The following is a 56,885-nucleotide window of genomic DNA, read 5'->3' on the forward strand; positions in this document are numbered from 1 at the left end:
GGAGCTTGAACTGGCCGGCGCGGCCGCTGCCGCGGCGCCGGCGGTCGGCGGCGCCAAACTGCTGTCGCCGGAAATCGAAATCACCAATCCCGCCGGCCTGCACGCTCGCCCGGCCGCCGTGTTCGCCAGCAAGGCGAAAAGCTTCCAGTCCGACATTCACTTGCTGTTGGACGAGCAGTCCGCCAACGCCAAGTCCGTGGTCGGCGTAATGGGCCTGTCCACCCGCAACGGCGACAAGGTACGCATCGAAGCGGCCGGCGCGGACGCTGAACAGGCGCTGGCCGAACTGACCCAACTACTGCTGGACCGCTGCGGCGAGGCCGAAGACGAAGCGCCGGCAGCGCCCGCGCCCATCGCCGCCGTAGCCCAACAACAGGAAAGCGCCGAGCTGCTGGTCGGCGTCGGCGCCTCGCCCGGCCTGGCCATCGGCCGCGTCTACCATCACCGGCTGCAGGAATTCGACGTGCCGGAATTCGGCCAGGGCGCCAGCCTGGAGCAGCAACACTTCGCTCGCGCCACTGAAGAAGCCGCCCAGCAGATAGACGCGGTCAAGAGTCAGCTGACCGACAAAGCCAAACAGGCCATCCTGTCCATGCACCAGGAACTGCTGCAAGACCCGGACCTGCTGGCGCAAACCTACGCCGGCCTGGCGGACGGCAAGTCCGCCGCCTGGTCCTGGCGCGCCGCCTTCAGCTCCTACTCCGCGCGCCTGGAAGCGCAAGACAACGCGCTGCTGCGCGAACGCGCCAACGACATCCGCGACGTGGGCCGCCGCGTGCTGGCGCTGCTGGCCGGCGTCAAACAGGCCAGCCTGGATGTGCCTGCCGGCTCCATTCTGATCGCGGAAGACCTGACTCCGTCCGACACCGCCGCGCTGGACCCCAACAAGGTGCTGGGCTTCTGTACCCGCACCGGCGGCGCCACCAGCCACGTGGCCATCCTGGCGCGTTCGCTGGGCATACCGGCGATCTGCGGCATCTCCCAAGCCGCGCTGGCCCTGCCCGACAGCGAACAGGTCATCATCGACGGCGGCCGCGGCACGCTGCGCATCGCGCCGAACGCCGAGCAGTTGGCCACTGCCGAGGCGGAGATCGCGCAGATCGCGGAACGCCGCGCGGCCGAGGCGGCGATGTCGCAGCGGGAGGCCCGCACCAGCGACAGCGTCCGCATCGAAGTGGTGGCCAATATCCGCAACGCCGCCGACGCGCGCGAAGCGGTGGCCAAGGGCGCCGAGGGCGTGGGTCTGCTGCGTTCGGAGTTCCTGTTCGACAACCGCGACACCCCGCCCAGCGAGCAGGAACAGGCGGATGAATACTGCGCGGTGGCCCGCGCGCTGGGCACGGAACGCCCGTTGGTGGTGCGCACGCTGGACGTGGGCGGCGACAAGCCCTTGTCTTACCTGCCCCTGCCCAAGGAGGACAACCCCTTCCTTGGCCTGCGCGGCATCCGCGTCAGCCTGGAACGCCCGGACCTGTTGCGCACCCAGTTGCGCGCCATCTTGCAGGCCGCGCCGCTGACCCGCTTGCACATCATGTTCCCCATGGTGGCCTCGCTGGACGAGTTGCGCGCCGCCAAGGCCATCCTGGCCGAAGAGCAGGCCGCCAGCGGCAGGCAAGACGTCAAGGTGGGCATCATGGTGGAAGTGCCGTCCGCCGCCGTCATGGCCGCGCGCTTTGCGCCGGAAGTGGACTTCTTCTCCATAGGCACCAACGACCTGACTCAGTACGTGCTGGCGATGGACCGCGGCCACCCGCAGCTGGCCAAGCAAGCCGACGCGCTGCACCCGGCGGTGCTGGCGATGATAGCGATGACTTGCGACGGCGCCCGCGCCCACGGCAAATGGGTGGGTATCTGCGGCGGCCTGGCCTCCGACGAACGCGCCGCGCCGCTGCTGGTGGGCATGGGCGTCACCGAGCTGTCGGTCAGCACCCCGGCGCTGGCCGCGGTCAAAGCCACGCTGTCGCGCTGGAGCGCGGCGGAGTGCCTGACCCTGGCGCAGCAGGCGCTGGCCCTGTCCACGGCGAGCGAAGTCCGCGAGCATCTGAACTCGCAAGCCCGATAAACAAAGCGCTCCGGCCATCCGGAGCGATGTGGGGCGGCGAACGCCGCCCGCTATTTCCTACGCTGTTGAGCAAGGAATGAACCACCATGTTTAGTCAATCATTCGCATTTCTGCAAAAGATCGGCAAAGCGCTGATGCTGCCGGTGGCCGTGCTGCCGGTGGCCGGCCTGCTGCTGGGCATAGGCGCCACCGATTTCCACACCCAGAGCACTGTGGCGCTGGCCATCCTGTCGCTGATGAAAAACGCCGGCGACGTGATCTTCGGCAATCTGCCGCTGATCTTCGCCGTCGGCGTGGCGCTGGGCTTTACCGAGAACGACGGCGTGGCCGCGATCGCCGCGGTGATCGGCCATCTGGTCACCACCGTCACTCTAGGGGTGATGGCCGGCCTGATGGGCGTCAAACCCGACACCATCATGGGTCTGCCGTCGATACAGACCGGGGTGTTCGGCGGCATTCTCGCCGGCGGCCTGGCGGCGTATATGTTCAACCGCTATTACCGGATCAAGCTGCCCGAATATCTGGGCTTCTTCGCCGGCAAGCGCTTTGTGCCCATCATCACCGCCATCAGCGCCATCGCGCTGGGCGTGGCCCTGTCCTTCATCTGGCCGCCGATAGGCAACGCCATCAAGAGCTTCTCGCAGTGGGCCGCGGTCAGCGATCCGCGCACCGCCGCCACCGTCTACGGCTTTGTCGAGCGCCTGCTGCTGCCCTTCGGCCTGCACCATATCTGGAACGTGCCCTTCTTCTTTGAAATCGGCGCCTTCCCCGACGCGGTGAGCGGCAAGATGATACACGGCGACATCAACCGCTTCTTCGCCGGCGATCCCACCGCGGGCATCCTGTCCGGGGCCTTCCTGTTCAAGATGTTCGGTCTGCCGGCGGCGGCCATCGCCATCTGGCATTCGGCCAAGCCGGAGAACCGCGTCAAGGTGGGCGGCATCATGATTTCCGCCGCGCTGACGTCCTTTTTGACCGGCATCACCGAACCCATCGAATTCTCCTTCCTGTTCGTGGCGCCGGTGCTGTATTTCCTCCACGCTTGCCTGGCGGCGTCGGCGCAATTCATCGCCAACACCCTGGACATGCACATGGGTTTCACCTTCTCCCAGGGCGGCATCGACTTCCTGATGTTCAACCTGATCGGCGACAAGGCCAAACACGCCTGGTACGTGTTCATCCTCGGCCCGATCTACGCCGTCATCTACTACAGCGTGTTCCGCTTCGTCATCGCCAAGTTCAACCTGAAAACCCCGGGCCGCGAGGATGAGAGCGCCGAAGCCGGCGTGGAGCTGAGCGAAGACGCGCGCGCGCGCGAACTGGTACTGGCCTTTGGCGGCCGTTCCAACATCAGCAGCCTGGACGCCTGCATCACCCGGCTGCGCATCGCGGTGCGCGAGCCGGCCAAGGTGAATCAGGCCAAGCTCAAGAGCATGGGCGCGTCCGGCGTGGTGGTGGTGGGCAACGGCATCCAGGCCATCTTCGGCCCTCGGTCGGAAAACCTGAAAACCGATATGGAAATCTATCTGCGCGGCGCCGGCGCGGACGCCGAACTCGACGCTCCCGCCAAGGCGCCGGCTCCAGTGGCTCATGCCGCAACGCCGACGCCCGCCGCGGATCAAAACCAAGCCGCGGCGCTACGCCAGGCGCTGGGCGGCGCGGCCAACCTGGCCAAGGTGGAAGCCATCGCCCATACCCGTTTGCGCGTGGAGCTGAAACAGGGGTCTCAGTTCAATCAAGACGCCGCCCGCGCGGCCGGCGTGGCGGCGATGCTGGAAGTCGCCCCCGGCGTCTGGCATTTGATCGTCGGCGACCGGGCCGCCGGCCTGGCGCAAGCGCTGCAAGACTGAACGAGTCCTCTCCGACATGCAAAACGCCAGCGCTTGCGCTGGCGTTTTTTATTGGAACTCCGCTCCCGACTACAAAGCGAACAAGTCGCGCAGATGACGCGCCACGCCGGCCTCGCGGTTGCTGCCTATGCGCGGCACATCCGGCAGTTGCTCTGCCAGACGAGCCTGGGCATTGCCCATCATTCGCGGATGGCCGGCGGTGCGCAGCAGTTCGATATCGTTCTGGCCGTCGCCGAAAGCCAGGCAATGCGCCTTGTCCAGGCCCAAATCCGCCAGCACCAGCTCCAGCGCGTGGCCTTTGGATACGCCGGGCGCCATCACTTCCAGGCAGTCGTCGGCCGAGAAAGTAATATACAGCTCGTCGCCAAAGGCCTGGTGCAGCTTGCGCTCCACCTCCAGCAAATGCGCGTGCTCTCCGATGTAGAGCACTTTGCCGACGCCCGCGCCGCTGTGTCCGGCCAGATCGGCCAGTTGATAACGCAAGCCGGAATCGGCGTGGAAGTTGAGCAGATACTGGCAAGGCTGATCGATCAGCCAAGCGTCGTCCAGATAGAAGTTCAGCACGGTGCCGGCGGCGAATTCCGCTTGCGCCAGCCTGCGTACCAAGGCGGGATCGATATCCTGGCGATGCACCAGCTTGTCGTCGGGATCATGCACCCGCGCGCCGTTGGAAGTAATCAGGTGGGCGCGGATGCCCAGCGCCTGACGAATGCCCTGCACGTCCAGATAATGGCGGCCGGTGGCGATGGCGAATCGCACGCCTCGCGCCTGCAAAACTTGCAAGGTGCTGGCGGTGAAGTCGTCCACCGCGTGATTGGGGTCCAGCAAGGTGCCATCCAGATCGGATGCGATGAAGTGATACACCATCAAACTCCCGCGACAACAGAAGCGCACATTATACGCCCGCCCGGCGATGCTGCCCATCAATGCGAGCGGACGCTTTCTGCTCCGAACTGGTATCAGTTGGGCGCGGCCTCGCCGCCAAACTGCTCATAGGCCTGCAACGCCTCCGCCGCCGTCATCAAGGACGGGCCGCCGCCCATATAGACGGCCACCTGCAGCATCTCCATGAATTCGGCGCGGCTGCAACCCAGTTCCACCAGCGCCTTGGCGTGGAAAGCCAGGCAGCCCTGACAACGGTTGGCGATGCCTATGGCCAGCGCGATCAGCTCCTTGGTCTTGTTCGACAGAGCACCGTCCGCGTGAGCGGCGCGGCTCATCTGGCCGAAGCCTTTCATGGTTTCCGGAATTTCCTTGCGCAGCTTGCTCAACTCCGCGCCGAGCTCCGCGCTTAATTCGGGATAGCTGTAACTCATGGCCCGTCTCCTCAACATAACAATATATATTATATTTAATTATATATTGAAAAGCAAAAGCAAGCGGCAATGCAAAAAGCCGAACTCAGTGAGTTCGGCTTTTTTGATATCTGGTGGCCAGTCGCGGAATCGAACCACGGACACGCGGATTTTCAATCCGCTGCTCTACCAACTGAGCTAACTGGCCGACGGGTGCTGAAGCTAAGGCGGTGATGGTGGCCAGTCGCGGAATCGAACCACGGACACGCGGATTTTCAATCCGCTGCTCTACCAACTGAGCTAACTGGCCATCACTGCTGCGCTGTCGCGCCGTCAGAGCCACGCATTTAATCAGAGGACGCTATTCGCGTCAAGGAATAATTGCAAAAAAACGAGCTGTCGTCAGACAGGAAAAACAGACGGGCCGGTCCTCCGAGAAGACCTGCCCGCCGGATCAAAGACTTAGATCGCGTCCGGCTGACGGGATGGATGCGCGTCGGCGAAAGCCGACAACCGCTCCAGTGCGTCGGCTATGCGAACGATGTTTGGATAAGCCGCCAGATCCAAGCCAAAACGCCGGGCGCTGAATACCTGCGGCAACAGGCAAACATCGGCCAGCGTCGGCTGCTCGCCCGCCGCATAGCGGCCAGGCGTTGCGGCCAGCAACGGCTCCAGCGCGTCGAAGCCGGTCTGAATCCAGTGCCGTATCCATTCCGCCTTGCCTTCCTCGTCCTTGCCGTACTCCGTCTGCAGATACTTGCCAACCCGGACGTTTTGCAATGGGTGGATGTCGGCGGCGATGGCCAGCGCCAACGCGCGCACCCGCGCCCTCGCCACCGCGCCGGCCGGCAGCAGCCGCGGCGTATCCGGATAAGCTTCGTCCAGGTATTCGCAGATGGCCAGGGACTGCGCGATCTTGACTCCGCCGTCGTCCAGCAACGGCACCAAGCCCTGCGGGTTGATCGCAAGATACTCGGAGCTGCGCTGCTCGTCCTTGAGCAGATTGACCGCTTGATAACGGTAATCCAGCCCCTTGAGATTCAACGCGATGCGCACCCGGTAGGCGGCGCTGGAGCGGAAATAACCGTACAGCACGCGCTCAGTCATGCTTCACCACAATCTGTTCAATAGCGCCGAAGACGCTGGCGCCGGCGGCGTCCTTCATCTCGATGCGAACACGGTCGCCCACTTTCATGAACGGAGTCGTCGGCGCGCCGCTCTCTATGGTTTCTATCATCCGCTGTTCCGCCAGGCAGCAGGAGCCTACGCTGCGGTCGTGATTGGACACGGTGCCGGAACCGATGATGGAGCCGGCCGCCAGTTCGCGAGTCTTGGCCACGTGAGCCACCAATTGCGGGAAGCTGAACTGCATCTCCACGCCGGCATTGGGATGGCCGTAAGGCGCGCCGTTGTATTCCACCAGCAGCGGCAAATGCGCCTTGCCGTCGCGCCAGGCCGCGCCCAGCTCGTCCGGGGTCACCGCCACCGGCGAGAAGGCGGTGGCCGGCTTGCTCTGGAAGAAGCCGAAGCCCTTGGCCAGCTCATTCGGGATCAGATTGCGCAGACTGACATCGTTGACCAGCATCAGCAGGCGGATCTGGCCCGCGCAGGCGTCGGCGTCAGCGCCCAGCGGCACGTCGCCGGTGATCACCGCCACCTCGCCCTCGAAGTCCAGCCCCCAGGCTTCGTCGCGCAGCGGGATGGGCGCCAGCGGCGGCAGGAAGGCGTCGGAGCCGCCCTGGTACATCAGCGGATCGTGGTAGAAGCTGGCCGGCACCTCGGCGCCGCGCGCCTTGCGCACCAGCTCGACATGGTTCAGATAAGCGCTGCCGTCCGCCCATTGATAGGCGCGCGGCAGCGGGCTGTGACAACGCTGTGGCTCAAACGGGAAAGCGCCCGGCACCTCGCCTTCGTTAAGCGCGGCGTAAACCTCCTGCAAACGCGGCGCCAGCGCGTCCCAGCCGTCCAGCGCCTGTTGCAGGCTGGCGGCGATCTGCGGCACCGCCACCGCGCGGGACAGGTCGCGGCTGACGACCAACAGCTGACCGTCGCGGGTTTGATTCTGATATGTGGCGAGTTTCATCTTCTATTCTTTCTGCAGCTGGGCAGCTGAAATTCCAGTGATACAGTATGACATTCACGACATCGCCTGAACGCTATCGCGTCGCGAGCAAGCCGAGGTCGGCAGGAGAAGCGCAGCGGTACAAATGGTACCGCGAGCATCGCAGCGCCGAGATCGGCTTGCGCAGCAGCGATAACGCCAGGCGACTAGGGCTTGGGTTTCCAGCTATCCACATACTGGGTCCACTCCACCTCCGGCATCTGCGGCCCCTGCTCCAAAGCGTCGCGCGTGTCTATCATCACCGCCACTTCGTCGGTGAAGGTCTTGGGGTCCGTCATCGCCTTGGCGAAGGCCTTGGGATGCGGCCCGTGAGTGAAGCCGGCCGGATGGAAAGTCAGCATGCCCGGCTTGATGTTGTCGCGGCTGAAGAAATCGCCGGCGTGATAGAAGATCACTTCGTCGTAATCGTCGTTGTTGTGATAGAACGGAACCTTCAAAGCGCCGGGATCGGATTCGATCGGCCGCGGCACAAAGGTGCAGATCACGAAGCCGTCGGCGACGAAAGTGGTGTGCGCAGACGGCGGCAAATGGTAGCGATGGCTCATCAGCGGCCGGATATCGCGCCAGTTGATGCGAGCGACGGAATGGTTGCCGTGCCAGCCTACCGCGTCCAGCGGGTTGAACGGATAGGTCACGGTGGACAGCGCGCCGCGGCGCTTGATCACTACTTGCCACTCGTCCTCGGTCTGCTGGGCGCGGAAAGCGTCGTCGATCGCCGGCACATCCAGCATCGCCTCGTCGAAAATGGCGTGCGGGCCCACCAGGCCTTTGTCCGGCAATTGGTAGGCGCCGTTGCTAGCCTCGATCAGCAACATGGTGGTGGGCGCGGCCGGTTCGATGCGCCAACTGGTGGAACGCGGCATCAGGATGTAGTCGCCGTCGCGATAGCTCAGGTGGCCGTAATCGCAGAACAGCTCGCCGCTGCCGGCGTGGATGAACAACATGTCGTCGCCGTCGCCGTTGCGGAACAGCTGGGTCATCGCCTGATCCACGCTCCAGATGCGCAGCTTGCACTGCGCATTGTGCAACACCAGCGGCGCAGCCCAGGGCGCGGCGACGTTCTTGGGCAGTTCGTTCAGATCAAAGGCGCGCGGGCGCAACGGGCCTTCCCAGGCGCTCCAGCCGGTGGGCGGGTGCTTGTGATGCAGATGAGTGGCGGGGCCGAAAAAACCGCTGCGGCCCACTTCCCGCTCATAGATGGCCGTGTCCGGAAAGTCGGCGTGCGCCTGGCGCGAGACGGTGCCTTCGCGGTGGGGGTACTGAATCCATTTACGCATGGTGTGTCCTTCAATCCCGCCGCCTGGGCGGCGGGATGGCATCGATGAACTGCGGGCTTTAGATGACGCCGCGGCGGATCTGGTCCTCTTCGATCGACTCGAACAGGGCGCGGAAGTTGCCCTCGCCAAAGCCCTCGTTGCCCTTGCGCTGGATGATCTCGAAGAAGATCGGGCCGATCACGGTCTCGGTGAAGATCTGCAGCAGGATGCCGGCGCCGTCCACCGGCGCGCCGTCCACCAGGATGTGGTTCTTGTGCAGACGTGCCAGATCCTCGCCGTGCCCCGGCACGCGCTCGTCCACTTTTTCATAATAGGTGTCGGGAGTATCGAGGAAACGAGTGCCGGCGGCTTTCAGCGTTTCCACGGTCTTGTAAATGTCGCGAGTGGTCAACGCGATGTGCTGGATGCCTTCGCCGTGGTATTCGCGCAGGAATTCCTCGATCTGGCTCTTGTCGTCGGAAGACTCGTTGATCGGGATGCGGATTTTTCCGCAGGGGCTGGTCATCGCCTGGGACACCAGGCCGGTGAGCTTGCCCTCGATATCGAAGTAGCGGATTTCGCGGAAGTTGGCGATATCGGTGTAGAAGCCCGCCCACTTGGCCATATTGCCGCGAAACACGTTGTGGGTCAGGTGATCGATCTCATACAGGCCCACGCCTTCCGGATGCTGATCCACGCCCTCCAGCGGCACGAAATCCACGTCGTAGATGCTGTGATCCGGGCCGTAGCGGTCGACGAAATACAGCGCCGAGCCGCCAATCCCCTCCACGGCAGGAATATTCAACTCCATGAAGCCGATTGGGCGCTCGTACTTTTTGGCGCCGTGGGCCAGCGCGTATTCATAGGCCTTGGCCGCGTCCTTGACACGCCACGCCATCGCACAAGCCGACGGACCGTGTTCATGGCCAAAAGCGTTGGCCGGCTGCGACGATTCGCCGTTCAAGATGAAATTGATATCGCCCTGACGGAAAAGGCTGACGTTCTTGCTGCGGTGGCGCGCCACTTCGCTGAAGCCCAAGGACAGGAACAGGGCCTTCAGCTTGGCGAGGCCTTCCGCTGTGGGAGAGGTGTATTCGACAAATTCAAAACCGTCGGTAGCTAGAGGGTTCTGCAGCATGGTTTCCATTTTCATCTGTTTCTCCTGTTGTAGATGAGTGTGCGGCCGGTTGGCGGCGAGCGGAGCATGACGCCGCTCTGAACCGGCGACTTGATCTTGCATTCCGCGCAACAAGCTTGTTTATAAACAAATAACAGTAGCTTTTGATGACATGTCTTGTGATAGTCTTGTCATGACATGTTGTAAAAAGCCCTGCGCAACGCATTTGGTTTCGCGTGGAAAAGTCGGAAGGGAAAAGACTGAATGAGGAGAAAGGCGCTTGCCGCGCGCTGATTTGGCTTGCCGTGACGCGCGGCAAGCTTCTCCTCAAAATGTGAATCTTATCTCCGCCGTCTTATTCGCTCGACAAACCCCGGTGCTTTTTTAGCGCCGTGTGTAGAATGCGTTTTTAGGCTTTTTATTCTATGGAAACTACGGGGCAATTTTCTTGCTAAATACCAAGAAACCATTAATAACTAAGTATAAAACACTAATATTTTGCCTCTTTTAGGAGAAAACATGCCAAGTCTTACATTAGATAAGACAGACTTGCGTATTCTGGCCGAACTGCAGCATGACGGCCGCTTAACCAATGTGGAATTAGCAGAACGGGTGGCCCTGTCTCCATCCCCTTGCCTGCGTCGCCTGAAACAGCTGGAGGAATCCGGCGTGATTCGCCAGTACGTGGCGCTGCTGGACCCCGCCCGCATCGGCTTGGGTCTGCAAGCCTGGGTGCGGGTTACGCTGGAAAAACGCGGCAACGCGCATTTGCAAAGCTTTATCGAGGCGGTGCAAAGCTGGCAGGAGGTCATCAACTGCTTTGCGATGACCGGCGAGATGGACTATCTGCTGCAAGTGTATTTCGAGGACATGGAGCACTTTTCGCGCTTCGTGATGGACGAGCTGTTGCAACACCCCGGTGTCGCCGATGTGAAGTCCAGCTTCGTGCTCAAGGAGATCAAGCGGACGACTTCACTGCCGCTCGGCCAGTTGCGTGGTCTTTAAGGCGGGGCGGCCTTGCACCGCATGCGGATTCGAAACAAAACGGCCCGGTATACCGGGCCGTTTTGCATGAGAAAGCGTCCAGACTCACAAGCCCAATCGCTGCCAGATAGTGGACACCAGCCCGGCCTGATTCAGCGTGTAGAAGTGCAGACCCGGCGCGCCGTGCTGCAGCAGGCGGTCGCACAACTCGGTCACCACGTCCAGGCCCAGCGCGCGGATGGACGCGCTGTCGTCGTAATAGGCTTGCATGCGCTGGCGCAGCCAGCGCGGCACTTCCGCGCCACACATGTCGGAAAAACGACACAGTTGCCCAAAGTTGGAGATCGGCATGATGCCCGGAACGATGGGAATATTCACGCCCCGGCCCTGAACTTCGTCGACGAAGCGGAAATAGGCGTCGGCATTGAAGAAATACTGGGTCATCGCCGAGTTGGCGCCGGCATGGACCTTGCGCACAAAGTTGTTGAGGTCGTCCTCGGCCGAACGCGCCTGCGGATGGAATTCCGGATAGGCGGCCACTTCGATGTGGAAATGATCGCCGTGCTCGGCGCGGATGAACTCCACCAGCTCGTTGGCGTAACGAAACTCTCCGGCTGCCACCATGCCGGACGGGATGTCGCCGCGCAAGGCGACGATGTGGCGGATGCCGTTGTTGCGGTATTCGTTGAGAATGGCGCCGATATTCTCGCGGGTGGAACCAATGCAGGACAGGTGCGGCGCGGCGGCGTGGCCTTCACTGCGGATTTCCAGCACTGTCGCCAGCGTGCCGTCGCGGGTGGTGCCGCCGGCGCCGAAGGTGACTGAGAAAAACTGCGGCTTGAATTGGGCCAATTGCTGGCGCGTGGTGCGCAGCTTGGCAATGCCTTCCGGGGTCTTGGGCGGAAAGAATTCGAAACTGAAGGTTCGGCTCTGTGCTGTCATGATCTCTCTGTATCTCCCTGCGGGAGACTCCTTTGTTTTTATATAGGATGACCGCGGTCCGCGGCGGCGGACAAGAAAAAACGGACAGCACCATTCTAATAGCCCTGTCCGTTTTTCTATCGTTATAAAAATCAATAACGATAGTGATCCGGCTTATAAGGGCCTTGCTTGGGCACGCTGATGTAGGCGGCCTGCTCGTCGGACAGCTCGGTCAACCGGGCGCCGATGCGGCCCAAGTGCAAGCGCGCCACCTTCTCGTCCAGATGCTTGGGCAACACATACACCTGTTTGCCGTATTGCTGGCCGTTGGCGAAGATTTCCACCTGAGCCAGCACCTGGTTGGTGAAGGAGTTGGACATCACGAAGCTGGGGTGGCCGGTGGCGCAACCCAGGTTGACCAGCCGGCCCTCGGCCAACAGGATCACTCGCTTGCCGTCAGGGAAAATGATGTGGTCCACCTGCGGCTTGATATTGTCCCACTGGTACTGGCGCAGGCTGGCGACTTCGATCTCGCTGTCGAAATGGCCGATATTGCAGACGATGGCGTTGTTGCGCATCTTCTTCATATGTTCGTGGGTGATCACGCCGACATTGCCGGTGGCGGTGACGAAGATGTCGGCCTGGTCGGCCACCTCGTCCATGCGCACCACGCGATAGCCTTCCATCGCCGCCTGCAATGCGCAGATCGGGTCCACCTCGGTCACCCACACCGTGGCGCCCAGGCCGCGCAAGCTCTGCGCGCAGCCCTTGCCCACGTCGCCGTAGCCCAGCACCACCGCAACCTTGCCGGCCACCATCACGTCGGTGGCCCGCTTGATGCCGTCCACCAGCGATTCGCGGCAGCCGTAGAGGTTGTCGAACTTGGACTTGGTTACCGAATCATTGACGTTGAAGGCAGGGAACGGCAAGCGGCCTTCCTTCTCCAGCTGGTACAGGCGGTGCACGCCGGTGGTGGTTTCCTCGGTCACGCCCTTGATGTGCTTGAGCCGCTTGGAGTACCACTGCGGATCTTTCTGCAGATAGCGTGCGATGGCGGCGAACAACGCGGTCTCTTCCTCGTTGGACGGATGACTGATCACGCCGCGATCGGTTTCCGCCTTGCTGCCCAACATCAGCAGCAAGGTGGCGTCGCCGCCGTCGTCCAGAATCATATTGGCGGGCTCATGCTCCGGCCATTCGAAGATTTTGTGGCTGAACTCCCAGTACTCGTCCAGGCTCTCGCCCTTGAAAGCGAACACAGGGATGCCGGCCGCGGCGATGGCGGCGGCGGCGTGGTCTTGGGTGGAGAAGATATTGCAAGACGCCCAGCGCACTTCCGCGCCCAGCGCCACCAGGGTCTCGATCAAGACCCCGGTCTGGATCGTCATGTGCAGACTGCCGGCGATGCGCGCGCCGCGCAGCGGCTGGCTGTGCCGGTGCTCGTCGCGCAAGGCCATCAGGCCGGGCATTTCTGTTTCGGCAATCGCCAGTTCCTTGCGGCCCCAGGCGGACAGATTGATATCGGCAACATGAAAATCGGTGAAATCAGCCATCGCGAGCATTCCTTAGTTCACGCAGCCGGCCAGGATGCGGCTCACCCGCTCCCGTGCCCGGCACGGTTTTGATCAGGTGAGCGCCGTTGAAACGGGAGCGGCCCGAGCCTGGGGATGGATCATCCTCGCAGCGCCCCTCGGGCCGACCGGTCGCCGGCGGCGTGGACACGCGGACGGCGACGTTTCGATTATACCTATGCCGCTCGGAAAAGGTAGGAGTCTGCATGCCAAGAAGATACACTAGCCGCTTGCCGATTCATCCTCGCCCCATGACTTTCGACTTCACCCCGCTGGCCGCCCTGTCCGGGATCGCCGCGCTGATTTCCACCGCCATCGCCGCCATCGCCTGGTATCGCCGCCAGTTTCCCGGCGTGCGCTGGCTGGCGCTGCTGATGAGTTCGGTGGCCTTCTGGGCAGCCGGCGCCATGTGCGAGCTGTCCGCCGCCAGCCTGTCCGCGAAGATCGCCTGGTCCAAGCTGGAATACCTCGGCACGCTGAGCACCCCGGTGCTCTTCCTGCTGCTGGCGCTGGACTACAACCGCATCCAGCTGAGCCGGCGCTGGCTGGCGGCGCTGTTCGCCCTGCCCTTGCTCTGCCTGCTGCTGGCGCTCAGCAACGAAAGCCACCATCTGGTGTGGACCGGCTACCGGCCCAGCCCCTCCGGCTACAATCTGCTGATCTACGGGCACGGCCCGGCGTTCTGGATCGGCATCGCCGGCTATTCCTACCTGATGATGCTGATCGGCTCGCTGATGCTGATCCGCGCTCTGCATTACTACCCGGCCCACTTCCGCGGCCAGTCCATCGTGCTGATGGCCAGCGCCTGCGCGCCCTGGCTGGGCAATATTCTCTACCTGAGCGGCGCCATGCCCTTGCAGGGCCTGGACCCTACGCCCCTCGCCTTCACCGTCACCGGCCTGGTGTTCGCGCTGGACCTGCTCTACCTGCGTCTGCTCTACCTGGTGCCGGTGGCGCGCGCGCGTTCCTTCGAGGCCATGGGAGACGGGGTGCTGGTGATAGACGACAAGTTCCGCATCCTGGACCTCAACCCGGCCGCCGCCCGGCTGCTGAGCCGGCCCGGCCGCTTGCTGCTGGGCCAGGCCTTGCCTGCGGACTGGCCGCGCGAACAGATCCTGAGCGGCCGAGAACCATCACTGGAGCTATCCTTGCAAGACGGCGCGCGCATTCTGGACCTGCGCGTGTATCCGATCGCTCAGCAGCCTCAGCCTCACTCCAGCCGCATGCTGGTGGCCCGCGACATCACCGAGCGGCGCCGGGCCGAGGAGGCGCTGCGCGGCGCCAATCAGACCCTGGCCTTGCGCATCGCCGAAATCGAAGCGCTGCTGGCGGCGCTGCGCGAACAGGCCTTGCGCGACCCGCTGACCGGTTTATACAACCGCCGCTATCTGGACGACACCTTCGCCCACGAACTGAGCCGCGCGCGCAGCGAGGGCGCGCCGCTCAGCATCGCGCTGATCGATCTGGACGATTTCAAGCGCATCAACGACAGCTTCGGTCATTACTTCGGCGACGAGGTCTTGCGCCGCCTGTCCGCGCTGCTGGCCGAAGACGGCCGCGGCGGCGACATCCTCTGCCGCCTGGGCGGGGAGGAGTTCCTGGTGCTGATGCCCGGCGCCGACGGCGAGCAGGCCCTGCGCCGCGCCGAAACCTGGCGCGCCGCCTTCCAACGACTGCCGCACGGCGCCGGCGACGACAGTTTCTGCGCCACCTTCTCCTGCGGACTGGCCGCCTTCCCCCTGCACGCCGACAGCCCAGCCACCCTGTACCAGGCCGCGGACCGCGCCTTGTACGCGGTCAAGGCCGGCGGCAAGAACGCCTGCCGCCTGAGCGCGGCCCTCTAAACAAGACACAAAAAAACGCCTGTCCGTGGACAGGCGTTTCTTGGCGCGAAGCCGAGCGCGGTTTACAGACCGGCGTCGGCGCGCAGCGCCTCCACCTTGTCGGTGCGCTCCCAGCTGAATTCCGGCTCTTCGCGGCCGAAGTGGCCGTAAGCGGCGGTCTTGCTGTAAATCGGACGCAGCAGGTCCAGCATCTGGATAATGCCTTTGGGGCGCAAGTCGAAATGCTTTTTCACCAGCTCGACGATCTTCTCGTTCGGAATCGAGTTGGTCCCGAAAGTGTCCACCGCGATCGAGGTCGGCTCGGCCACGCCGATGGCGTAGGAAACCTGGATCTGGCACTGGCGCGCCAGGCCGGCGGCGACGATGTTCTTCGCTACGTAGCGGCCGGCGTAGGCGGCGGAGCGGTCCACTTTGGACGGATCCTTGCCGGAGAAAGCGCCGCCGCCGTGCGGCGCCGCGCCGCCGTAGGTGTCGACGATGATCTTGCGCCCGGTCAGGCCGCAATCGCCCATCGGGCCGCCAATCACGAAACGGCCGGTCGGGTTGATCAGGAATTTGGTTTCCGGCGTAATCATCTCCGGCGGCAGCACCGGCTTGATGATGTCCTCGATCACCGCCTCGGTCAGCGTCTTGTGATCGATTTCCGGGGTGTGCTGGGTGGACAGCACCACGGTGTCGATGCGCTTGGGCAGGCCGGTGGCGCCGTCGTATACGCAAGTGATCTGGCTCTTGGCGTCCGGACGCAGCCACGGCAGGCGGCCGTCCTTGCGCAACTCGGCCTGACGCTGCACCAAGCGGTGCGCATAGTAAATCGGGAACGGCATCAGCGTCGGGGTTTCATCGCAGGCGTAGCCGAACATCAGGCCCTGGTCGCCGGCGCCCTGGTTCAGGTCCAGGCCTTCGCCTTCGTTGACGCCTTGGGCGATGTCCTGCGACTGCTTGTCGTAGCAAGCCATCACCGCGCAGCCGCGGAAATCAAAGCCCAGCGCGGAATCGTCGTAACCGATGCGCTTGATGGTCTCGCGGGCGATCTTGATGTAATCGATATTGGCGCTGGTGGTGATTTCGCCGGCCAACACGACCAGGCCGGTGTTCACCAGGGTCTCGGCGGCGACGCGCGCGTGCTTGTCCTCGCGCAGAATGGCGTCGAGGATGGCGTCGGAGATCTGATCGGCGACTTTGTCCGGGTGCCCTTCCGACACCGACTCAGATGTAAACAGATATTCGCTCATTTATTATTCGTTCCCGAAAAATGCAAAACCTTGTGATGATAAAATAGGTCGCTTTAAGACCAAGACTGAGCTTCATATGTCTAAGCTAGTCCATTTATTGCTGTCTTTCCTGGCGCACCTGCCTTTATCCTGGCTACAAGGCCTAGGTGCCGTTCTTGGACGACTGACTTATCATGCGTCCCCCCGCTATAGAGCACGGCTCCGGGAGAACCTAAGTTCTAGTAAAATCTGTGGAAATTATCAGCTTTTACCGCGTTTAGTCAAACAAAGCGCCGCGGAAACCGGCAAGGGCGCGCTGGAACTGGCCATTGCTTGGTGCCGCGAGCCGGACGACATCGCCGCCATGGTCAAGTCGTGCGCCGGCTGGGAGCACGTCGAGGCGGCGCTGGCCAAGGGCCACGGCATTGTCTTCGTCACCCCGCACCTGGGCAGCTACGACATCGCAGGCCGCTACATCAGCTCGCGGTTGCCGTTTCCGCTGACCGCGATGTACCGCCCGCCCAAGATGGCCTGGCTGGAACCGGTGATGCAGGCCGGCCGCGCTCGCGGCAAGGGCAAGACCGCGCCGGCCACCGGCGCTGGCGTACGCGTGCTGATGAAGGCGCTGAAATCCGGCGAAGCCACCATCATCCTGCCGGACCAGGTGCCCGGCAACGGCGAGGGTGTGTGGGCGCCGTTCTTCGAACGCCCGGCCTACACCATGACTCTGGTGCCGCGACTGGCGCAGATCAGCGGCGTGGAAACCTTGTTCTTCGTCGGCGAGCGCCTCCCTGGCGGCCAGGGCTTCCGCGTTCACATCGAACCGCCGGCGCAAGCGTTCAGCGGTGATAAGGAGCAAGATGCCGCTCAGCTCAACGCCCAGGTGGAAGCGCTGATCCGCCGCTTCCCCAGCCAATACCTGTGGAGCTATAACCGCTATAAATGTCCGCCCGGCGTCAGCCGGCCGGACGCGCAATAACAGGAACGCTCGGAAACCCCTCGCCAACGCAGCGAGGTTTTCGAGTGTCCCAGCAAGGAAACCTATGAAATTCGCTTTTGCCCTGCTTTGGTTGATTCGCCTGCTGCCGATGTGGGCGATCGGCCTGCTGGCCCGCGGCCTGGGCAATATCGCCTACTGTCTGGCCCACGGCCGCCGCCGCGTCGGCATGATCAATCTGCGCCTGTGCTTTCCCGAGATGCCGGTGGCGGAACGCCGCCGGCTGATCCGCCGCAATTTCCAGCACATGATACGCATGGTGCTGGAGTACGGCGTGGTCTGGTGGAGTTCGGCCGCGCGCATCGACAAGCTGGTCGAGATCAAAAACCTGCACTACGTCACCGAACTACGCGAACGCGGCGAAGACGTGATTCTGTTCTACCCGCACTTCATCGGTTTCGAAATGTGCGTGTATTCGCTAAACCAGCACATCCCCTTGGTCAGCGTCTATTCCCATCAGAAGAACGAAGCGCTGGACCGCCAGATCTATCAAGGCCGCCAGCGCTACGACAACGCCTACATCGTGTCTCGTCAGGAAGGCCTGCGCCCCATCATCAAGGCAATGCGCAAGGACCACGCGCCCTTCCTCTACTTGCCTGATCAAGACTTCGGCGTGCGCGACTCGGTCTTCGTCGACTTCTTCGGCGTCAAGGCCGCCACCATCACCGGCCTGTCCCGCATCAGCAAGCTGGCGCGCGCCAAAGTCGTTCCGGCCATCGCCCGCCGCGTGGGCAACCGCTTTGAGCTGGAGTTCTACCCTCCTTGGGACAACTACCCCAGCGAGGACGTCGAAGCCGACACCCGGCGCATGAACGCCTTCCTGGAACAACGCGTCCGCGAAATCCCGGACCAGTACTTCTGGCTACACAAGCGCTTCAAGAGCCGGCCGCAAGGCGAGGCGCGCTTCTACTAAGCTTCCCCCCTCCAAGAGCCGGTTCAATGGGCACCGCTGCGCGGCGCCCTTCTCGCTCAGGCGTCCACGAACGCATCCATCAACAAGAAGGTGCCCGCCTGTCGCTGCCGGCTGTCGATCTGCGGCACCAGCCGCCGGAAATGTTCGGTTTGGCAATGCCGGTCCAAGGCCGTCCGGTCCGGCCAGGTTTCGATGAAGACGAAATGGCCAGGGTCTTTCTGGTCGATGAACAGATCGTAGCTGATGCAGTCCGACTCTTGCCGCGTTTTCTCCACCAATTCGTGATACAGCGGCATCACCTCAGCCACTCGGTCTGGCTGGATGAAGTCCTGAGCGATCACTTTCAACATTCTCTTCCTCCCCTCTCCTCATTGCGCGCTCTGGCACGCACCGCCCCTGCTCCTCAAAAAAAAACAGCGCGGACGGGGTTTCCCCCATCCGCGCCGGTACTGCTCATCCCTGCCCGCTGCTAAGCGCGTCGCCGCCAGAAGTAGCAATAGACGTAACCCGGAAACGCGAAGACCAGGAACAACGACAAGGTCGTCACATAGAACTGCCAGTTTTGTGGCTGCACCGGCATCAACCGGCTTTCCAGCAGGTAGGCGAAGCCGCCCACCAGCAGATACAGCGCCATCAGTTCCAGAAAGCGCCAGCCAAAATGCTTGTTGGCCACCTTCCACACCCCGCCCACTTTCTGGGTCAAGAAGGGCAGGTTGGCCGCCGCCAGGGCGATGATCAGCAAAGCGATGACGCTGGATTGCATGATATGGCGGCCTTAAATCACGGTGAGCGATTGACGCACGACTTGCAGGCACAACTCCAATGCGCGTTCCGGCAGCAGGCCGATGAAGAGCAAGGCCAGCGCGTTCAGCGACAGCACCAGCTTCATATCGCCGCGCACCACGATATCGCTGCGGTCTTCGGCGTCGTCGAAGTACATGGTCTTCACCACGCGCAGATAGTAGAACGCGCCGATCACCGACATCAGCACCGCGAAGATGGCCAGCTTGATCATGCCGATATCCACGATGGCCTTGATCACCGCGAACTTGGCGTAGAAGCCTACCAGCGGCGGAATGCCGGCCATGGAGAACATGGTCAGCAGCATCAGCAGCGCATACCAGCTGTTGCGGCTGTTCAGGCCCTTCAGATCGTCAACCTTCTCGCACTCGAAACCGGCGCGAGACAGCGCCAGCAACATGCCGAAGCTGACCAGAGACATCAGCACATAGCTCAGCGCGTAGAACAGCGCGGCCGAGTAGCCCACCTTGGTGCCCGCCAGCACGCCCAAGAGCAGGAAGCCCATGTGCGAGATCGTCGAGTAAGCCAGCATCCGTTTGATGTTGGTCTGCACGATGGCGGTGATATTGCCGATCGCCATGGAGAGAGCGGACACGATCACCAGCATCAGTTGCCAGTCCGCCACCAACGCGTCCAGGCCCTGGGCCAGGATGCGCAGCGTGAAGACGAAGGCGGCCAGCTTGGGGGCCGCGCCCACCATCAGCGTCACCGAAGTCGGCGCGCCGTGGTAAACGTCCGGCACCCACATGTGGAACGGCACCGCGCCCAGCTTGAAGGACAGGCCGGCCACGATGAACACCAGGCCGAAGACCAATAGCACATCGTTAGCCTTATGCGCGGCGATGGATTTGGCGACCGTCGCCAGCTCCAGCGAACCAGTGGCGCCGTAAATCATGGAAATGCCGTAGAGCAGCAGGCCGGAGGCCAGCGCGCCCAGCACGAAGTACTTCATCGCCGCTTCGGTGGCCTGCACGGAGTCGCGCTGCAGCGCGATCAGCGAGTACAGCGCCAGCGACAGCAGTTCCAGGCCCATGTACAGGGTCAGGAAGTGCGAAGCCGACACCATCAGGTTCATGCCCAGCAAGGCGAACAGCGCCAGCGAGAAATACTCGCCCTTGAACAACTGACGATCAGCGGTGTACTGCCGGCTGTAGATCAGCACGATGGCGGTGACCGCGTACATGGCCAGCTTGACCACGCCGCCCATCGGGTCCGCGACGAACATGCCGGAGAAGGTCACTACCGGCTGCGAGGTGAAAGTCATCACCTGCGCCACCGCCGCGCCCAACAGGGTCAGCAGGGTCAGGCCCAGGGTGATGCCGCGCTTTTCGTCCGAAACGAACAGGTCCGCCATCAGCACGAACAGGATCGCGCCGGCGAGGAACATCTCGGGAATCGCGGGTATCAGGTTGAGATCAGCCCAATTCATTATTTCCATTCCTTCCGCGCTTACAGCTTGCTCTGCGAGACATGCAGAATCAGGTCATTGACCGACAGGTGCATTTTCTCGACAAAGGCTTGCGGGTACAGGCCCATGCCCAGCACCGCGATGGCCAGGATGGCCAGTACCAGGAATTCGCGCTTGTTGACGTCGGACAGCTCGGCCACATGGCTGTTGCCCACATCGCCGAAGATCACGCGCTTGTACATCCACAAGGTATAGGCCGCGCCGAAGATCAGCGTGGTGGCGGCCAGCGCCGCGTACCAGAAGTTCACCTGCACCGCGCCCATGATCACCATGAACTCACCGACGAAGCCGGAAGTGGCCGGCAGGCCGGAGTTGGCCATCGCGAACAGCATCATGAAGGCGGCGAAAATCGGCATCTTGTTGGCCACGCCGCCGTAGTCGGCGATGTTGCGGCTGTGCACGCGGTCGTACATCACGCCGATGCAGAAGAACATCGCGGCGGATACGAAGCCGTGGGATACCATCTGCACCAGCGCGCCCTCAACCGCCCACTGATTCAGTTCGGAACCGGTGAACAGAAACAGACCCAGGGTGACGAAACCCATGTGCGAAATGGAGGAATACGCCACCAGCTTCTTCATGTCGGACTGCACCAGCGCCACCAGGCCGATGTAGACCACCGCCACCAGCGACAGCGCCACCATCACGCCGGACAGCTCGCGCGCGGCGTCGGGCAGGATGGGCAGCACGAACCGCAGGAAGCCGTAGGCGCCGATCTTCAGCGTGATTGCGGCCAGTACCATGGAGCCGCCGGTCGGCGCTTCCACGTGGGCGTCCGGCAACCAGGTATGCACCGGCCACATCGGCACCTTCACCGCGAAGGACAGGAAGAAGGCGACGAACAGCAGGATCTGCACCGTCAGTGGGATCTTGGCGATATCCTGGAAAGCCTGAATGTCGAAGGACTTGCCAGCCTGGAAGTACAGGTAGATCAAGGCCACCAGCATCAGCAGCGAGCCCAGCAGGGTGTAAAGGAAGAACTTGATCGACGCGTACACGCGACGCGGGCCGCCCCAAACGCCGATGATCAGATACATCGGAATCAGCATGCCTTCGAAGAAGACATAGAACAAGATGGCGTCCAGCGCGGCGAAAGCGCCGTTGATCAGACCGGACATGATCAGGAAGGCGGCCATGTACTGCGACACGCGCTTCTGGATCACCTGCCAACCGGCCACCACCACCAGCAAGGTGGTGAAGCTGTTGAGCACGATGAACAGCATCGAGATGCCGTCCACGCCCAGGTGGTAGTTGATGCCGAGGGATTCAATCCACGGCTTCATCTCGACGAACTGCATGCCGCCGCTGAGATTGTTGAATTCAGTGAACAGCGGCAGCGACAGCAGGAAGCCCGCCAGGGCTCCCGCCGCGGCCAGCCAGCGCGCCAGCGAGGCCCGCTGATCGCCCCCGGTTGCCAGCACCAGCAACCCGGCCGCTATCGGGGCCCAGATCACCAGAGTCAATAGATTTGTGAACATAGTCAAACCCAAGTTGTTATTCCAATCCCGGAGTCCGGGCTCAACGCCAGATCAGCGGCCAGAACCACACCGTCATCAGCGCCAGCACCCCGATGATCATCGCGGTGGCGTAGCTGTAGATGAAGCCGGTTTGCGCGCGGCGGATGAAGCCGGAGAACGTCGCCACCAGCTTGGCGGTGCCGTTCACTAACAGACCATCGATCAGCAACATGTCGCCCACCTTCCAGAAGAGGGTGCCCAGAGCGCGAGAGCCCTTGGCGAACACGGCGAAATAGATCTCGTCCAGGTAGTACTTGTTTTCCAGGACCTTGTTCACCAGGCTGAACTTCTGCTTGATGGCGGCCGGAATCTGCGGCGCCTTCATGTAGAAGAACCAGGCGGTGGCCACGCCGGCCAGCGCCAGCCAGAACGGCAGCGTGCTCAGCGAGTGCACGCCCATGGCGGCGGCGCCGTGGAACTCGCGGGCGATCTCTTCCATCGCCGGATGCAGTTCGTGGTTGACCGTGATCACGCCCTTGAAGAAGTCGCCGTACAGCAGCGGCTCGATCGCGAAGTAACCCACCAGCACAGATGGAATCGCCAGCAGCACCAGCGGCAGAGTCACCACCCACGGGGACTCGTGCGGCTTGTCGTTCGGACCCAGGCCGTGATGATGGTCGTGGGACACTTCTTCCTCATCGCTGTCGCCGTGGTGCTCGTGATGCGAACCATGGTTCTGCATCCAGCGCTCCTTGCCGTGGAAGACCAGGAAATACATGCGGAAGGAGTAGAAAGCGGTCACGAACACGCCGGCGATCACCGCAAAGTAGGCGAAACCGGACGCGGACAGATTGGACGCGTGCACCGCCTCGATGATGGAGTCCTTGGAGTAGAAGCCGGAGAAGAACGGCGTGCCGATCAAGGCCAGCGAACCCAAAAGCGAAGTCAGCCAGGTGATGGGCATGTACTTGCGCAGGCCGCCCATATTGCGCATGTCCTGATCATGGTGCATGCCGATGATCACCGAGCCCGCCGCCAGGAACAGCAGCGCCTTGAAGAAGGCGTGGGTCATCACATGGAACATCGCCACCGAGTAGGCCGAGGCGCCCAGCGCCACGGTCATGTAACCCAGTTGCGACAGCGTGGAGTAAGCCACCACGCGCTTGATGTCGTTCTGGACGATGCCGAGGAAGCCCATGAACAGCGCGGTGATGGAACCGGCGACCATGATCACGTTCAACGCGGTGTCGGACAGTTCGAACAGCGGGCTCATGCGCGACACCATAAAGATGCCGGCGGTCACCATGGTGGCCGCGTGGATCAGCGCCGAAATCGGGGTCGGACCTTCCATCGAGTCCGGCAGCCAGACGTGCAGCGGGAACTGCGCCGATTTGCCCATCGCGCCGATGAACAGCAGGATGCAGGTCACGCTCAGCAGCGACCATTCGGTGCCCGGAATCAGGCTGATGGTCTTGTTAGCCAGCGCCGGAGCGGCGGCGAACACATCGCTGTAGTTCAGCGAACCGCCGAAGTAGGCCAGCACCAGGCCGATGCCCAGCAAAAAGCCGAAGTCGCCGACGCGGTTGACCAGAAAGGCTTTCAGGTTGGCGTAGATCGCGGTCGGACGCTTGAACCAGAAGCCGATCAGCAGGTAGGACACCAGGCCCACCGCTTCCCAACCGAAGAACAGCTGGATGAAGTTGTTGCTCATCACCAGCATCAGCATCGAGAAGGTAAACAGCGAGATATAGCTGAAGAAACGCTGATAGCCCGGATCTTCCTGCATGTAGCCGATGGTGTAAATGTGCACCATCAGCGACACGCTGGTGACCACCACCAGCATCATCGCGGTCAGCGAGTCCACCAGGAAGCCCACCGAGAACTCGTAGCCTCCCACCGTCAGCCAGGTGTAAACCGGACCGTTGAACACTTCAGCCTGCCCGGTCAGGAAGGCGTGAAGCACCTTGAGCGACAGCGCGGCGGACAACGCCACGCCGGCTATCGTCACGACGTGCGAAGCGCGCCGGCCGATGGCCCATCCAAATAGGCCTGCAATGATGGAACCCGCCAACGGGGCGAGTGCAATCAGCAGGTATAAGCTCTTCATATCCATGCTTGTGTGCTTTGTGTAGGTTCCGGTTTGCCTTAGCCTTTGAGGCTGCCCAAGTCTTCAACGTTGATGGTGCGCAGATTGCGGAACAGCACCACCAGAATGGCGAGACCGATCGCGGCTTCGGCCGCAGCCACCGTCAGGATGAAGAATACGAAGATCTGGCCTGCCGTATCCGACAGGTAATGCGAGAACGCGATGAAATTGAAGTTCACCGCGAGCAGCATCAGCTCGATGGCCATCAGCAGCACGATCAGATTTTTCCGGTTCAGGAAAACGCCTAGCACGCCGATGGCAAACAGGATTGCGGCCAGCACCAGGAAGTGAGTCAGTGTCAGCACATTTCCTCCCTTATGTTGATTGGCCGTCAGGCCTGTTGCTTACCGGATTCGGCCTCGGAGGCCTCCTCCACCGTGGATTCTTCAGCAGGCTGTTCAGCCTGCATTTTCACCAGTCGCACGCGGTCCTTGCGTTTGACCTTGACCTGCAGGGCCGGATCGATCGCCTTGGTGTCCTTGCGGCTGCGCATGGTCAGGCCGATGGCGGCCACCATGGCCAGCAGCAGCACCACCGCCGCCACTTCGAAGGGCAGCAGATACGTGGTGTACAGCTGGCGACCCAGCACTTTGACGTTGCTGAAGTCCGCTGCCAGCGGCGCGGCGGCCTGGTAGGCGTCAAGCCTGGCGCTGGGGCTGGCCAGAATCATCGCCATTTCAAACACCATGATGATGCCGACGGCGGCGGCGACTGGAAGATTCTTCCAGAAGCCCTCGCGCAGTTTCTCGATGTTGATGTCCAGCATCATCACCACAAACAGGAACAGCACCATCACCGCGCCCACATACACCACCACCAGGGTGATGGCCAGGAACTCGGCCTCCATCAGCAGCCAGAGACCGGCGCTGTTGAAGAAGGCCAGCACCAGGAACAGAGCGGCGTGAATCGGGTTCTTGGCCGTCACCACGCGGATGCCCGCGAACACCAGGATGGCGGACAGAACATAGAAGACAAACATTGTGAAGTTCATGACCCCTCCTTAGCGATACTTGGCATCGGCCGCCTTGCTGGCGGCGATCTCGGCTTCGTACTTGTCGCCGATCGCCAGCAGCATCGGCTTGGTGTAGTACAGATCGCCACGTTTTTCGCCGTGGTATTCGAAGATGTGGGTTTCCACGATGGCGTCCACCGGACAGGCTTCCTCGCAGAAGCCGCAGAAGATGCACTTGGTCAGATCAATGTCGTAGCGCGAGGTGCGGCGGGTGCCGTCGTCGCGCTGTTCGGACTCAATGCTGATCGCCATCGCCGGGCACACCGCCTCGCACAGCTTGCAGGCGATGCAGCGTTCTTCGCCGTTGGCGTAGCGGCGCTGAGCGTGCAGGCCGCGGAAGCGCGGCGAAATCGGCGTCTTCTCTTCGGGGAACTGAACCGTGATCTTGCGGGCGAAGAAATAGCGGCCAGTGACCATCAGGCCCTTGACCAGCTCCACCAGCAGGAAGGTCTTGAAAAAGTTTCGGATCGAATTCATTTTTTCACCTATCCCCGTCTCAGTGCCACAAGGACAGCGGGGTCATCATCCAGACGCCCACCACCAGGATCCACACCAGGGTCACCGGGATGAACACCTTCCAGCCCAGACGCATGATCTGGTCATAGCGATAACGCGGGAAGGTGGCGCGGAACCACAGGAAGCAGAACAGCACCATGGCCACTTTAAGCGCCAGCCAGAAGAAACCGCCCGCGCCCAGAATGCCCCAGGACGCCGGGAACGGCGACAGCCAGCCGCCTAGGAACAGCAGCGCGGTCAGTGCGGCGACCAGGATCATGTTGGCGTATTCGGCCAGGAAGAAGATGGCGAAGGCCATGCCCGAGTACTCAACGTGGAAACCAGCCACGATCTCGGATTCGCCCTCGGCCACGTCAAACGGCGCGCGGTTGGTTTCGGCCACGCCGGAAATCAGGTAGACCACGAACAGCGGGAACAGCGGCAGCCAGTTCCACGACAGTACGGAACCGCCGGCCATGCCCTGCCCTTGCTGCTGGACGATCTCCACCAGGTTCAGGCTGCTGGACACCATCAGCACGCCGATCAGCGCGAAGCCCATCGCCAGTTCGTAGGACACGATCTGGGCGGCGGAACGCATGGCGCCGAGGAAGGAGTACTTGGAGTTGCCCGCCCAGCCGGCGATGATCACGCCGTACACGCCCATCGAGGTCAGCGCCAGGATGTAGAGCAGCGAGGCGTTGACGTTGGCCAGCACCAGCTTGTCGGTGAACGGAATCACCGCCCAGGCCGCCAGCGCCGGAGCGATGGACAGCACCGGCGCCAGCAGGAACAGGCCCTTGCTGGAGTTGGTGGGCAGGATGATTTCCTTCATCAGCAGCTTGACCGCGTCGGCGATCGGCTGCAGCAGGCCCAGCGGGCCTACCCGGTTGGGGCCGATGCGGATCTGCATGAAGCCGATGACCTTGCGCTCGGCATAGGTCAGGTAGGCGACGCACAGCAGCATCGGCAATACGATGGCGATGATCTTCAACAGGGTCCAAACCACGAGCCCCGCGTCAGTGCCAAGAATACCTTGCAAGAACTCCATGCTTTACCCCTGGGTGATCTCGATAGCGTCGAACATGCCGCCCAGCGCCAGCGTGGCCGCGTGAGCGGTGGCGATGCGGACCGTATCCTGCGGCAGGCTGTCGTCGGCGACGATGCGCACGCGCGCCTGGCCGGAACCCTGGCTCAGCAATGCGGTGCTGTCGACGGCGATGCCCAGCTTCTGCAGCAGGCCGCTGTGGGCGGAAGCCACCGGCTCCGCCGCGTCGCGGGTCTGTTGCAGCGACTCGGCGCGACGGCAGACCGCGTCGGCCTGATACAACGGCACTTCGCCGATGCGGCTCAGACCGGCGGCCGCGGCGGCCGCGACGTTCAGATGGCTCAGCGCGTTGTTCAGACGCGCGGCGATGTCGCCCTTGGCCAGCAGTTCGGCGCGCACTTCCTCGGCACTGTTGAAGTCGAAGCCGGGCAGATTCAGCATATTGCCCAGTACCCGCAGCACTTTCCAGGCCGGGCGGGCTTCGCCCAGCGGACGCACCACGCCGTTGAACGGCTGCAGCTTGCCTTCCATATTGACGAAGGAGCCAGCGGTTTCGGAGAACGGCGCGATCGGCAGCAGCACATCGGCGTAATCCAGCAAGCCCTGGCCCTTGAACGCGGTCAACGCGATCACGGTGGAGGCCTGCTTCATCGCGGCGACGGCAGCCTGCGGGTTGTAGCTGTCGAACTCGACTTCGGTGTTCAGCAGCACGTAAGCCTTCTTCGGCTGCGCGATCATCGCGGCGGCGTTGGCGCCCGCGCCTTGCGGCAGCGCGCCCACCAGTTCCGCGCCCACGCTGTTGGCGGCCTCGGACAGCACGCCGAAGCTGGCGCCGCTCAGGCGCGCAATCTCCTGCGCCACGGACAGCAGTTGGCTGAACGCCGGATGATGCTGAGCCACATTGCCCAGCGCCACGGCGGCGGTTTCCGCGCCGCTCAGGCTTTCGGCGATGCGGCGCGCCTCGGCGGAGACTTCCACCGAGGACAGATCAATGGCGGTTTCGCCGCCCTTGATCTCCGCCACGGCCTTCAGCACCTGGGCGAAGCCGTTGACCAACGCCAGCGGCGACACGATCAGCTTGGCGTTGATCTTGATCAGCAGGTCGTCGTCGGCGACGTGGATAATGTTAAGCTCGCTGCCTTTCTTGGCCGCGGAGCGCAGACGCGAGGTCAGCAGCGGCTGTTCCTTGCGCAGCGTGGAGCCCACCACCAACACCGATTTGGCCGCGGCCAGATCGGAAATGCTGGAGCCCAGCCATTCCGCGCCCTGCTTGGCCGCGTCGGCAGCGAAGTCGCTGCGGCGCAGGCGGTAATCAATGCTTTCCACGCCGAAGGCGCGCGCCAGCTTCTGCGCCAGATGCAATTCTTCAGTGGTGGAGTGCGGGCTGGTCAGGAAACCGATGGCGTCCTTGCCGTGATCGGCGGACACGCCGTTCAGGCCCTTGACCACGTAGTTGAGCGCGGTTTCCCAATCGGTTTCGTGCCACTTGCCGTCGAACTTGATCATCGGCTGCTTCAAGCGCTCGGCCGAGTTCAAGCCCTCGTAGGAGAAGCGGTCGCGGTCGGCGATCCAGCACTCGTTGATGGCTTCGTTTTCCAGCGGCAGCACGCGCATCACTTCATTGCTCTTGACCTGAACGATCAGGTTGGAGCCCAGGCCGTCGTGCGGGCTGACCGATTTGCGGCGCGACAACTCCCAAGCGCGGGTGCTGTAGCGGAACGGCTTGGAGGTCAGCGCGCCCACCGGGCACAGATCAATGACGTTGCCGGAGATTTCCGAATCCACGGTCTTGCCGAGGAAGGGCAGAATCTCGGAAAACTCGCCGCGATGGGCCATGCCGATTTCCTGGAAGCCGCCGACTTCCTCGGTAAAGCGCACGCAGCGTGTGCAGTGAATGCAACGCGACATTTCTTCCGCCGAGACCAGCGGCCCCATGTCCTTGCCCACCACCACGCGCTTTTCTTCCTGGTAGCGCGAGGAGGAGTTGCCGTAGCCCACGGCCAGATCCTGCAGCTGGCATTCGCCGCCTTGGTCGCAGATCGGGCAATCCAGCGGGTGGTTGATCAGCAGGAATTCCATCACGCCGGCCTGAGCCTTCTTGGCCATGTCGGAGTGGGTATGGACCTTCATGCCGTCGGTCACCGGGGTAGCGCAAGCCGGCAGCGGCTTGGGCGCCTTTTCCACTTCCACCAGGCACATGCGGCAGTTGGCCGCGATGGACAGCTTCTTGTGGTAGCAGAAGTGCGGAATGTACGTGCCCACCGAGTGGGCCGCTTCCATGACGGTGCTGCCTTGCGGGACCGTCAGTTTTTTTCCGTCGATTTCGATTTCAAGCATCGCTCAACACCATTTGTGGTCCACCAAGGTCTTTCCGTGTTCGATCGCGTACTCGAACTCGTGACGGAAATGCTTGGTGAAACTGCGAACCGGGAACACGGCGGCGTCGGCCAGCGCACAGATAGTGCGGCCCGCCATGTTATTGCCCACGGAATCCAGAAGCTCCAGATCGCCCGGACGGCCCTGACCGTTGGCGATGCGGTGGATCACGCGGTACAGCCAACCGGTGCCTTCTCGGCACGGCGTGCACTGGCCGCAGGATTCTTCGTGGTAGAAGTAGGCCAGACGCTCCAGCGCCTTGATCATGCACACCTCTTCATTCATCACGATGACAGCGCCGGAACCCAGCATCGAGCCGGCTTTGGCGATGCTGTCGTAGTCCATCGTGCATTGCATCATGACGTCGGCGGGCAAGATGGGCGCGGACGAACCGCCCGGGATCACCGCTTTAAGCTTCTTGCCGTCGCGCATGCCGCCGGCCACTTCCAGCAGTTCGGAGAACGGCGTGCCCAGCGGGATCTCGTAGTTGCCCGGACGATTCACGTGGCCGGAAACCGAGAACAATTTGGTGCCGCCGTTGTTCGGCTTGCCCTTCTCCAGGAACGGCTGCGCCCCGTCGCGGATGATGAAGGGCACCGAGGCGAACGATTCGGTGTTGTTGATGGTGGTCGGCTTGCCGTACAGGCCGAAGCTGGCCGGGAACGGCGGCTTGAAGCGCGGTTGGCCCTTCTTGCCTTCCAACGATTCCAGCAACGCGGTTTCCTCGCCGCAGATGTAGGCGCCGTAGCCATGATGGGCGAACAGGTCGAAGTTGAAACCGGAGCCCAGAATGTTCTGCCCCAGCAAACCCGCCTTGCGCGCTTCATCCAGCGCTTCTTCGAAGCGCTCGTATTCAGCGAAGATTTCACCGTGGATGTAGTTGTAGCCGGCCTTGGTGCCCATCGCGTAACCGGCGATGATCATGCCTTCAATCAGCGAATGCGGATTGAAGCGCAGGATGTCGCGGTCCTTGAAAGTGCCCGGCTCGCCCTCGTCGGTATTGCAGACGACGTATTTGTCGCCCGGGAACGAACGCGGCATGAAGCTCCATTTCAGGCCGGTGGGGAAACCCGCGCCGCCGCGGCCGCGCAGGCCGGAGTTCTTCACTTCGGCGATCACGTCTTCCTGGGCCATCTTGCTGTCCAGGATGCGGCGCAGCGCCTGGTAGCCACCGCGCGCCTCGTAGGCGCTCAGTTGCCAGCAATGGGGATCGGAAGTGTCGACGCCATCGAAAATCACGCCATTGACGAAGATTGCCATTATTTCAGCTCCGCCAGTTTCTTATCGATTGCTTCGGGCGTCATGAAGCTGCACATCTTGTGGTTGTTGACCAGCAAGACCGGCGCGTCGCCACAGGCCCCCATGCACTCCCCCTCCAGCAAGGTGTACTTGCCGTCCGCGCTGGTCTCGCCGATGGCGATGCCCAACTTTTTGGAGATGTACTCAGCAGCGTTGACGCCGCCAGACAAGGCACAGGGCAGGTTGGTGCAGACCGTGATCTTGTACTGCCCAACCGGCTTCATGTCGTACATATTGTAGAAGGTAGCGACTTCGTACGCGGCTACCGGCGGAATCTGCAGGTAGTTGGCGACGAATTCGATCACCTCGGTATTCAGGCAACGCTCCTCCGGAGCGGAGCCCGCTTCGCGACGTTCAGTCAGCGCGATGCGCAAGGCGCCCATCACCGCGGACCGTTTCTGGTCGGCGGGATATTTGGCGACTTCGCGATCGATTTTGGCTAGCGATTCAGCGGACAGCATCAGCGGTCAATCTCCCCAAACACGATATCCTGCGTACCGATGATGGCCACCACGTCGGCGATCATATGGCCCTTGGCCATCTCGTCCAGCGCCGCCAGGTGGGCGTAGCCGGGCGCGCGAATCTTCATGCGGTACGGCTTGTTGGCGCCGTCGGACACCAGATAGACGCCGAACTCGCCTTTCGGGTGCTCGGTGCCCACATAGGCCTCGCCCTCCGGCACATGCATGCCTTCGGTAAACAGTTTGAAGTGGTGGATCAGGTCTTCCATATTGGCCTTCATGCCTTCGCGCGAAGGCGGCGCCACTTTATGGTTGTCGGTGATCACCGGGCCCGGATTCTTGCGCAGCCATTCCACGCACTGGCGGATGATGCGGTTGGACTGGCGCATCTCTTCGATGCGCACCAGGTAGCGGTCGTAGCAATCGCCGTTGACGCCCACCGGAATATCGAAGTCCAGCTTGGCATACACATCGTAGGGCTGCTTCTTGCGCAAATCCCAGGCAATGCCGGAGCCGCGCAGCATCGGACCGGTCAGGCCCAGGTTCAGCGCGCGCTCGGGCGACACCACGCCGATGCCGACGGTGCGCTGTTTCCAGATGCGGTTGTCGGTCAGCAGGGTCTCGTATTCGTCGACATAGGTCGGGAAACGCTTGGTGAAATCGTCGATGAAGTCCAGCAGCGAACCCTGGCGGCCTTCGTTCAGGCGGGCCAGCTCGCGGGCGTTCTTGATCTTGGAGACGGTGTACTGCGGCATGCTGTCCGGCAGATCGCGATATACGCCGCCGGGACGGAAGTAGGCCGCGTGCAGACGCGCGCCCGACACCGCTTCGTAGCAATCCATCAGGTCTTCGCGTTCGCGGAAGGCGTACAGGAATACGGTCATCGCGCCGATGTCGAGGCCGTGCGCGCCAATCCACAGCAAGTGGTTCAGCAGGCGGGTGATCTCGGCGAACATCACGCGGATGTATTGCGCGCGCTCAGGCACTTCGATGCCCAGCAGCTTCTCGATGGACAAGCAGTAAGCGTGCTCGTTGCACATCATGGACACGTAGTCGAGACGATCCATGTAAGGCAGCGACTGAATGAAGGTCTTGCTCTCGGCCAGCTTCTCGGTGCCGCGATGCAGCAGGCCGATGTGCGGGTCCGCCCGCTGGACCACTTCGCCGTCCAGCTCCAGCACCAGACGCAACACGCCGTGAGCGGCCGGGTGTTGCGGGCCGAAGTTGAGGGTGTAGTTACGGATTTCAGCCACCGTAGTTCTCCTCGCGAATGATGCGCGGCGTGATTTCGCGCGGCTCAATGGTCACCGGCTGATAGATCACGCGCTGTTGTGTCGGGTCGTAACGCATTTCCACGTGACCGGACAGCGGGAAGTCCTTGCGGAACGGGTGGCCGACAAAACCGTAGTCGGTCAGGATGCGGCGCAGGTCCGGGTGGCCGTCGAAAACGATGCCGAACAGGTCGAACGCCTCGCGCTCGAACCAGTTGACGCCGCTCCAGACGCCGACGACCGAGGCGACCACCGGGAAGGCGTCGTCTTCGGCGAACACGCGCAGGCGGATGCGCTGATTGTGCTTGATCGACAGAAGATGGTAGACAACGGCGAAGCGCGGACCGTCCCATACCTCGTCGCGGTAGGCGCTGTAGTCCACGCCGCACAAATCGATGCATTGCTCAAAAGACAGGTCGGCGTGATCGCGCAGCGTTGTCGCCACGGCGATCAGATCCGCCGCCTTGCATACAATGGTCAGCTCTTCCAGAGCCAGCGTGCTTTGCACGAGCTTGTCGCCCAGCGCCTGCTGCACAGCCGACCCTAACGCTTCCATTTTCTTGGAGGCCATAAGTTTCTACCTTAGCGGGCGATGGTGTTGGTGCGTTTGATCTTGTTCTGCAGCTGAATAATGCCGTACAGCAAGGCCTCTGCAGTTGGCGGACAGCCGGGCACGTAGACGTCGACCGGCACAATGCGGTCGCAGCCTCGCACGACTGAATAGGAATAATGATAATAGCCGCCGCCGTTGGCACAGGACCCCATCGAGATCACCCAGCGCGGTTCGGCCATCTGGTCGTAAACCTTGCGCAAGGCCGGAGCCATCTTGTTGCACAGCGTGCCGGCCACGATCATCAGATCGGACTGGCGCGGACTGGGACGGAACACGATGCCGAAACGGTCGAGGTCGTAACGCGCCGCACCGGCGTGCATCATCTCCACCGCGCAACAGGCCAGACCAAAGGTCATCGGCCACAGCGAACCGGTTCGGGTGTAATTGATGAGCTTGTCAGCCGTTGTGGTGACAAACCCCTTCTCCAGAATACCTTCTACTCCCATTCCAGAGCTCCTTTTTTCCACATGTAGACGAAGCCCAGGGTCAACACGCCCAGGAACTCCACCATGACGCCCAGACCATAGGTCCCCAACTCCTTCAACACCACCGCCCACGGCAGCAGGAAGGCGACCTCAAGGTCGAACAGGATGAAGAGGATGGCTATCAGATAATAGCGGACGTCAAACTTCATGCGAGCGTCTTCGAAAGCCTCGAAGCCGCACTCATACGGAGACAGTTTCTCAGGATCGGGACGATTGGGAGCCAGCAGTTTGCCCAATAAAATAGGGCCTACGCCGACCAACAGTCCGACCATGACAAACAGCAGAATGGGAAAGTAATTTTGCAGCATTTCCCGTACACCCCCACGAAATAAAGGGGGTTACCCCCCTTTTGGCTCCAAATAAAACAGGCCACCGGAGTCCCGGTGGCCTGTTTTTGAATGGTGGTGCCGACAGTGAGACTCGAACTCACACAGCTTTCGCCACTACCCCCTCAAGATAGCGTGTCTACCAATTTCACCATGTCGGCACAGCAAGCTTTAATTGTTACTCCGGTATTTTCGATGCCGTACCCGAAGCTTTATCGCTAGGCACACCGGCCGGGATTTGCGGTGCAACCTGTTCAACCTTGGCCCCCATTACGCCCAAATCGCTTTTTCCGCCCCCAGACAGAAAAACCAGAGCAAGGGAAGTCGAGAAGAACACGGCCGCTGCAACAGCGGTTGTTCTACTCAAGAAATTTGCAGAACCAGACGCGCCGAACAAGCTACCGGAAGAGCCTCCGCCGAAAGCCGCCCCCATGTCCGCGCCTTTGCCGTGCTGCATCAAAACCAGCACGATAATAGTCCCTGCAGACAGGAGATTTACGATCCAAATAAGCGTCTTAATAAGTTCCATACTATATCAATTTTCCTGCGGCTTGGCAAATTGCCCTGAATGAACCGGCGTCCAGAGATGCCCCTCCAACAAGGGCTCCGTCGACATTTTCAGTCGCCAGAATCGCTTCGGCATTCTCTGCCTTGACACTGCCGCCGTAGAGGACGCGAATATTATCGGAGGCCTTGACGTTTTGCAAGCACCAATTTTTGATCGCGCCGTGGATTTCGGCGATTTGCACCAGCGTCGCCACCTTGCCGGTGCCGATCGCCCAGACCGGTTCATAAGCCACAACGTATTCACCATGGTCTATCTCGGACAGAAGCGCAAGCTGATCTCTAATCACCTCCAGCTGACGGCCGGCCTCCCGCTCTTCCAGCGTTTCGCCCACGCACAGCACCGGCACCAGGCCGGCGGCGATGGCGTTCCGCATCTTTCGCAACAAAGCGGCGTTGCTCTCGCCGAAATACTGGCGGCGCTCTGAATGGCCCACCAGAGTGTAGCCGCAGCCGATGTCGGCCAGCATAGCGGCGCTGGTTTCGCCGGTGAAGGCGCCGTCTTGATCGAAGGCGCTGACGTCCTGCGCGCACAGACGAAGCGGCTGGCCGCGCAGCCGCTCGGCCAGGCCCGCCAGGTAGACCGCCGGCGCGGCCACGCCCACCCAATCGCGGTTGCTCGTCTCATCCGCCAACAGCGCCTGCAGCAGCGTCTGCGCGCTGTCGGCGCGGGTATTCATCTTCCAGTTGCCAATCACCAGCTTGCCGGCCATGTCCGCCTCCCGCGATTCTTGAATATCCGCCGATTATATCCGCAGCCGCCTTGTTGGCTCAAACCGACATCCGGCTGACATTGATTGTCCGCAAACGAAGCCGTTTCCACGACTTGTAATATTCCTGAAAAATTTCCGTCTTAGCATGCGCCCATTACCACGCACCTCATCCATTCTCAGGAGTAGGCATGAAACAGTCTGTTCGTCTGGCCGCATCGTTTGTTCTCGGTTCCGTCTGCCTGTCCGGCGCGGCCGTGGCCGCCGACATCACCGGCGCGGGCGCCACCTTCCCGTACCCGCTGTACGCCAAATGGGCCGCCGCCTACAAAGCCGGCACCAACAACAATCTGAACTACCAGTCCATCGGCTCCGGCGGCGGCATCAAGCAAATCCAGTCCAAGACCGTGGATTTCGGCGCGTCCGACATGCCGCTGAAGCCGGAAGAGTTGGAAAAATCCGGCCTGACCCAATTTCCCACCGTGATCGGCGGCGTGGTGCCGGTGTTGAACGTGCCCGGCATCACTCCGGGACAGGTGAAGTTCACCGGCCCGCTGCTGGCGGACATCTACTTGGGCAAAGTCGCCAAGTGGAACGACCCGGCCATCGCCAAACTGAACCCCGGCGTCAAACTGCCGGACCTGCGCATCTCCGTGGTGCGTCGCTCCGACGGCTCCGGCACCACCTTCATCTTCACCAACTACCTGTCCAAGGTCTCTCCGGACTGGGCCAAGGAAGTGGGCTCCAACACCGCGGTCAGCTGGAAAGGCAACCCGGTGGGCGGCAAGGGCAATGAGGGCGTGGCCAACTACGTGACCCGCATCAAGGGCGCGATCGGCTACGTGGAATACGCCTACGCCAAACAGAACAAGCTGGCCTTTGGCCTGATGCAAAACCAGGCAGGCAGCTTCGTCAAGCCGGACGAGTCCAGCTTCAAGGCCGCCGCCGCCAACGCCGACTGGAAAAAAGCGCCGGGCTTCTACCTGCTGCTGACCAACCAGCCGGGCAAGGACAGCTGGCCTATCGCCGGCGCCACCTTCATCCTGATGCACAAGAAACAGGACAAGCCGGCGCAAGGCGGCGAGGTGTTGAAGTTCTTCGACTGGGCTTACAAGAACGGCGACAAGACCGCGCTGGATCTGGACTACATCCCGATGCCGGACGCGATCAAGGGCGTGATTCGCGCCAGCTGGAAGCAAATTGCCGACAACGGCGGCAAATCGGTGTGGAACTGAGCCGCATATAATGCACGCAGGCCGGGGAAGGCTTCCCCGGCTTTTTGTCTGATAAATGAGCATGCATATGCAAAAGTTGAGTCACTCGCAGCAAATCAAAACCCAGCTGCTGCTGGACAATCTGTTCCGCTGGGTCACCCGGTTTTTCGCCTTTCTGGTGCTGGCCTTGCTGGTGGGCATTCTGATTTCGCTGCTGATCGGCGCGCTGCCGAGCATTCACGCCTTCGGCTTCAAGTTTCTGGTCACCAGCGACTGGGACCCGGTCAATGAGCAGTTTGGCGCGCTGGTGCCCATTTTCGGCACCCTGGCCACCTCTTTCATCGCCCTGCTGATCGGCGTGCCGGTCAGCTTCGGCATCGCCCTGTTCCTGACCGAGCTGTGTCCCACCTGGCTGAAGCGGCCGTTGGGCATCGCGGTGGAACTGCTGGCCGGCATTCCGTCCATCATCTACGGCATGTGGGGCCTCTTCGTGTTCGCGCCGATCTTCGCCGACCATGTGCAGCCGCTATTGACCGATACCCTGGGCAACATCCCGCTGCTGGGCGCCTTGTTCCAGGGCGCGCCGATGGGCATAGGCATTTTCACCGCCGGCCTGATCCTGGCCATCATGATCATTCCCTTCATCGCCTCGGTGATGCGCGATGTGTTCGAAGTGGTGCCGGTGATGCTGAAGGAGTCCGCCTACGGCCTGGGCTCCACCACTTGGGAAGTGGTGCGCTACGTGGTGCTGCCCTACACCAAGACCGGCGTGGTCGGCGGCATCATGCTGGGCCTGGGCCGCGCGCTGGGCGAGACCATGGCGGTGACCTTCGTCATTGGCAACTCCACCCGCTTCGCCGCCGGCCTATTCGAACCGGGCAACTCCATCGCCTCCTCGCTGGCCAATGAATTCGCCGAAGCCAACGGCGAGCTGTATCTCTCCTCCCTGATTCAACTGGGCCTGATTCTGTTCTTCATCACCTTCGTGGTACTGGCGTGTTCTAAACTGCTGTTGCTGCGCCTGAAGAAACAGGAAGGCCGCCCTTCCTGAGTATGAGAGACGCTAACCGCATGAGCCAAACCGTTATGACTTCCGCCCTGCGCCCGCCCCAGTCCGCCATCGCCGCAAAAGCCGACAGCAGCGTCTATCGCCGCCGCCGGCTGGTGAACCGCTTCAATATGGGCGCCTCCATGTTCACCATGGCCTTCGGTCTGTTCTGGCTGTTCTGGATTCTGAGCACCCTCTTGCAGCATGGCCTGTCCGGGCTCAACTGGGAGGTGTTCACGTCCAGCACCCCGCCGCCGGGCAGCACCGGCGGCCTGGCCAACGCCATTTACGGCAGCCTGATGATGACCGGCTTCGGCACCTTGTTCGGCACGCCCATCGGCATCCTGGCCGGCATCTACCTGGCCGAGTTCGGCCAGCGCGGCTGGCTGGCGCCGGCCACCCGCTTCATCAACGACATCCTGCTGTCCGCGCCGTCCATCGTCATCGGCCTGTTCATCTACGAGGTCTACGTGGTGTCGGTCGGCCATTTCTCCGGCTGGGCCGGCTCCTTCGCGCTGGCCATCCTGGTGATTCCGGTGGTGGTGCGCACCACCGAGAACATGCTGCGCCTGGTGCCGGGCAGCCTGCGCGAAGCCGCGTCGGCGCTGGGCGCGCCGCAGTGGAAGGTGACGCTTCACGTCACCCTGCGCTCGGCCAAGGCCGGCGTGCTGACCGGCATCCTGCTGGCGGTGGCGCGCATTTCCGGCGAAACCGCGCCGCTGCTGTTCACCGCGCTGAACAACCAATTCTTCAACAGCAATATGAACCAGCCGATGGCCAACCTGCCCATCGTGATCTTCCAGTTCGCGATGAGCCCGTACGAGGACTGGCACAAGCTGGCCTGGGCCGGCTCCCTCTTGATCACCTTCAGCGTGCTGACGCTGAACATCGTTGCCCGCTGGATGGGCAGCCAGAAAAACCAATCGCATTAAGGCTTGCAGACCATGGCTGAAATCCACTCCAAGCTTCAGGTCAAGAATCTGAACTTCTTTTACGGCAATTTCCACGCGCTGAAGAACATCCAGCTGGAAATCGCCTCGCGCAAGGTCACCGCCTTCATCGGCCCGTCCGGCTGCGGGAAGTCCACGCTGCTGCGCACCTTCAACCGCATGTACGAGCTCTACCCCGGCCTGCGCGCCGAGGGCGACATCCTGCTGGACGGCCACAACGTCCTGGGCCGCGACGTGGACGTCAACCTGCTGCGCGCCAAGGTGGGCATGGTGTTCCAGAAGCCCACCCCGTTCCCGATGTCCATCTACGACAACATCACCTTCGGCGTGAAGCTCTACGAAAAACTGTCCAAGGGCGAGATGGAGGACCGGGTGGAATGGGCGCTGCGCAAGGCCGCGCTGTGGGACGAGGTCAAGGACAAGCTCAAGCAGTCCGGCAACTCGCTGTCCGGCGGCCAGCAGCAGCGGCTGTGCATCGCGCGCGCGGTGGCGTCCAAGCCGGAAGTGCTGCTGCTGGACGAGCCCACTTCGGCGCTGGACCCGATTTCCACCGCCCACATCGAAGAGCTGATCCATGAGCTCAAAGAGGACTACACCATCGCCATCGTCACCCACAATATGCAGCAGGCGGCGCGGGTGTCGGACTACACCGCCTATATGTATCTGGGCGAGTTGATCGAGTTCGGCGACACCGACTCCATCTTCACCACCCCGCAGAAGAAGGCCACCGAAGACTACATCACCGGCAAGTTCGGCTGATTCCGCCTCGGTTAGCAGACCGCCGTCATGACCGTTCCGGGCATGGCGGCTTTTGGCGTTCGCTCGGACGTAAACCGCCATGACGGCGGCAAAAAACCGCCTAAATCAGCCGGCCTCCCAGATCGGTCTGTCAAGGCGATTCCACGCGCTTTGCCGGCAAATGCGACACCATTTATTTTTTTTTTATAAGTACTTGACGGCATTGGCCTTGGACACAACAATCCCGCCTTTACGATACTGTGTGCACATTTCACCATGTTGGACCTGTTTTCCGGGCTTGAAACCCACGTCGCCATCACCCTGGTGCTTTCCCTGGGCTTCGTGCTCGCCTTTGAGTTCATCAACGGCTTCCATGACACTGCCAACGCGGTGGCTACCGTTATCTATACCCAGTCGATGAAACCGCGTCTCGCGGTGTTCTACTCCGGTATATTCAACTTCCTCGGCGTAATCACCGGCGGCCTCGCTGTCGCCTACGCCATCGTGCACCTGTTGCCTGTGGACCTGCTGATCTCGATCAACACCACCCGCGGCATGGCCATGGTGTTCGCGCTGCTGACCGCCGCCATCACCTGGAACCTGGGCACTTGGTACTTCGGTCTGCCCGCCTCCAGCAGCCACACGCTGATCGGCGCCATTCTGGGCGTGGGCGTGGCCAACAGTCTGATCCACGGTACTTCGCTGTCCCACGGCATCAACTGGAGCAAGGCCATCGACGTCGGCGCCTCTCTGCTGGCCTCGCCCGTGGTGGGCGCCCTGCTCGCCGCGCTGATTGTCATCCTGCTGCGGCGCTACCGGCCTCACAGCAATGTGCACAAGACCCCCTACCAACGCCAACAGGTGGAAGGCCGCAAACATCCGCCGTTCTGGACCCGCTTCATGCTGATCGTGTCGTCCATGGGCGTCAGCTTCGCCCACGGCTCCAACGACGGCCAGAAAGGCGTGGGCCTGATCATGCTGGTGCTGATCGGCATCGTGCCGGCCAAGTTCGTTCTGGATCTGGACAGCACGCCTTACCAGCTGGACCGCACCCGCGACGCCGCCATTCACTTGCAGAAGTTCTACGAGCGTCATCAAATCGAGCTGAACAAGATCATCGTCCCGTCCAAGGGCACCAGCCAGTACGAATGCCACCCGCTGGAAACCAGCGACACCGTCAAGCGCCTGCTGAGCACCATGGGCGACGGCGGCGACTACCATGCGCTGAGCTCCGAACAGCGCTGGAACGTGCGCACCGAACTGCTGTGTCTGGACGACGCCGCCAAGAAAGCGTCCGCGCTGCCCAAGCTGTCCGCCGACGACAAGCAGATGCTGCAGAACCTGCGCAAGGACCTGACCACCACCACCGAATACGCGCCCACCTGGGTGATCGTCGCCGTGGCGCTGTCCCTCGGCGTCGGCACCATGGTCGGCTGGCGCCGCGTGGTGAAAACCGTGGGCGAAGGCATAGGCAAGAAGGACATGACTTACGCTCAGGGCGTATCCGCGCAAATGACCGCCGCCATCTCCATCGGCCTCGCCAGCCAGTTCGGCTTCCCGGTGTCCACTACCCAGGTGCTGTCAAGCGCCGTGGCCGGCACCATGGTGGCGGACAAGGCCGGCTTGCAGATGTCCACGATCCGCTCGATCGCGCTGGCCTGGTTGTTCACGCTGCCGGTGTCGATGTTGCTGGCGGGTGGGCTGTACTACGTGGCCTCGCTCTGGTTGTAATCAAGTCCGGTCACGGTCTTTCAGCCTCTGTTTAAGGCTGCCGGAAAAAAACAAAGCCACCGCATCACGGTGGCTTTTTCTTTTGGCATTTCCTCCCGAAAAGTTTTCGATTGACCTGGGTCAAGCTTTAAGCCGGGACTGCTTGTGCCAATATTTTATAAATTGCTAATATTTGCTCGCTTCATCATGGTTTCTCCTTTGTTGTTTGCAGCAATCCCTTTGCGCCTCAGCCCCCCAGCCGAGGCGCTTTTTTTTGCCCTCTCCATGAAGCGTTCAAGCCTTGAGAAACTGCTCCCGTCCCGCCAGCCAACGGTCCAAATGCGCATCCACCGCCTGCGGGTGGCGCTCCAGCAGCAAGGGCGCCAGCTCGCGTGCCGCCTCCAGCAGCTCCAGATCTTCCTCCAGATTGGCGAAGCGCAGCATGGGCAGGCCGCTCTGGCGCGCGCCCAGCAGTTCGCCGGGCCCGCGAATCAGCAAATCCTGCCGCGCGATCTCGAAACCATCAACATTCTCGTAAATCACTTTCAAGCGCGCCTTGGCCAAGTCGGATAGCGGATTGTCAAACATCAACACGCAGACGCTGCGCGCGCTGCCGCGCCCCACCCGGCCGCGCAGCTGGTGCAGCTGGGCCAGGCCCATGCGCTCGGCGTGCTCTATCACCATCAGGCTGGCATTGGGCACGTCCACGCCCACCTCGATCACCGTGGTGGCCACCAGCACTTGCAGCTCGTTGCGGGCGAAGGCCGCCATCACCGCCGCCTTTTCGTCCGCCTTCATCCGGCCGTGCACCAGGCCCACGCCCAAATGCGGCAGATCGGCGGTCAGTTGCTGGTGGGTGTCCACCGCGGTCTGCAATTGCAGGGTTTCCGACTCTTCGATCAGCGGGCACACCCAATAGGCCTGTTGCCCGTCGGCGCAGGTCTTGGCCACGTGGGCGACGATTTCCTCGCGGCGCGCGCTATTGATCAGCTTGGTGACGATGGGCGTGCGCCCCGGCGGCAGTTCGTCTATCACCGACACGTCCAGGTCGGCGTAGAAGCTCATCGCCAGCGTGCGCGGAATCGGCGTCGCCGACATCATCAGCTGATGCGGCTCGCCGCCCTTCTCTTTCAGCGCCAGCCGCTGGCCCACGCCGAAGCGATGCTGTTCATCGACGATGACCAGGCCCAGGCGCTCAAAGGCCACCTCGTCCTGGAACAGCGCGTGAGTACCCACCGCCAGCCTCGTTTCGCCGCTGGCGATGGCCGCCATCGCCTCTTGCTTTTGCTTCTTGCGCAGGCTGCCGGCCAGCCAGCGCACGGGAATGCCCAAGGGCTCCAGCCAGACGGACAGTTTGAGGAAGTGCTGCTCGGCCAGAATCTCGGTCGGCGCCATCAGCGCCACCTGGTAGCCGGATTCGATCGCGGTCAAGGCCGCCAGGGCCGCGACGATGGTCTTGCCGCTGCCCACGTCGCCTTGCAAAAGCCGGTGCATCGGGTGCGGCTGAGTCAGGTCGGCGCGGACTTCCGCCAAGGCGCGTTGCTGCGCGCCGGTCAACGAGAACGGCAAGCGCTCGACCAGCGCTCGGCTCAACGTGCCGTCGCCGCGCAGTGGCGGCGCGCGGCCCAGCCGTCGCGCGCGATAGGCCAGCCGCATCGACAGCTGCTGCGCCAGCAATTCGTCGAACTTGAGCCGCTGCCAGGCCGGCAGGCCCGGATCGGCCAATTGGCCGGCGCTATAGTCCGGCGTAGGCAGGTGCAGCAGGCGGATCGCCTCGGCGAACGGCGTCAGCCGCAACGGCGCGGCCAGTTCCTCCGGCAGCGTCTCGCCCAAGGGCTGGCTGTCCAGCTCGGCGTGAATCAGCTTGCGCAGCGCCGGTTGGGTCAGGCCGTTGACCGTGGGATAGATCGGAGTCAGGCTGTCCGCCAGCGGCGCGCCGTTGCCCACTTCGCGGATCTTGGGATGCACCATCTCGTCGCCGGCGAAGCCGCGGCGGATCTCGCCCAGCGCGCGCACCCGATTGCCGGTGGTGAATTGCTTGACCTGATTGGGGTAGAAATGAATGAAGCGCAGCACCAGGCTGCCGCTGGCGTCCTCTATGCGCGCCACTAGCTGGCGGCGCGGCCGGAACTGGATTTCATGGGCGATCACCTCGCCCTCCACCAGCACCGCCTGGCCGTACGGCGCGTCGGCGATGGCGTACAGATGGGTCTCGTCCTCATAGCGCAGCGGCAGATGCAGGACCAGATCGAAACGGCGGCGTATGCCCAGCTTTTCCAGCTTCTTGGCCAGTGCCGGCGCCACGGCCGGCGGCTGATTGGCGGGGTCGATTAGGGAGCTCATCAGCAGCGATTGTACCCAATAAAGAAAAAGGCGGAAGCTGTTCGCGCTCCCGCCTGGCTCATTCTCGCCGCGACGCGGCGCTTGCGCTTACTGACGCTCCCACACCTGGGAACGGAAGAAGGGGCCGATGTAGCCGCGCACGCGCAGCTTCTTGCCGTCTTCGATCAGTTTGGCGCCGGAGGTGTAGATCTTGCCGGACTTGGGATCCAGGATTTTGCCGCTGCCCCACTCGGCGCCGTCTTTCTTCAGACCCCACAGGATTTGCATGCCGTTGACCGGCTTGCCCTTGCGGTCGCCTTCGCATTTGTCGCACACCGCCTCCGGGTTGGCGAACAGCTTGATGATCTTGCCGTTCAGTTCCCCGCCGGCGCTTTCCGTGATCTGCACCAGGGCCTTGGCCTGCTTGGTTTCGTCGTCTATCGTCTTCCAGACGCCGGCGGCGCTGTCGGCCAGCGCCATATGGCTGAACAGGCCCAACACGGACGCTAGGCAGGCGGCTTTGGCGAATTTGCTCATCTTGATTTCCTCGCGAGTCGAACCGAGAGGCCGCGCCGCGAACGGGCGGCCGCAGCGGCCTTTTAATTATCAGAACGCCGCCCCGGAACAGCCGGCACGCCGAAAAGAAACGTTGGTTTGGAGCAGCGGCTCTAGGATGCCAACAGCCAATGCCGCCGTCAAGAATGGAAACGGACGGCGATGAAACTCACAAAGATATCTCGCCGCGCCCTACCCTCTGCACCCGCCCGCCCACCAGGATGCCGCCCTCGGCGTCCACTTGCAGATGCAGCACATTGGGCCGCGCCAGCGCCGCCCCCTGCTCCACCCGCCACTGCAAGGGCCCCAGGCCGTTGAGCGCGCACCAGCCACCCAGATTGGCGCAGGCCGATCCGGTGCCGGGATCTTCCAGCACCGCGCCCTGCTGTTCAAAAAACAGCCGCACGGTGGCGACGCCGCCGTCCTCGTGCCACAGATAGGCGACGCTGCGCCCCGGCCTCAAGGTGGCGTCGCGCAGCAGCAAGGCATGCACCGGACGGGCGCGCAACACCGCGCCGGCGCTGGCGGCGCGAATCAGCAGCTGTTCGCTGCCGGTGTCCACCCATACCGGCTCCAGCGCGATGTCCTCCTCGTCCAGCCCCAGCATCGCCGCGGCCTGAGCGCGGCTGAGGCCGGCGGCGCGCGCGCTGGGCGGGTTCGCCCGCAAGGTGTAAACGCCGTCGCTGTGGAGGATGGGAATCAGGCCGGCGTTGGTGCGCAACTGAAAGCGGGAGTCCAGCTCCCCGCGCCAATGCAGCACCGCCGCCGCGCCCAGCGTGGGATGGCCGGCGAACGGCAGTTCCTGGCTGGGGGTGAAGATGCGCAGCCGCGCAGCCGCCTCCCCGTCCGGGAACAAAAATACGGTTTCCGACAGATTCATCTGTCTGGCCAAGAGCTGCATCTCGCGCTCGTCCAGCCCGCTGGCGTCGGAGAACACCGCCAGTGGATTGCCGCCGAAGCGCTCCTCGGCGAACACATTGACCAATTCGAACGAATACCCGCTCATGCCCCCTCCCGGAATGGATGACACGCCGCCGCGGCCAGTTTTTCCTCGACGCCGGCCAGACGCTCGGCCAGGGACTTCCTGGCCGGCGCCGCCGCCAAGGACTGCCGCAAGCGCCGCTGTTGAAGCTCCAGACCATGACAGCGGCGACGCGCTTTGTCCAGTTCCCGCGCTTGCGCACTCTCCGCGCGGCTGCGTTGCGCCTGTCGCCGCCGGGCCTCGCGCGCCTCCTCGGCGGCCCAGCGCCGGCTTTGGGCCTGGGACTCGGCCACCCCCCGGCGCTGGCGCTCATCCTGTTCCACCACGCTCAACGGCGGCGGCTGGAACGCTTCCGCCGCGCCGCCATCGGCGCAGGCCCGGTCGCGGTAGGTCAATCCGCCTTCCGCGTCCCGACATTTGTAAACCTGGGCCCAGACCAGGCCCGGCAGCAATAACAACAGTGCGATCCAGATGCTCATGCGACCTCCGCGGCAGGAATGAACGATCCGGATAGTTAACATGAAAAAAGGCGGCCTGGGCCGCCTTATGGTCTGACATTTCGAGCAGTTAGGCTGCTCAGAGCCGTTTACGATCTCGCGAGCAAGAGCGAGACAAGGCGAAAACGAGCGAAAAAGCGTAATGTACGCGTGGTACATGAGCATTTTGAGCTTGTACTCACCGTGCAACGCTTCACGAAGCGCAGCAGATCGTGAACAGGTTCTTAGAGCACCAGAACCGCTTCCGCCTCCACCAACACGCCCTTGGGCAGGCTGGCCACGCCCACGGCGGCACGCGCCGGGAAGGGTTGGCTGAAATACTGGCCCATGATTTCGTTGAAGGTGGCGAAATTGGACAGGTCGGTCAGATAGGCGTTGAGTTTGACGATCTGGTCTAGACTGCCGCCGGCGGCTTCGCATACAGCCTTCATGTTCTTGAACACCTGGTGGGTTTCAGCGGCGAAACCGCCTTCCACCACGTTCATGGTGGCCGGGTCCAGCGGGATCTGGCCGGACAAGTAAACGGTGTTGCCGGCTTTCACAGCTTGCGAGTAAGCGCCGATGGCGGCCGGGGCCTTGTCGGTGTGAATGATTTCCTTAGCCATTATTCATCTCCTTCTTTCAGGAACAGGGTTAATAAGTCATTGAGGAAGCGTTGGCCCTTGAGCGTGGGCCGCAACATCACGGCGTCGCGCTCAATCAGGCCTTGCGCCTCGGCTTGCGTCAACGCGGATTGTATGCCGGACAGCGGCAGACCGGTGCGCTCTTGGAACAGACGCCATTCGAAGCCTTCGGTCAGCCTCAGCAGGTTCATCATGAATTCGAACGGCAGTTCGTCGCGCGTCACCTTGCGGCTGCTTTGCAAGGGCTTGCCCTCGGCCACCGCTTTCAGATAGGCGGCCGGCTGCTTGTGAAGCATCTGGCGGACAATGCCGGCGTGGCTGCTGATCTTGCCGTGGGCGCCGGCGCCGATGCCGACATAGTCGCCGAACTGCCAGTAGTTGAGATTGTGCCGCGCGCGGCGGCCCGGCCGCGCGAAGGCCGAGGTTTCGTAGTGCTCGAAACCGGCGGCGGCGAGCCGCGCTTCGATCGCCTCCTGCATATCGGCGGACACTTCGTCGTCCGGCAGATTGCGCGGCGTCTCTGCGGCAAACAGGGTGTTGGGCTCTATCGTCAGGTGATAGGCGGACAGATGAGTAATCCCATAGGACAGCGCGGTGTCCAGATCGGCCAGCGCTTCGTCCAGGGTCTGCCCCGGCAACGCGTACATCAGGTCCAGATTGACGTTGTCGAAGTGGCTGAGCGCGATGTCGATGGCGCGGCGCGCCTCCTCGCCGTCATGGATGCGGCCCAGCGCCTGCAAATGCGCAGGCTTGAAGCTCTGGATGCCGATGGACAAGCGATTGATGCCGGCCTCGCGGTAGCCGCGGAAACGCTCGGCCTCGAACGTGCCGGGATTGGCTTCCATGGTGATTTCCGCATCCGGCTGCAGACGCATGCGCGCGCGCACGCCGGCCAGCAGCGCGTCCATCGCCTGCGGCGAGAACAGGCTGGGCGTGCCGCCGCCCATGAAGATGCTGGTCAAGGGACGGCCCCAGACTTCCGGCAGGCTGAACTCCAGATCGCGCAGCAAGGCGTCGACATAGGCCATCTCGTCGAAACCGCTCTTGGGCTCGTGCGAATTGAAGTCGCAATACGGGCACTTGCGCACGCACCACGGGAAATGGATGTACAGCGACAGCGGCGGCAGCTCCGTCAAAGCGGGCTGCCCGCCCAAGCCCCCAAGCGCGGACAGCGAGATCTTGGTCACCTGCACGTTGCGGCTCCTTGTCGCTTCAGCCGGGCGCAGAAAGGAAGAAAGGGCTTCATGCCAGCGCGCGCAGCTTGGCCAGCAGCGCCTGCATCGCCTGGCCGCGGTGGCTGACGCGGTTCTTCTCCGCCGCATCCAGTTCGGCCACGCTACAGCCGTGTTGCGGCAGCCAGAAATGCGGATCGTAGCCGAAGCCGCCCGCGCCGGCCGCCTCGTCTTTCACCTCGCCAAACCACATGCCGTCCGCCACCAGCGGCTGCGGATCGTCGGCGTGGCGCACCAAGACCAGCACGCAGTAATACCAGGCGCGGCGGTTGGCTTCGCCTTGCAGCGCCGCCACCAGCTTGGCGTTGTTGGCGGCATCGGACTTGGGCTCGCCGGCGTAGCGGGCCGAATACACGCCCGGCGCGCCGGACAACGCCTCGACGCAGATGCCGGAGTCGTCGGCCAACGCCGGCAAGCCGGTCATGCGGCTGGCGTGGCGCGCTTTTTCCAGCGCGTTTTCCAGAAAAGTGTGGTGGGGCTCCGGACATTCCGGCACCTGCAGTTCCACCTGCGGAATCACTTGTATGCCCAGCGGCGCCAGCAGCGAGGAGAATTCCTTCAGCTTGCCGGCGTTGTTGCTGGCCATCACTAATTTGTCGAACATTGAGAACTCCATCGAATGCAACGCAGCCCCGACGACGCCGGGGCTGCGGACATAAGTATAAGAACTTATTCAAAGTCTCGCGAGCTAGCGCGAGACAAGGCGAAAACAGCTGAGAACGCGGAATGTACGCGTGGTACATGAGCATTTCGAAGCCGTTTTCAACGCCGTATCGCCGACGCGCAGCAGACTTTGTTCAAAACAAGCTTAACGGCTGACCTTCACTTCCGTCCACATCCGCGCCAGCGAGCGCCGTTCCACCGGCGTCAGCTCACGCAGCACCGTCCATTTCTTCACGGTGTCCGGCGTCGGATCGATCACCGGATGGGCTTTCAAATCCGCGCGGAAAAAGGGGGCGGCGGTTTTAACCGGATTAGTGGCGCCGTTAAGGTTGGTCAGTTGGGCGGCGTTCTTGCCGTCCAGCATGAAGTTGATGAACTGATGCGCCAGGTCCGGGCGTTTGGCGCTGGCCAGGACCGCCATGGTGTCCACGCCCAGTTCATTGCCTTCCTTCTGCGCCACATTGGCGATGTGGAAGCGGCGCTTGGCCTGCCGCGCGTCCTCTGCGGCCTGGAAGAACTCAGTGGAATAGCCCAGCGACACCCAGATATTGCCCACTGCCAGCTCTTTCAGATAACTGGCGTTGGAGAAGGTGGCCCAGTAGGGCTTGGCCTGCTTGATCACCGCCTGCGCCGCGCGATAGTCGGCCTGGCTAGCGGTGTTCGGGTTCTTGCCCAGGTAGAACAGCGCGGCGGCGAACACCTCGCGCGAGCTGTCCAGCACGGTGACCTTGCCCTTGATCTTCTGCAGGACCTTGGGATCGAAGATCACAGACCAGCTGTGCGGATCGATGCCCAGTTTCTGCAAGCGCTCCGCGTTGTAGCCGACCGAGGTCAGCGACAGCACCGTGGGCACGGTGTAACGGTTGCCGGGATCATAGCTTTGGGACAAGTAGGCGGGGTCAACGTTCTTCAGATTCGGCAGCTTGGCGTGATCCAGCGGCCGCAGCAGCTTCTGTTTGCTCATCGCCTGGATCACGAAGCTGGATGGAAACACCATATCGTAACCCTTGGCCCCGGCCGCCAGCTTGGCCAGCATTTCCTCATTATCGCCGTAGTAATTCTGCACCACGCGGCAATCACAGCTTTTCTCGAACTGACGGAGGATGGCGTCCGACAGCGAGCCGCTCCAGTTATAGATGTGCAAGACGTCCTTGGGTCCGGCCCAGACGGCGGACGACAGGATGGAGGACAATAGGACAAGCTTCAGCGGTTTCAATTCAGATTCACCTCCAGACGGCCATGACCAGCATGGCGAACAGAAAAGGCGGCAAGCCGCCATGGCGGGTTTCCCTCTTGGGAAGCCCCGCGACGTAGAACCTGTTCAAAGTCCGCTTAGCATAGACAAGCGTCGCGTTCTGATGCCCATGCGCGGTAGGCGCATTAGCGCTTCTTCAACGGTTTCGGTCTTGTCTCGCGCTAGCCAGCGAGACTTTGAACAAGCTCTTAAATACGGCGGCGTCGGGCCCTGCCTCAGCAAGAGCAACGCTCTCGCCTTGCTACAGCAGACCCCGGCGCCGCGAATCCGTTCCTGGCCGCAACGGCCAGGCGGTTTATTCAGCGCGGCGGGCTGCGCCCAGCGTCGCCTCCAGCGCCTGTTGCAGCAGGCGCTCGTCGGCGCCGTCCAGCAATTTGGCGTCGGACAGCATGCGCCGCCAGTTGCGCGCGCCGGGAATGCCCTGAAACAGGCCCAGGATGTGGCGGGCGATATTGCGTGTCTTGTGACCCTCGGCCAGACGCGCCGCCACATAGGGCATCATCGCGGCCACCACCTGTTCTCGCTCCGGCGCGGCGGCGACGCCGTAGTAGCGCTGGTCCCAATCCGCCATCAGCCAGGGGTTGTGGTAGGCCTCGCGCCCCACCATCACGCCGTCGACGTGGCGCAGATGCTCGTCAATGTCGGCCTGGCTTTTGACGCCGCCGTTGATCAGGATTTCCAGATCCGGACGCTCCTGCTTCAGCCGATAGACGTAATCGTATTTCAAGGGCGGGATTTCGCGGTTTTCCTTGGGGCTCAGGCCTTTGAGAATGGCGTTTCGCGCATGCACGATGAAAGTGCGGCAGCCGGCGTCCGCCACCTGGCCGACGAAATCGCTCAGGTAATCGTAATGCTCGATGCGGTCGATGCCGATACGGTGCTTGACCGTCACATCAATGGACACCGCGTCGCGCATCGCTTTGACGCAGTCGGCCACCAGCTGCGGCTCGGCCATCAGGCAGGCGCCGAAAGCGCCTTTCTGCACCCGTTCCGACGGGCAGCCCACGTTCAGATTGACCTCGTCGTAGCCCCACTCCGCCGCCAGCTTGGCGCAACGCGCCAGCTCCGTCGGCTCGCTGCCGCCCAGTTGCAAGGCCAGCGGATGTTCCGCCTCGTCGAAACGCAGGTGGCGTTCAACGTCGCCATGCAACAACGCCCCGGTGGTCACCATCTCGGTGTACAGCCAGGCATGCCGAGTGATCTGACGCGCGAAATAGCGGTAGTGACGGTCGGTCCAATCCAGCATCGGCGCCACCGATAGACGGCGCGGCGGCAAGCCGTCGCTGTTCCCAACCCTAGAATGCTGCACTCCGCTGTCCTGCATCGTATCCATATCCACCCGAAACCAGATCACCGCTCAGCGCCGGCGGCAGACCGGCCCGCCATCGCGCTAAGCGTTTGAAAAAAGGCATGAATTATCCTCCCGCACCCGAACAAGGGTCAAGCATTTAGACAAAAACACCGAGCAATCAAAGGGATATGGCGATTATGGCCCAACGATTCTCCCCCGCAGGCAACTTTTTCAAGAATTGAATTTCATAAGCTTTAACCTCGGCAGCGGCTTCTTCGCGCCGGACGCGCCCTGGCAGGGGTGTCTGGCGTGCCAATCCATTACTAACAAGAATCATTCACAAATGAATATATTCAAGAAAAGAGAATCCAGCCCTCGCACCTGTCCGCCGGACCAGCGTTGCAGGCTGTAGGGCGGGCCTGCCCGCTATTCCGGATGTTTCCACTTCAGCACAAGGTTGACCCATGTTTAAACCACACTCCCTGCGCTTACCCGCGCTGATGCTATTGCCGGCGCTGCTGAGCGGCTGCCTGGAACAGCCCAGCGTCGAACAGCAAGCCGCGCGCATCGTCGAACAAATGAGCCCCCGCGAGAAAATCGGCCAGAAAATCATGATGGCCTTCCGCTACTGGTGCCCGGACGATCAGCCCGCCTGCACCGCCGGCATGACCGAACTGCCGGAAGCCGCCAGCCGCGCCTTGCGCGACAACGCCATCGGCGGCGTGATTCTGTTCGCCAACAATCTGACCGATCTGCAGCAAACCCGCCGCCTGTCCGAGCAGATCCGCAAGGCGCGGCCGCAAAACAGCCCGGTCGGCCTGTTGATTGGTTCTGACCAGGAGGGCGGCAATGTCTTCCGCCTGCCGCGTCCGCTGGCCACCAGCTTTCCCGGCAATATGGCGCTGGGCGCCGCCTATGAAGCGACTCGGGATAGCGGCCTGGCCCGCGACTCCGGCCGCGTGCTGGCCGCCGAGATCCGCGCCGTCGGCTTCAACGTCAACTTTGCCCCGGACGTGGACGTCAACAGCAATCCGCTCAACCCGGTGATCAATGTCCGCGCCTACGGCGACGACCCGGCCACCATCAGCCTGCAGGGCCAGGCCACGACGCAAGGCATGCGCGAGCAAGGCGTGATCGGTTCCTTCAAGCACTTCCCCGGCCACGGCGACACCGCCACCGACTCCCACTACGGCCTGCCGGTAGTCAACAAATCCCGCGCCGACGCCTACGCCATCGACCTGGCGCCCTACCGCCAAGCCATCGCCTCCGGCCAGCCCCCGGAGATGATCATGACCGCCCACATCCAGTACCCGGCGCTGGACAACAGCCAAATCACCGCCCGCAACGGCGAACGCATGATCGCGCCGGCGACCATGTCGCGCAAAATCCAGCACGATCTGCTGCGCGGCGAGATGGGCTACCAGGGCGTCACCGTCACTGACGCGCTGGACATGAAGGGCATCAGCGATTTCTTCGAGCAGGCCGACGCGGTAATCAAGGTGTTCCAGGCCGATGTCGACATCGCGCTGATGCCCACCGAGTTCCGCACCGCCGCGCAAGCCGGCCGGCTGCGTCAATTAATCGACCAGGTGGCCGCCGCGGTGGCGGACGGACGGATAGACCGCGCCGAACTAGACCGCTCGGTGCGGCGCATCGTGGCGATGAAGTTGCGCAACGAGGTCACCCCTGCCGGCGAAGCCAAGCCGCTGCCGGAGTTGAGCACCATAGGCGGCGCGGAACACCGCGCGGTGGAAGATAAGATCACCCGGCACTCCATCACCCTGCTGCGCAATCAGGGCGCGGCGCTGCCGTTGCGCTCGCCCAGCCAGCGCATCTTCATCCTGACGCCCTGGGGCGAACAGGCCGAGGCGATGCGTCGCCGCTTTGATGAGAAAGGCTATCGCCAAGTCAGCGGCGCCAAGCTGAGCGCCACGCCGTGGGAAGCGCAGAAACAGGCGATCGATCAGGCCGACGTGGTCGTCATCGGCACCTTGGCCACCGGCGTCAGCCCAGTGGAGCGCAACGGTGACCCCAACGCGCCGGCCATCGCGCCGCGGATGAAGCGCAGCCTGCAGACCGAGCCGGCGCCGGCCGCCGGCAACGGTTCCCTGGTCTTCAATGTGGCGGAAGACCTGCCCGCGCTCCGGACCCGCTTCGCCCGCAGCCTGTCCGCGCCGCCGCTCAGCGAGGCGCAGCAAATGCGCAATGCGATGGAATACGCCAAGCGGCAAGGCAAGAAGCTGATCCACGTGACCCTGCGCGCGCCTTACGACGTGATCAATTACGACGATCTGGCAGACGCCACGCTGGCCACCTACTCCTACTACGGTTATGAGAACGGCCTGCGCGGGCCCTCCATGCCGGCGCTGGTGGACGTGATGCTGGGCGCGAACCCGCCCGGCGGCAAGCTGCCGGTGGCCATCCACGCGCTGGACGAAAACGGCCAGCCGGGCGCGCTGCGCTACGCGCGCGGTTTTGGGCTGAGCTTCTGACAAAGCATCGCTCTTCTTAACCCTCCTCCTAACGCACCGCGGCCCTCCGGCCGCGGTGTTTTCTTTTGTCCCTGCGGCGGGCGGCTCCGCTGATCCAAGGCATTCGCATTGAAATAGACACAATTTATACTGTATGAATGTTTTGTGCACTGCAGTATCATGAGCCTGAACCGACGGCTGAAGACGCCCGCACAACAGGGCCGCAAGCTGCGCGGAACCGGGCTACCCTCAAATAAGAAAGCAAGCGCATGGCCATAGAATCCAACGCCGTCCTACCGGACTTCGCCGCGTGGAGCATGTCCAAGGACTTTCCTAGCGGTCATCAAATCGGCCGCCACCAACACCGCGAAGGCCAACTGATTTTCGCCGTCTCCGGCGTGATGGAGCTGTCTACCTCCGACGGCCTGTGGCTGGTGCCGCCGCAGCGCGGCGTCTGGATGCCCCCGGCGGTGGAACACAGCATGCGCGCCCGCGGCACGGTGTCGCTGCGCACGCTGTACATCCAGTCTCCCCACTACCTGGCGCAGTTGCCGCTTTGCTCCAAGGCCATCGCCATTTCGCCGCTGATGCGGGAACTCATCATCCGCCTGATGCGCACTCGCGGCATTCCGCACGCGGACCAGAAGGAAGGCCGCTTGCTGGACTTGCTGATCGACGAAATCGAATGGTCCAGCGAAACGGCCTTGCCGCTGCCCCCGCTGGGCGATCCGCGCTTGCAACGGGTATGCTCGGCGATTCTGGCCAATCCAGGCGACCGCCGCGGCCTGAGCGAATGGGCGGAACTGGTGGGCGCGTCCAGCCGCACGCTGGCGCGCTTGTTCCAGCAGGAGTTGGGCGTGTCCTATCTATACTGGCGCCAACAAGTATGCGCAATGGCGGCCCTGCCGCGGCTGGGCGCTGGCGAGCCGGTCACCCTGATCGCCTCCGACCTGGGCTATGAAACCCCCGGCGCGTTTTCCTCCATGTTCCGCCGCATTATGAACGCGGCCCCCAGCCAGTACTTCTCCTGATCTCATAAGCTGTTCAAAGCCGCGCCCACATGAGCGAGGCTTTGAACAGCCTCTCCTCCGCCCCACGCGCCGGCACGGTTTTGCCGCAGCGCAGCATGATTGTCCGTTTTGAAGCAGTAATTGTCCGCTTGCAAGAAGCCTGAACCAAACCGTTTCAATATGATAAATGGCTATTGAAACCGCTGTCTGGCCAGGTGACCATGTCCCATCCCAACTACGACGCCAAACGCTATTGGCTGCTGATTCTGGCCGCCACCTTTTTGTTCGGCTCCACCTTTCCCACCTCCAAGATCGTGCTGTCGGAAATGCCGCCCTTGTGGGCCGCGGTGGCGCGCTTCACTGCCGCCGCCGCCGGCATCGTGCCCATTTTGCTGTGGCAGCGCTTCCGCTATCCGCGCGCTTTCGTCCGCCCGCGCCCCTGGGGCGTGCTGGCCTTGATCGGGCTGCTGCAAACCGCCGGCTCGATGGGCTTTCTCAATATCGGGCTGCGCAGTACTACCCCGGCCAAAGCAGCCATTCTGATGGCCTGCACCCCACTGATCGTGGCCTTGATGTCGCGGCTGGCGCTAAAGGAAAAAATCCACCCTCTGGCCGCCGTCGGCCTGGTCCTGTCCTTCTTCGGCGTCGCCGTCTGCATCGGCCTGAACAAGCTGGACGGCTTCGGCGCCGGCGACGCGCTGGTGCTGTGCGGCGCGGCCTGCTGGGCGGCGTCCACGCTGGTGATCAAGGGCAGCCGCATCGTGATCAACGTCTGGGCGCTGACCTTCTGGCAGATGCTGGTGGGTTCGGCCTGCCTGGCGCTGCTGGCCTGGGCCGGCGGCGAAGTCCCGACACTGCCTCACAGCGAGCGGGTGCTGGCCGCCTTTCTGTGGCTGGCGCTGCCGGCCACCACCGGCGCGATGGCGCTGTGGTTCAGGGCGCTGGACCTGGGCGGCGCGGTGCGCACCAGCGGTTTCCTGTTTCTGTCCCCGCTGTTCGCCACCCTGATTTCCTTCGCCGCCTTCGGCTATTCGCTGTCGCTGCATGAGCTGATCGGCGGCGTGCTGATCGGCGTCGGCATTTATCTGGTGTCCAAACGCCCGGACGCCGCCGCGCAGCCGCAAACCGCGCCCGTCGGCGACAAGATCTGAACACCGCAGCTTTTTCCTCTTTCATTCACATGAGCGTTCCCACCATGCAAAAACTCATCATCACCGCCGCCGTCAACGGCGGCATCACCAGCCGGCAGAAACATCCCGGCGTGCCGTTTTCGCCGGAAGAAATCGCCCAGGCCGCCTATGAATGCTGGAACGCCGGCGCCTCGGTGGTCCACATCCACGCCCGCAACCCGGACGGCACGCCCAGCTACGACGCGGACATCTACGGCGATATCGTCCGCCGCATCCGCGAGCGCTGCGACATCCTGATCAATCTGAGCACCTCCGGCCTCAATCTGCCGCCGCAGCTGGAGAAGAAGGAAGCCTGGAACCATCTGTCCTTCCGTCCGGACATCGCCTCCTTCAACTGCGGCTCGGTCAACCACGGCAGCAAGCCCTTCATCAATCCGCCTGAACTGGCCCGCGCGCTGGCGCTGGACATCCGCGAATACCGCGCCAAGCCGGAGATCGAGGTCTATCACCAGGGCATCATCGGCGAGGCGCTGAAACTGCAGGAAGACGGCTATCTGAGCGGCCCGCTGTGCTTCAGCTTCGCCATGGGCATACAGGGCGGCGCGGCCGCCACCTGCAAAAACCTGCTGCATTTCGTCGAAAGCATTCCGCAGGACAGCGTGTGGTCGGCACTGGGCATAGGCAAACACCAGCTGGCGATCAATCTGCACACCCTGCTGCTGGGCGGCCATGTGCGCACCGGCCTGGAAGACAACGTCTATTACCGCTACGGCGAACTGGCCCGAGACAACGCCCAATTGGTGGAGCGCCTGGCGCGCCTGGCCGGCGAAGTCGGCCGCGAGATCGCCTCCCCCGCCGAAGCCAAGCAGATTCTGGGCATCCACTAAAGGACACACTACATGAGCACGATCGATCCCAATCCGCATAAAGAACACGGTCTGGAAATCTACGGCGCGCCGCTGAACCAGGCCAAACTCGCCGTGGTGCTGCTGCACGGCCGCCGCCAGAGCGCCCAGGACGCCTACAAGAACGGCGAGGCCATCGGCCTGGCCGACGTCGCCTACATTCTGCCCATCGCCAAGGACCGCACCTGGTATCCGCACAGCTTCATGGCGCCGCTGGACAGCAATCAGCCCTCGCTGGACCTGGCGCTGGACTGCGTCGAGGCCACCATCGAGGAACTGCGCGGCTACGGCTTCGCCGACAGCCGGATCGTGCTGATGGGCTTCTCCCAGGGCGCTTGCCTGGCCGCCGAGTTCATCTATCGCCGCCCACGCCCGATAGGCGGGCTGATCGCCTTCTCCGGCGGCCTGTTCGGCCCCGACGAGGCCGCCTGGAGCGCGCCGACCGCGGCACTGGACTTCCCGGCCTTCTTCGGCACCAGCGACAGCGACAGCTGGATGCCGCTGGAGCGCATCAAACACAGCGCGGAGGCCTTCCGCCGCGCCGGCGCCGAGGTGGATTTCCGCGTTTATCCGGACATGCCCCACCACGTTTGCGCCGACGAGATCGACGCCGCGCGCGATTTGCTGTCCGCGCTGTTGCAACCTCAAACCAGCTTGAGCTGAGAGGAGACCGCGATGACCGACGCTTTCATCTGCGACGCCGTGCGCACCCCCATCGGCCGCTTCGGCGGCGCCTTGTCCGGCGTGCGCGCCGACGATCTGGCCGCGGCGCCGTTGCGCGCCCTTCTTGAGCGCAATCCGGGCCTGGACCCGGCGGCGATAGACGAAGTCATCTTGGGCTGCGCCAACCAGGCCGGCGAGGACAACCGCAACGTGGCCCGCATGAGCCTGCTGCTGGCCGGCTATCCGGAGAGCGTCCCGGGCCTGACTGTGAACCGCCTGTGCGCGTCCGGCCTGGACGCGGTGGCGCTGGCGGCGCGCGCAATCAAGTCCGGCGAGGCAGAGCTGCTGATCGCCGGCGGCGTGGAATCCATGTCGCGCGCGCCCTTCGTGATGCCGAAGTCGGAAAAAGCCTTCGGCCGCGACATGCAGATCTACGACACCACCATAGGCTGGCGCTTCGTCAATCCGGCGATGGAGAAGCAATACGGCGTGGACACCATGCCGGCCACCGCGGAGAACGTGGCCCGCGAATTCGGCGTTAGCCGCCAGGATCAGGACGCCTTCGCTCTGCGCAGCCAGCAGCGTTACTTCGCCGCGCTGGAAACCGGCTTCTTCGCCGAGGAAATCGTCCCGGTGACGATCCCGCGCCGCAAGCAGGACCCGCTCATCGTCAGCCGCGACGAGCATCCGCGCCAGACCTCTCTGGAGGAGCTGGCCAAGCTCAAGGCGCTGTTCGGCCCGGAGTCCAGCATCACCGCCGGCAACGCCTCCGGCGTCAACGACGGCGCGGCGGCGATGATCATCGCCTCCGCCGCGGCGGCGCAACGCCACGGCCTGCGTCCGCGCGCGCGGGTGTTGACCTCGGCCAGCTCCGGCATCGCGCCGCGCATCATGGGCGCGGGCCCGATAGAGGCCAGCCGCAAGGCGCTGCGCCAGGCCGGCCTCGGCATCGAG

General features: G+C 62.8%; 53 protein-coding genes, 3 tRNA genes and 1 riboswitch (2 of these 57 running past the window's edge). Of the genes, 17 read left to right on the plus strand and 39 right to left on the minus strand.

The window, feature by feature from the left end:
• Positions 1-2,062: the 3' portion of a phosphoenolpyruvate--protein phosphotransferase gene (ptsP, locus tag B0T39_RS06750; RefSeq protein WP_081545397.1), read on the plus strand. The gene continues 458 nt to the left of window position 1, outside the view; 2,062 of the gene's 2,520 nt are visible here — the last part of the coding sequence; its start codon lies beyond the left edge, outside the window; its stop codon occupies positions 2,060-2,062.
• A gap of 86 nt (positions 2,063-2,148) precedes the next feature.
• Positions 2,149-3,912: a PTS glucose transporter subunit IIBC gene (ptsG, locus tag B0T39_RS06755; protein ID WP_081545398.1), complete on the plus strand. Its 1,764-nt coding sequence runs from the start codon at positions 2,149-2,151 to the stop codon at positions 3,910-3,912.
• Between the two features lie 69 nt (positions 3,913-3,981).
• On the opposite strand, the gene B0T39_RS06760 is transcribed toward ptsG, so the two are convergent.
• The 8 genes from B0T39_RS06760 to hppD form a co-directional block, all read right to left on the minus strand.
• Positions 3,982-4,779: a Cof-type HAD-IIB family hydrolase gene (locus B0T39_RS06760; protein ID WP_217806203.1), complete on the minus strand. Its 798-nt coding sequence runs from the start codon at positions 4,777-4,779 to the stop codon at positions 3,982-3,984.
• A 92-nt stretch (positions 4,780-4,871) separates the two neighbouring features.
• Entirely contained in the window at positions 4,872-5,228 is a 357-nt protein-coding gene (locus B0T39_RS06765) for a carboxymuconolactone decarboxylase family protein (protein ID WP_081545399.1), read from the minus strand.
• Positions 5,229-5,339: 111 nt separating this feature from the next.
• Positions 5,340-5,415 (minus strand) — tRNA-Phe (locus tag B0T39_RS06770).
• Positions 5,416-5,441: 26 nt separating this feature from the next.
• Positions 5,442-5,517, minus strand: a tRNA-Phe gene (locus tag B0T39_RS06775).
• 152 nt (positions 5,518-5,669) lie between these two features.
• Complete coding sequence (maiA, locus tag B0T39_RS06780; RefSeq protein WP_081545400.1) at positions 5,670-6,314, minus strand: maleylacetoacetate isomerase; 645 nt, start codon at positions 6,312-6,314, stop codon at positions 5,670-5,672.
• Positions 6,307-7,290, minus strand: a complete 984-nt coding sequence (locus B0T39_RS06785; protein WP_081545401.1) for a fumarylacetoacetate hydrolase family protein — start codon at positions 7,288-7,290, stop codon at positions 6,307-6,309. Before B0T39_RS06785 ends, maiA begins: the two co-directional genes overlap by 8 nt.
• A gap of 185 nt (positions 7,291-7,475) precedes the next feature.
• Positions 7,476-8,606 carry a homogentisate 1,2-dioxygenase gene (locus tag B0T39_RS06790; RefSeq protein ID WP_081545402.1) on the minus strand — a complete coding sequence of 377 codons (1,131 nt, stop codon included), beginning with the start codon at positions 8,604-8,606 and terminating at the stop codon, positions 7,476-7,478.
• A gap of 58 nt (positions 8,607-8,664) precedes the next feature.
• On the minus strand, positions 8,665-9,738 hold the full coding sequence (gene hppD / locus B0T39_RS06795) for a 4-hydroxyphenylpyruvate dioxygenase (RefSeq protein ID WP_081545403.1): 1,074 nt from the start codon (positions 9,736-9,738) through the stop codon (positions 8,665-8,667).
• Between the two features lie 483 nt (positions 9,739-10,221).
• Between hppD and B0T39_RS06800 the strand changes: the two genes are divergently transcribed.
• On the plus strand, positions 10,222-10,707 hold the full coding sequence (locus tag B0T39_RS06800; RefSeq protein ID WP_039756263.1) for an Lrp/AsnC family transcriptional regulator: 486 nt from the start codon (positions 10,222-10,224) through the stop codon (positions 10,705-10,707).
• 84 nt (positions 10,708-10,791) lie between these two features.
• Here B0T39_RS06800 and metF read toward each other — a convergent pair whose 3' ends face one another.
• Together metF and ahcY are read right to left on the minus strand one after the other, a co-directional pair.
• Entirely contained in the window at positions 10,792-11,628 is an 837-nt protein-coding gene (gene metF / locus B0T39_RS06805; RefSeq protein ID WP_081545404.1) for a methylenetetrahydrofolate reductase [NAD(P)H], read from the minus strand.
• 131 nt (positions 11,629-11,759) lie between these two features.
• Positions 11,760-13,169: an adenosylhomocysteinase gene (gene ahcY / locus B0T39_RS06810; protein ID WP_176219500.1), complete on the minus strand. Its 1,410-nt coding sequence runs from the start codon at positions 13,167-13,169 to the stop codon at positions 11,760-11,762.
• Between the two features lie 62 nt (positions 13,170-13,231).
• Positions 13,232-13,305: riboswitch (S-adenosyl-L-homocysteine riboswitch) on the minus strand.
• 79 nt (positions 13,306-13,384) lie between these two features.
• On the opposite strand from ahcY, the gene B0T39_RS06815 reads away from it, so the two are divergent.
• Positions 13,385-15,022 (plus strand): histidine kinase N-terminal 7TM domain-containing diguanylate cyclase, encoded by a 1,638-nt coding sequence (locus tag B0T39_RS06815; protein WP_081545406.1) that lies wholly within the window; start codon positions 13,385-13,387, stop codon positions 15,020-15,022.
• A 62-nt stretch (positions 15,023-15,084) separates the two neighbouring features.
• Here the strand turns inward: B0T39_RS06815 and metK are convergent, their stop codons facing one another.
• Positions 15,085-16,254, minus strand: coding sequence for a methionine adenosyltransferase (gene metK / locus B0T39_RS06820; protein ID WP_019101982.1), 1,170 nt, complete (start codon positions 16,252-16,254; stop codon positions 15,085-15,087).
• 76 nt (positions 16,255-16,330) lie between these two features.
• On the opposite strand from metK, the gene B0T39_RS06825 reads away from it, so the two are divergent.
• Together B0T39_RS06825 and B0T39_RS06830 are read left to right on the plus strand one after the other, a co-directional pair.
• Entirely contained in the window at positions 16,331-17,212 is an 882-nt protein-coding gene (locus B0T39_RS06825; protein ID WP_081545407.1) for a lysophospholipid acyltransferase family protein, read from the plus strand.
• Positions 17,213-17,276: 64 nt separating this feature from the next.
• Positions 17,277-18,143, plus strand: a complete 867-nt coding sequence (locus B0T39_RS06830) for a lipid A biosynthesis lauroyl acyltransferase (RefSeq protein WP_081545408.1) — start codon at positions 17,277-17,279, stop codon at positions 18,141-18,143.
• 56 nt (positions 18,144-18,199) lie between these two features.
• Here the strand turns inward: B0T39_RS06830 and B0T39_RS06835 are convergent, their stop codons facing one another.
• The 19 genes from B0T39_RS06835 to tpiA all read right to left on the minus strand — a co-directional run bounded on the left by B0T39_RS06835 (position 18,200) and on the right by tpiA (position 34,675).
• Positions 18,200-18,493, minus strand: a complete 294-nt coding sequence (locus B0T39_RS06835) for a putative quinol monooxygenase (RefSeq protein WP_081545409.1) — start codon at positions 18,491-18,493, stop codon at positions 18,200-18,202.
• A gap of 119 nt (positions 18,494-18,612) precedes the next feature.
• Positions 18,613-18,906, minus strand: coding sequence for a DUF2818 family protein (locus tag B0T39_RS06840; protein ID WP_081545410.1), 294 nt, complete (start codon positions 18,904-18,906; stop codon positions 18,613-18,615).
• Positions 18,907-18,918: 12 nt separating this feature from the next.
• Positions 18,919-20,373, minus strand: a complete 1,455-nt coding sequence (gene nuoN / locus B0T39_RS06845) for an NADH-quinone oxidoreductase subunit NuoN (RefSeq protein WP_081545411.1) — start codon at positions 20,371-20,373, stop codon at positions 18,919-18,921.
• A gap of 20 nt (positions 20,374-20,393) precedes the next feature.
• A complete protein-coding gene (locus B0T39_RS06850; protein WP_081545412.1) occupies positions 20,394-21,890 on the minus strand; it encodes an NADH-quinone oxidoreductase subunit M in 1,497 nt (498 codons plus the stop codon).
• A gap of 40 nt (positions 21,891-21,930) precedes the next feature.
• The gene (gene nuoL / locus B0T39_RS06855; RefSeq protein ID WP_081545413.1) at positions 21,931-23,982 is read right to left on the minus strand and encodes an NADH-quinone oxidoreductase subunit L; all 2,052 of its coding nucleotides are present in this window, start codon (positions 23,980-23,982) and stop codon (positions 21,931-21,933) included.
• Positions 23,983-24,014: 32 nt separating this feature from the next.
• Positions 24,015-24,320, minus strand: coding sequence for an NADH-quinone oxidoreductase subunit NuoK (gene nuoK / locus B0T39_RS06860; protein ID WP_019102195.1), 306 nt, complete (start codon positions 24,318-24,320; stop codon positions 24,015-24,017).
• Between the two features lie 26 nt (positions 24,321-24,346).
• Positions 24,347-25,006, minus strand: coding sequence for an NADH-quinone oxidoreductase subunit J (locus tag B0T39_RS06865; protein WP_081545414.1), 660 nt, complete (start codon positions 25,004-25,006; stop codon positions 24,347-24,349).
• A gap of 9 nt (positions 25,007-25,015) precedes the next feature.
• Complete coding sequence (nuoI, locus tag B0T39_RS06870) at positions 25,016-25,495, minus strand: NADH-quinone oxidoreductase subunit NuoI (protein WP_217806208.1); 480 nt, start codon at positions 25,493-25,495, stop codon at positions 25,016-25,018.
• A gap of 28 nt (positions 25,496-25,523) precedes the next feature.
• Positions 25,524-26,570, minus strand: coding sequence for an NADH-quinone oxidoreductase subunit NuoH (gene nuoH, locus B0T39_RS06875; RefSeq protein ID WP_048413406.1), 1,047 nt, complete (start codon positions 26,568-26,570; stop codon positions 25,524-25,526).
• A 3-nt stretch (positions 26,571-26,573) separates the two neighbouring features.
• Positions 26,574-28,904, minus strand: coding sequence for an NADH-quinone oxidoreductase subunit NuoG (nuoG, locus tag B0T39_RS06880; RefSeq protein WP_081545416.1), 2,331 nt, complete (start codon positions 28,902-28,904; stop codon positions 26,574-26,576).
• A gap of 3 nt (positions 28,905-28,907) precedes the next feature.
• Positions 28,908-30,203 (minus strand): NADH-quinone oxidoreductase subunit NuoF, encoded by a 1,296-nt coding sequence (nuoF, locus tag B0T39_RS06885; RefSeq protein WP_081545417.1) that lies wholly within the window; start codon positions 30,201-30,203, stop codon positions 28,908-28,910.
• A complete protein-coding gene (gene nuoE / locus B0T39_RS06890; RefSeq protein WP_019103468.1) occupies positions 30,203-30,703 on the minus strand; it encodes an NADH-quinone oxidoreductase subunit NuoE in 501 nt (166 codons plus the stop codon). The genes nuoF and nuoE overlap by 1 nt, the downstream gene beginning before the upstream one ends.
• On the minus strand, positions 30,703-31,956 hold the full coding sequence (locus B0T39_RS06895) for an NADH-quinone oxidoreductase subunit D (protein WP_081545418.1): 1,254 nt from the start codon (positions 31,954-31,956) through the stop codon (positions 30,703-30,705). Before B0T39_RS06895 ends, nuoE begins: the two co-directional genes overlap by 1 nt.
• Positions 31,949-32,545 (minus strand): NADH-quinone oxidoreductase subunit C, encoded by a 597-nt coding sequence (locus tag B0T39_RS06900; RefSeq protein WP_081545419.1) that lies wholly within the window; start codon positions 32,543-32,545, stop codon positions 31,949-31,951. The genes B0T39_RS06895 and B0T39_RS06900 overlap by 8 nt, the downstream gene beginning before the upstream one ends.
• 11 nt (positions 32,546-32,556) lie before the next feature.
• Positions 32,557-33,033 carry a NuoB/complex I 20 kDa subunit family protein gene (locus B0T39_RS06905; RefSeq protein WP_019103471.1) on the minus strand — a complete coding sequence of 159 codons (477 nt, stop codon included), beginning with the start codon at positions 33,031-33,033 and terminating at the stop codon, positions 32,557-32,559.
• On the minus strand, positions 33,024-33,380 hold the full coding sequence (locus tag B0T39_RS06910; RefSeq protein WP_019103472.1) for an NADH-quinone oxidoreductase subunit A: 357 nt from the start codon (positions 33,378-33,380) through the stop codon (positions 33,024-33,026). The genes B0T39_RS06905 and B0T39_RS06910 overlap by 10 nt, the downstream gene beginning before the upstream one ends.
• 94 nt (positions 33,381-33,474) lie before the next feature.
• Positions 33,475-33,559 (minus strand) — tRNA-Leu (locus B0T39_RS06915).
• 17 nt (positions 33,560-33,576) lie between these two features.
• Positions 33,577-33,927 carry a preprotein translocase subunit SecG gene (gene secG, locus B0T39_RS06920; protein WP_081545420.1) on the minus strand — a complete coding sequence of 117 codons (351 nt, stop codon included), beginning with the start codon at positions 33,925-33,927 and terminating at the stop codon, positions 33,577-33,579.
• A 1-nt stretch (position 33,928) separates the two neighbouring features.
• Complete coding sequence (gene tpiA, locus B0T39_RS06925) at positions 33,929-34,675, minus strand: triose-phosphate isomerase (RefSeq protein ID WP_081545421.1); 747 nt, start codon at positions 34,673-34,675, stop codon at positions 33,929-33,931.
• Between the two features lie 188 nt (positions 34,676-34,863).
• Here tpiA and pstS point away from each other — a divergent pair, with 188 nt between their 5' ends.
• From pstS to B0T39_RS06950, 5 genes are all read left to right on the plus strand, one after another.
• Positions 34,864-35,907 (plus strand): phosphate ABC transporter substrate-binding protein PstS, encoded by a 1,044-nt coding sequence (gene pstS, locus B0T39_RS06930; protein ID WP_081545422.1) that lies wholly within the window; start codon positions 34,864-34,866, stop codon positions 35,905-35,907.
• Between the two features lie 67 nt (positions 35,908-35,974).
• Positions 35,975-36,937: a phosphate ABC transporter permease subunit PstC gene (pstC, locus tag B0T39_RS06935; protein ID WP_081545423.1), complete on the plus strand. Its 963-nt coding sequence runs from the start codon at positions 35,975-35,977 to the stop codon at positions 36,935-36,937.
• A gap of 35 nt (positions 36,938-36,972) precedes the next feature.
• Entirely contained in the window at positions 36,973-37,866 is an 894-nt protein-coding gene (gene pstA, locus B0T39_RS06940; RefSeq protein ID WP_240937369.1) for a phosphate ABC transporter permease PstA, read from the plus strand.
• A 12-nt stretch (positions 37,867-37,878) separates the two neighbouring features.
• A complete protein-coding gene (pstB, locus tag B0T39_RS06945; RefSeq protein WP_043590752.1) occupies positions 37,879-38,643 on the plus strand; it encodes a phosphate ABC transporter ATP-binding protein PstB in 765 nt (254 codons plus the stop codon).
• 255 nt (positions 38,644-38,898) lie between these two features.
• Complete coding sequence (locus tag B0T39_RS06950) at positions 38,899-40,353, plus strand: inorganic phosphate transporter (RefSeq protein ID WP_081545425.1); 1,455 nt, start codon at positions 38,899-38,901, stop codon at positions 40,351-40,353.
• Between the two features lie 273 nt (positions 40,354-40,626).
• Here B0T39_RS06950 and recG read toward each other — a convergent pair whose 3' ends face one another.
• The 9 genes from recG to dusA form a co-directional block, all read right to left on the minus strand.
• Positions 40,627-42,675, minus strand: coding sequence for an ATP-dependent DNA helicase RecG (gene recG, locus B0T39_RS06955; protein ID WP_081545426.1), 2,049 nt, complete (start codon positions 42,673-42,675; stop codon positions 40,627-40,629).
• A gap of 87 nt (positions 42,676-42,762) precedes the next feature.
• Positions 42,763-43,191, minus strand: coding sequence for a DUF2147 domain-containing protein (locus B0T39_RS06960; protein WP_081545427.1), 429 nt, complete (start codon positions 43,189-43,191; stop codon positions 42,763-42,765).
• 187 nt (positions 43,192-43,378) lie between these two features.
• Complete coding sequence (locus tag B0T39_RS06965; protein WP_081545428.1) at positions 43,379-44,215, minus strand: PhzF family phenazine biosynthesis protein; 837 nt, start codon at positions 44,213-44,215, stop codon at positions 43,379-43,381.
• Positions 44,212-44,670 carry a DUF4124 domain-containing protein gene (locus tag B0T39_RS06970; RefSeq protein ID WP_176219501.1) on the minus strand — a complete coding sequence of 153 codons (459 nt, stop codon included), beginning with the start codon at positions 44,668-44,670 and terminating at the stop codon, positions 44,212-44,214. The genes B0T39_RS06965 and B0T39_RS06970 overlap by 4 nt, the downstream gene beginning before the upstream one ends.
• 242 nt (positions 44,671-44,912) lie before the next feature.
• Positions 44,913-45,293 (minus strand): RidA family protein, encoded by a 381-nt coding sequence (locus tag B0T39_RS06975; RefSeq protein ID WP_043642167.1) that lies wholly within the window; start codon positions 45,291-45,293, stop codon positions 44,913-44,915.
• Complete coding sequence (gene hemW, locus B0T39_RS06980; RefSeq protein WP_081545430.1) at positions 45,293-46,504, minus strand: radical SAM family heme chaperone HemW; 1,212 nt, start codon at positions 46,502-46,504, stop codon at positions 45,293-45,295. Before hemW ends, B0T39_RS06975 begins: the two co-directional genes overlap by 1 nt.
• Positions 46,505-46,553: 49 nt before the next feature.
• Positions 46,554-47,147, minus strand: a complete 594-nt coding sequence (gene rdgB / locus B0T39_RS06985) for an RdgB/HAM1 family non-canonical purine NTP pyrophosphatase (RefSeq protein ID WP_081545431.1) — start codon at positions 47,145-47,147, stop codon at positions 46,554-46,556.
• Between the two features lie 204 nt (positions 47,148-47,351).
• Complete coding sequence (locus B0T39_RS06990; protein ID WP_019104484.1) at positions 47,352-48,422, minus strand: ABC transporter substrate-binding protein; 1,071 nt, start codon at positions 48,420-48,422, stop codon at positions 47,352-47,354.
• Between the two features lie 334 nt (positions 48,423-48,756).
• Positions 48,757-49,785 (minus strand): tRNA dihydrouridine(20/20a) synthase DusA, encoded by a 1,029-nt coding sequence (dusA, locus tag B0T39_RS06995; RefSeq protein WP_141111116.1) that lies wholly within the window; start codon positions 49,783-49,785, stop codon positions 48,757-48,759.
• A gap of 431 nt (positions 49,786-50,216) precedes the next feature.
• On the opposite strand from dusA, the gene B0T39_RS07000 reads away from it, so the two are divergent.
• The 6 genes from B0T39_RS07000 to pcaF form a co-directional block, all read left to right on the plus strand.
• On the plus strand, positions 50,217-52,244 hold the full coding sequence (locus B0T39_RS07000) for a glycoside hydrolase family 3 protein (protein ID WP_081545433.1): 2,028 nt from the start codon (positions 50,217-50,219) through the stop codon (positions 52,242-52,244).
• A gap of 248 nt (positions 52,245-52,492) precedes the next feature.
• A complete protein-coding gene (locus tag B0T39_RS07005; protein ID WP_198001601.1) occupies positions 52,493-53,254 on the plus strand; it encodes an AraC family transcriptional regulator in 762 nt (253 codons plus the stop codon).
• Positions 53,255-53,427: 173 nt separating this feature from the next.
• Positions 53,428-54,384 carry a DMT family transporter gene (locus tag B0T39_RS07010; RefSeq protein ID WP_217806204.1) on the plus strand — a complete coding sequence of 319 codons (957 nt, stop codon included), beginning with the start codon at positions 53,428-53,430 and terminating at the stop codon, positions 54,382-54,384.
• Between the two features lie 44 nt (positions 54,385-54,428).
• Complete coding sequence (locus B0T39_RS07015) at positions 54,429-55,250, plus strand: 3-keto-5-aminohexanoate cleavage protein (protein WP_048415426.1); 822 nt, start codon at positions 54,429-54,431, stop codon at positions 55,248-55,250.
• Positions 55,251-55,262: 12 nt separating this feature from the next.
• A complete protein-coding gene (locus B0T39_RS07020; RefSeq protein WP_081545434.1) occupies positions 55,263-55,931 on the plus strand; it encodes an alpha/beta hydrolase in 669 nt (222 codons plus the stop codon).
• 12 nt (positions 55,932-55,943) lie between these two features.
• Positions 55,944-56,885, plus strand: partial view of a 3-oxoadipyl-CoA thiolase gene (pcaF, locus tag B0T39_RS07025; RefSeq protein ID WP_081545435.1) — the 5' portion only. The gene runs 261 nt beyond the window's last position; the window shows 942 of its 1,203 coding nt (coding positions 1-942); the start codon lies at positions 55,944-55,946; its stop codon lies off the right edge, out of view.

The sequence above is a fragment of the Chromobacterium haemolyticum genome (assembly GCF_002081825.1).
In the GTDB taxonomy this organism is placed as follows: domain Bacteria; phylum Pseudomonadota; class Gammaproteobacteria; order Burkholderiales; family Chromobacteriaceae; genus Chromobacterium; species Chromobacterium fluminis.

Bases quoted from the DNA above. Each gene is read 5' to 3' on its own strand.
- B0T39_RS06765 (WP_081545399.1), bottom strand. From the start codon at position 5,228: ATGAGTTACAGCTATCCCGAATTAAGCGCGGAGCTCGGCGCGGAGTTG.
- nuoN (WP_081545411.1), bottom strand. From the start codon at position 20,373: ATGAATTGGGCTGATCTCAACCTGATACCCGCGATTCCCGAGATGTTC.
- B0T39_RS06850 (WP_081545412.1), bottom strand. From the start codon at position 21,890: ATGTTCACAAATCTATTGACTCTGGTGATCTGGGCCCCGATAGCGGCC.
- B0T39_RS06760 (WP_217806203.1), bottom strand. From the start codon at position 4,779: ATGGTGTATCACTTCATCGCATCCGATCTGGATGGCACCTTGCTGGAC.
- nuoL (WP_081545413.1), bottom strand. From the start codon at position 23,982: ATGGATATGAAGAGCTTATACCTGCTGATTGCACTCGCCCCGTTGGCG.
- B0T39_RS06865 (WP_081545414.1), bottom strand. From the start codon at position 25,006: ATGAACTTCACAATGTTTGTCTTCTATGTTCTGTCCGCCATCCTGGTG.
- pstB (WP_043590752.1), top strand. From the start codon at position 37,879: ATGGCTGAAATCCACTCCAAGCTTCAGGTCAAGAATCTGAACTTCTTT.
- B0T39_RS07015 (WP_048415426.1), top strand. From the start codon at position 54,429: ATGCAAAAACTCATCATCACCGCCGCCGTCAACGGCGGCATCACCAGC.
- nuoE (WP_019103468.1), bottom strand. From the start codon at position 30,703: ATGCTGTCCGCTGAATCGCTAGCCAAAATCGATCGCGAAGTCGCCAAA.
- B0T39_RS06800 (WP_039756263.1), top strand. From the start codon at position 10,222: ATGCCAAGTCTTACATTAGATAAGACAGACTTGCGTATTCTGGCCGAA.
- ptsG (WP_081545398.1), top strand. From the start codon at position 2,149: ATGTTTAGTCAATCATTCGCATTTCTGCAAAAGATCGGCAAAGCGCTG.
- tpiA (WP_081545421.1), bottom strand. From the start codon at position 34,675: ATGGCCGGCAAGCTGGTGATTGGCAACTGGAAGATGAATACCCGCGCC.
- dusA (WP_141111116.1), bottom strand. From the start codon at position 49,785: ATGCAGGACAGCGGAGTGCAGCATTCTAGGGTTGGGAACAGCGACGGC.
- B0T39_RS06835 (WP_081545409.1), bottom strand. From the start codon at position 18,493: ATGTTGAAAGTGATCGCTCAGGACTTCATCCAGCCAGACCGAGTGGCT.
- nuoG (WP_081545416.1), bottom strand. From the start codon at position 28,904: ATGCTTGAAATCGAAATCGACGGAAAAAAACTGACGGTCCCGCAAGGC.
- B0T39_RS06815 (WP_081545406.1), top strand. From the start codon at position 13,385: ATGCCAAGAAGATACACTAGCCGCTTGCCGATTCATCCTCGCCCCATG.
- B0T39_RS06840 (WP_081545410.1), bottom strand. From the start codon at position 18,906: ATGCAATCCAGCGTCATCGCTTTGCTGATCATCGCCCTGGCGGCGGCC.
- hppD (WP_081545403.1), bottom strand. From the start codon at position 9,738: ATGAAAATGGAAACCATGCTGCAGAACCCTCTAGCTACCGACGGTTTT.
- secG (WP_081545420.1), bottom strand. From the start codon at position 33,927: ATGGAACTTATTAAGACGCTTATTTGGATCGTAAATCTCCTGTCTGCA.
- B0T39_RS06970 (WP_176219501.1), bottom strand. From the start codon at position 44,670: ATGAGCATCTGGATCGCACTGTTGTTATTGCTGCCGGGCCTGGTCTGG.
- metF (WP_081545404.1), bottom strand. From the start codon at position 11,628: ATGACAGCACAGAGCCGAACCTTCAGTTTCGAATTCTTTCCGCCCAAG.
- B0T39_RS07000 (WP_081545433.1), top strand. From the start codon at position 50,217: ATGTTTAAACCACACTCCCTGCGCTTACCCGCGCTGATGCTATTGCCG.
- B0T39_RS06910 (WP_019103472.1), bottom strand. From the start codon at position 33,380: ATGCTGCAAAATTACTTTCCCATTCTGCTGTTTGTCATGGTCGGACTG.
- nuoF (WP_081545417.1), bottom strand. From the start codon at position 30,203: ATGGCAATCTTCGTCAATGGCGTGATTTTCGATGGCGTCGACACTTCC.
- pstS (WP_081545422.1), top strand. From the start codon at position 34,864: ATGAAACAGTCTGTTCGTCTGGCCGCATCGTTTGTTCTCGGTTCCGTC.
- B0T39_RS06785 (WP_081545401.1), bottom strand. From the start codon at position 7,290: ATGAAACTCGCCACATATCAGAATCAAACCCGCGACGGTCAGCTGTTG.
- B0T39_RS06965 (WP_081545428.1), bottom strand. From the start codon at position 44,215: ATGAGCGGGTATTCGTTCGAATTGGTCAATGTGTTCGCCGAGGAGCGC.
- nuoH (WP_048413406.1), bottom strand. From the start codon at position 26,570: ATGGAGTTCTTGCAAGGTATTCTTGGCACTGACGCGGGGCTCGTGGTT.
- B0T39_RS06825 (WP_081545407.1), top strand. From the start codon at position 16,331: ATGTCTAAGCTAGTCCATTTATTGCTGTCTTTCCTGGCGCACCTGCCT.
- recG (WP_081545426.1), bottom strand. From the start codon at position 42,675: ATGAGCTCCCTAATCGACCCCGCCAATCAGCCGCCGGCCGTGGCGCCG.
- ahcY (WP_176219500.1), bottom strand. From the start codon at position 13,169: ATGCTCGCGATGGCTGATTTCACCGATTTTCATGTTGCCGATATCAAT.
- B0T39_RS06960 (WP_081545427.1), bottom strand. From the start codon at position 43,191: ATGAGCAAATTCGCCAAAGCCGCCTGCCTAGCGTCCGTGTTGGGCCTG.
- maiA (WP_081545400.1), bottom strand. From the start codon at position 6,314: ATGACTGAGCGCGTGCTGTACGGTTATTTCCGCTCCAGCGCCGCCTAC.
- B0T39_RS06900 (WP_081545419.1), bottom strand. From the start codon at position 32,545: ATGGCCTCCAAGAAAATGGAAGCGTTAGGGTCGGCTGTGCAGCAGGCG.
- rdgB (WP_081545431.1), bottom strand. From the start codon at position 47,147: ATGTTCGACAAATTAGTGATGGCCAGCAACAACGCCGGCAAGCTGAAG.
- metK (WP_019101982.1), bottom strand. From the start codon at position 16,254: ATGAGCGAATATCTGTTTACATCTGAGTCGGTGTCGGAAGGGCACCCG.
- B0T39_RS06905 (WP_019103471.1), bottom strand. From the start codon at position 33,033: ATGGGAGTAGAAGGTATTCTGGAGAAGGGGTTTGTCACCACAACGGCT.
- B0T39_RS06975 (WP_043642167.1), bottom strand. From the start codon at position 45,293: ATGGCTAAGGAAATCATTCACACCGACAAGGCCCCGGCCGCCATCGGC.
- B0T39_RS07020 (WP_081545434.1), top strand. From the start codon at position 55,263: ATGAGCACGATCGATCCCAATCCGCATAAAGAACACGGTCTGGAAATC.
- B0T39_RS07005 (WP_198001601.1), top strand. From the start codon at position 52,493: ATGGCCATAGAATCCAACGCCGTCCTACCGGACTTCGCCGCGTGGAGC.
- B0T39_RS06790 (WP_081545402.1), bottom strand. From the start codon at position 8,606: ATGCGTAAATGGATTCAGTACCCCCACCGCGAAGGCACCGTCTCGCGC.
- pstC (WP_081545423.1), top strand. From the start codon at position 35,975: ATGCAAAAGTTGAGTCACTCGCAGCAAATCAAAACCCAGCTGCTGCTG.
- B0T39_RS06950 (WP_081545425.1), top strand. From the start codon at position 38,899: ATGTTGGACCTGTTTTCCGGGCTTGAAACCCACGTCGCCATCACCCTG.
- pstA (WP_240937369.1), top strand. From the start codon at position 36,973: ATGACTTCCGCCCTGCGCCCGCCCCAGTCCGCCATCGCCGCAAAAGCC.
- B0T39_RS06830 (WP_081545408.1), top strand. From the start codon at position 17,277: ATGAAATTCGCTTTTGCCCTGCTTTGGTTGATTCGCCTGCTGCCGATG.